A 57,671-nucleotide genomic window follows, 5' to 3' on the forward strand; every position below is an offset into this window, starting at 1 on the left:
AATCGGGAGAAACATTCTCATAAAAGAGTTTCCCCAAGAAATCAACCTTAGCGGGGAAAAACTTGATATTACGAGTATAGGAGTAAACGACATATTTGTTATCGATACATTTTATTAAATTAGAGGGGAGTTTTCCCCTCTTCTAATAAACAAATTATGAAATATATATTACTATTTTTGACAATCTCTTTTACTTGTTGTACAACAAGTAATTTTTTCAATAGTAAAAACATCATTATTGATAAATTTCCTAAAGACACCACACTCTTTGGAGAAAAAATTAATATTGAAAGTATTGGTACGAACTATTTAATAATTATAGACACTTTACTTATATGTTTTAAAGCTCAAGGGGTAGATAATTATTTCGACATATATAGTACAAACACTCTAAATAAACTTGGAGCCTGTTTAACTACGGGGAGAGGTCCAAACGAATTTCTTTCGATACAATATAATGGCCAATATTTCAATGATTCTTTAGGCATTCGCATGTGGCTCAAAGATGATGCAAATTTAAAAATAAGTTTATTCAATCTTTCCGAATCAATTAAACAAGAAAAAACTATAATAGATTCTTGTATATATCTAGACAGGGTTCAAGAAGGGTATGGTTTTCTAATTAACGATACATTAATAAATATTGACCCATATCCCGAAAACGTATTTTTCAAAACATACGAATTATCTACAGATAAACTTTTAGAACCGATCAAAATGTTCAAAAACCCATATCCCAATCATAGTTATCAAGACCAAATATTCGCTATGACAACAACTTTGCGTCCTAATAATAAACGCTTTGCATCTTCAATGATTTTTTTTAATCAAATAAATATTTATTCGTCAAACTTTAAATCTAGAAAATCTCTTTCTATATATACTCCAACCTCCTCCATTAAACAAGTTCTAAATACCCCTCGTGAAGAACGAATCGTATATTATTCTTTGGTAGGATCTACCATGAAATATATATATGCTTTATATATAAACCAACCCAATTCCTCTTGGGACACACCTAGAAAAATTGAAATACATATTTTTGATTGGGACGGCATACCCATTCAAAAATTAATAATTCCTCAAAATATTATATACTTTACAATAGACGAAAAACATAAACAACTATTAGGAATCACATCCGATGAAGAAATATACAAATATGATATTAGCATGTGTATATAATATGATGATCTACATCATATTATTCTCCTGTTCTTACCTAGAATCAAAAGAAGATGCAAGAACAATTGTAAAAAAGTGGCTTAATCAAGAAATTACACTTCTTGATTCGATCAATACAACAAGTCAAGATTCTCTTTGGCAATTTATGCTAAAAAAAGAATTCAAAATTCTAACAGTAATAGATACAAATATATGTACTGAATGTAGATTAAATTTCAGAATTTGCAACCAGTTAGTAATCAATATTTTATATTTAGTAAGTCAGAAATATGGTCGTTATCTTTAATGGAACATTCTAAAGGATGAAGATTTAACGTTTTTATTGATTCTTAACTCATTTGGAGCGTTAATTTGGGCGGTTTCTTCTTCTTTCAGTGCAATTTACTTCTGATATTCCACTTCTTTTTTGCTTATTCCCATAAGCATTGCAAATGTACTACATTTTGTTCGATATTCCTTGTCTTTGAGTTTACTATAAGAGATAATTGTCTGATGCTATCATATCTTATCAGAATACTGTTGCGTACATATCCTCCTACAAAAGATTTTAAAACAGTAAACATCAAATCTTCCTGCGACTATATACTACCTCTATTATGCTGTTGTATATCTTGGTACGAATCATCTCCAAGTCAATTTTCTTATCGGTAGTACCAAACAGCCTTGTGCCGTTACCGAGAAGAACTGGTATAATCGCCAGATGATAAATGTCTATTTAATTGTTTGCGATGAGTTGTTGCGCCACTTCTGCACCTCCGCAAATCCACACATCTTTACCCGATTTCAGTTTCAACTCTTCTACCAGTCTGCATACATTCGCATTCCTGAAACGGATATTTTCTTGTTAACTTCTTCACTGTGATGAGTCAATATGTATGTCATCACTTCCCCGTAGGGCCATTGTTCGGGAGAAAGTTCGGTCACAATTTGGTTGTAGGTTCTTTTTCCCATAATGCCCCTCCACACCACTGAAGAATGGAGTAAAGGTGTCTTCTATCTCCACGTTTTTATCTTGTCAGCTCATCCATTCAACGGAATCTTCGCTGTCGGCGATATAGCCATCCAGACTGACGGCAATATAAAGGATTACTTTTCTCATAGGCTGTATTATTGTAAAAAAAGGCAGCACCATTTCAAACTGTTTATTTATTGTAAGGATGTTCTTGCTCTTGCTTGATTTATCCATTGGTTCTAAGCAATTCTTCAATCCTTCCTTTCATAAACCCGATAAGCGCGATTGTTTCATTTTCCATTGTTTTCCATTCGTCAGACAAGTTTCCTAAATAAGCTTCCTTTGCCGTTTTCAACAGGGAAGAAAAAGTTTCTGGCAATTTCGGAATCACCCACTCTGCAGCAACATCTTTTGTTGTCACGTCTTCTGTTTCTAATGTAAACCACATGCGGGATAGCGTCAATAGCACATTCCTTTCATCCCCCTTAAAATTGGAAATCAAACCGGGTAAGGAAAATTGAATAGCCTTTTGTATTTCGCAAAACGGAATCCGGATAATAAGTTTCTTACAATCAACACCTTTCAGGGTTATACTGCTTTTTCTTGCCTGCCATAATAGAATCGCTATATCAGGGTCAAAACAAGCCTGCGGAATCATTCCGGCTTCCATTTCTTTCCGAAGCCACTCCCCATACATATACTCGCATTTGGGTGGAAACTGCCACGGAATAATGTTTTTTTGATTGATGACAGTTATCTCCAATGGTCTTTTTTCGGCGCAACCTACGAAGCCGGAAATTTCCAATAATTGCTTGGTCAACTCCTTCCTCGTTGAAAGATTCAATTCTTGCCCGGTTATTATCAATATATCTATGTCACTGTCCGGACGCAATTTATTCATTGTCGCAGAGCCATATAAATACATTCCCAATATTTGCCCCTGTAATAGGGTTTCTGCTATGGAAACGACTTGATTCACTTGTTGTGGAATTTTATTCCAATTGTTTATTATATTTACCATACAGATTTGTTTCCTTTATTCTTTGATTAATAAAACAGCGTCAAATGCCAGTTCCAAAGCGATGGATACACTTGCTTTTCCCCATTCTCTTTCTTGGTATTTATGAGGATTCGAGAGCGTGTCGGCTGTAAAAAGCAACATAGCACATATTACATCTCTAAATTCTGCACATGCAGCCAGTGCAGAACATTCCATTTCCACTACCTGACAGCCTTCCTCTTTACGATATTGCACCATTTTCGGTGTTTCTCGATAAAAACCGTCTGTTGTCCATGTCTTGACTTCCAAATATGGGATTTTCTTTTGATTTAAAGCAGATTTGATTGCACTTGTTCCAGCTTTTGAAATCTTTATTTCTCTGGATGGCGGAAGATAATGGTAAGAAGTTCCCTCATCTCTCAATGCAGAAACAGGTATTAAGAATCTGTTCTCCGGTATATCCTCCAATACACCGCAAGAACCGACAGAAATAATTTCTGTCACACCTCCTGCTATTAAATACTCTAAAATCCGGACTGCAGCAGCGCTCCCAACCGGAGCTGGACATAAACATATCTTTTCGTGATTATGAAAGCATTCATAGATAGGATATAATTTTGTTACACTCTCAAATTCATCAATCTGTATTCCACCGTGGGCAAGTGCATACTTTTCCACTTCGTCCCCTAAAAATGCAAATACAGCTTTTTTAGGAAAGTACTTTTTTCCGTTTCCCGGCTGAAAGATTGCTTTTGATGCGGTATCGTATTCTAAAATAGGATAATCATGCTTTACTAATACCATATTATTTTCTCCAATAAAAATTTTCTTTCTCACATTTTCTGCATCTATTTTTTACAAAGTTACTCTTTTATTTGGTATACGCCGATAAACTCTTCGTATTTTGAGCGTATTCCTTCGTGAAGCTATCTTTTATCTTCTCATCGAAAAACCTCTCTTCTGTTGTTGGTCGTACTGTCCTTCCATCACGTTATCAACTTCTCGTCTGGCTTTGATTTGTTCCCGGCTATCCAAATTCCCTTTTTGCTTGGCAGAGAAGTACAGGAAATCCCCTGCCGCCTGATGTGATTGTCTGTCATCTCCGAACAGGTTAAGGGCGTTCTTGATGTCAGATACCTGTTCCGTATCAAAACGAGGCTTGTAATAATCACGGGCGAAACGGATGATACTGTGTACCGCCTTACGGAAGATGTCGCTCGTTTTGAGTAGCAGGAAACTGAGACAACCGATGATATGGCTTTGCCATGCAATCCGGTTTTTAAGCCTTGTGGTTTCCTGTGCATGTTCCGTTTCCTTGCGGTTCAGTTCGGACCGGTGTTTGGCCTCCAGTTGCATCAGTTCACGGCTATGGTCGTTCTGTATGGTCTGGATTCTGTCCTGCAACTGCTCGATAGTTTCCTTGTGCGTGGAAATCTCACAGCGCAAATCCTCTATTTCATTTTTCAGGGCTTTCGATTTCCCGGTAGCCCAGCCAACAGCGGCGTTCAGAAGCTCGCTTCCTTTTTCCTTGTTCAGTCTGGAGCGTTTCTCGCTGATAGCCCTGTCAAGATCTTCACTCTGCCGTTCCTTTTCATTTGCCTTTTCGATAAGGGCGTTGGTAATGCTTTCCGTTTCCTGCATCTTTTTGTTCGCCATTTCCAGCTGATGTTCCCGGTATTGCCTCGTGGCATCAAGCCGCTTCATTTCCTCCTTCTGCTTCCCAATAATAAAGTCGTTACGTTCCTGATGTTCCTTGCCTGTAACAGCCTTTGACTGCCCACGCTCCATCAGAAGTATGTCGGATGCCAGATTCTGCATTTCTGTCATATCCTCGTCATTGAGCTTGCGGCTCTTGCCTGTGTCATGGTTCATCCAGTCAAAAACGATATGGGCATGGTAATTCGGCTTGAACCATCTTTCGCCGACTTTGAAACTCTCCCTGTCTTCCGCTTCCGGCTGACCGCTAAGCCAATGTCCCTCGTCCTTGTGCAGGAAGATCTGGAGCGGAGTGATGCCCCAGCGTCTCCGGCACTCCTCGCCAAACTTGCATACATCTGCCAGTGTCGTGTCCGGTCTGATGAGCAACACGCCCTCACGGATTGGCGAGCATCCAGCCACCTTGGTGATTTTCCCGTTCTTGCCTTTTCGTTCACGTTCCTTCTCCTGCATCGCACGTCCTGTCTTTTCCTTGACCATCCGCTTGATGTAGTCATAGTGCGCCTGCAGGTCGGGATTGCCGAAGCCCGGGTTTATCCACTGCTCGTTACCGGCAGTCAGTTCGGGTACGATGTAGATTTGAGACTTGCCGATATTGCGCATATACTCGACAGTTCTCCGGTTATGAGCCCCACTTGATGTGACTCTGCAGGGCTTGATATGTATGCTTGATTTTGTTGCCATATTCTTAAATTTTGATTCTGGTTGTCTGACTAAAGTTGTTAGCTGATGTCCGCTCATAGCCGCACAGGGTTCTTAGGGGTGTAACCCATAAGCGGAGATTGCAAAGAGAGGGTCACTCTTTGCTCTGGGTTCTCAGGGGAGAAACGCCCTGAGTGGGTTCTTAGGACAAAGTCCTAAGTGGGACGGGGCAAAGCCCAGCCCCTCGGGAGAGCCCACAACTACGAAAGCGGAGCGTGTAGTTATAGTGGGCTATATCAATGGCAAGCCATTGTCCGTACACTACAACCCCCGGTTTCCGCTCTCCTCCGTTAAGGAGGGTTTCCGTCACCGCTGCCGATTGAGGATGCACCGACTAGCACAAGCCCCAGATCATCTATCAGCTTTTGAAGGGCGGGGTTCTTTTCTATCATCCGTTGCAGGATTCTTTCCGCCTCCACCAGATGGTCGGCTGTACAATTTATCCTGCTTTCCCGTATCTGGAAGATTATCCAATCGGCTATGTCGATATGGGCTGCCTTCTGTTCCGGCGTTGCGTTCTTCTCTATGAGGTCAGACACCATCACCTTGCAGAAGGTCATGCCGTCGGCACGCTCTTTCCATTCGGCATAGGCATCGGCATCCGGAAAGAGAAGCACGGTCCGCCCGGTCAGCACACGGAGCTTTTCCTCCCGCAACTGGCTTTTGCCTCCTGCCGCCAGCCATACATAGCCGGGGAAGAGGGCGGATCCGATAACGGCACTCTTCTCGGATTCTACCAGAACCGTCACCTTGTCAGGATAGACATTCAGCAGGTGTTCCCCGAAAAGGCATTGGGAAAGCTGCCATTCCTCCGCCAATACCCGTTGCCTTTTCAGTATGCTGTGTATCCAGTTCACTGCCGATGTCTGTCCGTCCTTTACACGGTGTCCGTCCCCGGGATTGTACTGCATCACCTTGCCTGTCCGCACCTTGTTCTCCCGGTCAATCTGCCAGAAGATGACCGCACAGTCACGGGTTGCTCCCAGACGGTAATCCTCCATTAACCTTTTCAGTACTTCCTTTGCCTTGCAGCCGTAATAGGAATCAAGCAGCGCTGAAAGGAAGCGGCAGAAGTTGCTATGCACGCTCTGCGATTTCTCCACATAGTGTGGCGGTATGTAACCGATGGCTGTCTGTTGCAGCGGTTGCTTGGGCTTCTGCGCCATACATTGTCTGCCGGAAGAGAAATCACCGGCAGTCCGGCATTCGGGGTGGTCGTGAAAATACTGTCTGGGCGTATAATGATACCCGCAGCCGCTTTCGTGGTTGCATCTGCCGACTGACGGGTGAAGGGGCGTACCGCTTTCGTCCACGTAGTAGGCAAAGGAACGTCTGTCCCCGCAATTCGGACAGGTATGCCGTGTTGACATTCCTTTATATTTCTGTAATGAATAGTTGCTCATGACTTTTTTTTATGATTGGTTTTCTACTGTTTGTCCCGCTGTCCCACTGTCCCGTCCCCTAAAGGCTGGGACACTTGGGACACCCCGGGACACACTGGAAAATCAGGACCCGGTTTGTATGCTCACATGCTCTGCAAATGATATGGTCAGCTGGCATACAGCCGTGTACAGGCTGCTTTTTCATGGTTTGTCCTCCTTTTCATGTCCTGCAAACAGCTCCGCCTGCCTTGCTTCTCCAGCTGTCCCGCTTGTCCCATCTGTCCCATGCTGTCCCACCTGTCCCATTGTCCCGTTCTCCTTGGGACGGGACAGCGGGACACCCGGGACGGCTGCGTTCCTGTCCTCCTTGCTGCGCTGGATTATCCGGCTGACGGTGGACTTGCCGCAATTGACCTGCGAGGCTATCTCCCGGACTGACTTCCCGGATTGGGACAGTTGCAGGATCAGGCAATCCCTTTGTTCCGATTCGTTGTCACCCGGTTTCTTCAGGTGTTCCTTTTCGGTTGAATAGCCCCTGAACACGAATTGCAGGAAGGCGTCCGTTTTCTCAATCTCATAGACAATCACATTGTCGGCATCATACGAGAATGTCCCGTAACGGACCTTGAGCTGCTTCACATAGCGGAGTCCCCCGTCCAGTGCGCTTTTCCCGATGACAAACACGCTGTCAAAGAAATTGTAGAGCCGCTTGCTTCCGGCAAGGTCATTGGACGTGATGGGACAGTCCAGTGAACGCTTGGGTGTGTGTGCCAGGACAAGGATGGAAAGCCCGTATCTTTTTTTGAGATTGTTGAGCTGTATCATCAGCCGTCCCGCCGCATCGCCTTTCTCCATGGCACAGCACAGGTAAGTAAGGTTGTCAACGATGAAGATCCTGCAGCGGGTCTGCTGTGCCATCTGTTCAATGCTGCCGATGATTGTCCCTTCAAAGTCGGCATCCAGAAGGGCGTCACAGTCAAGCGATACCCGGTACAGCCTTTCGGGAAAAATGTAAGGCTTTCCGTACTCGTCGGTATAGCGGAGCTGGAACTGCTTTTCTGACAGTTCAAAGTCCAGATAAAGCACGTTGTCAGTCCGGGCTATACGGTCGGCTATCTGGACGGCAAGGATGGATTTCCCCACGTTGGAATCCGCAAAGAGGCAGGACAGTTCCCCCTCGTACCAGAAGCTGTCCCACAACGCACGGGGCGTGGGCAGCTGCGATGCTTCGAGTATAGTCCGGTTGGCGGTCTTTATGCTCATCACGCCGATATTTTCCGGCATACCGTTCTGCATCTGGGCTGCCCTCGTCAGGTCGCCATGTATCATGCTGATATAGTTCTTGTCCTCTTCCATGGCTCTTACCAGTTACGTTGGCCGGGCTTGCGACGGTGGGAGGAGGACATGGATTCGCTGAGTTCCTCATCGGACAGGGGTACGGGATTCTTGCGGGAGGATTCCAGCCATCTGTCCAGTTCGTCACGGTAAAGGCAATAGCGTTTGCCGGGCTTGGTGGCCGGAATGCTTCCGTCCGACAGTTTCATGTAGAGCGTTCCCTTGGGAATACCGAGATATTCCGCCGCTTCATCCACAGACATGGGGACATGGGTGTCCACCGTCTTTGCATTGTTCACACTGCGCTGCTCGGTAAGCAGGCTTCTCAAGCTCATCACTTCGTCCCGAAGCTGGGCTACGACCTCGGGAAGGTCGTTGAATGTAATCACTGTTTTTTCCATTTGCGTACTCGCCTCTTTTGTAAGGCTTGGCGCAAAGGACCGCAATGATATGACCGTGAATATCTTCACGGGAGGTCATTGCAAAATAATTCCCGAATAACGATGCCCAACCGTGAATGACGGGCAAAGTTATTCGGGAAATAATGGAATACAGGCTGTTACGTGTTGCCTGATACTTGTCGTTATTGCTGTTATATCCCCGGGAAACGGTCAACTGTTCACTTCCCGTGCATAATCTTCGGGATAATGGAAGTCCAGACTGTCGTTTTCGGGTTCGTCAATGGGAATCAGCGTCTTTGACGGATCGACCTTGAAGTTCTTTATGGTCGCTATATCCGTGTCGGCAAACTCACGTGGAAAAAGGGTCTTGATAAAATTGGCACGGTTGTCCCCGTTGTAGTATTTTTTGTACATGAAACGCTCGGAGATGTTCCACACGAAATGGCGGAGCGGAATGTTGGTAATCTCCCGGGTCAGCCGTCCTGTTATCGGCTTGGGCTTGTAGCTGTGAAGGCACATCCACTTGTTGACCTCGGCACAGATATGGTTGACGGTCTCCTTGTCGGCAATGCGGGGCATGACGAAGTGGATGTACTCCATGACAATGCGGATCCGTTCCGCCTCTTCCTGCTTCTGTCTGTCCTCATAGCTGGCACGGTTCTTTTCGTGAAGTTCCGGGGCAATGGCAATCTCTACCGGTTTTATATCCGGGGTTGCTTCCCCGCCTGTCGGCATCGGTGTCGGAGCTGCAGGTTCATTCGCATCCTGTGGCTGTTCTTCCTGAGCCTTTATGATTCCGGCAGATGCCTTTTTCTTGCCGGACTTGAGTTTCCAGATCTCGTATGAGTCGAAAATTACCGTCTGGAAAGAGAGATAGAGCAGCCACCCGAGAATGTTGCTGCATACAAAGACTATCAGCCTTACAAAATTGTCCTGATTGAAACTTGCGGAGACAATCAGTGTGATAAAAAAGGAAATCAGGCAGATGGCAACGCCGATGAATCCCAGAATGATGTATTTGTCCTTTATCGTTGGTTCCATATCGTTTTTTTCGGTTATTACTTGTAACTGTCAGGTCTTTGCAAATTTAATGGTATTCTTTCAATTATTGCTCATTAGCCTTGGTTGGCGGTTTCTTTTTCAATGTTTTTCACCAAAAGTCCGGAATCATACCAAAATATCATACGATAATGACTTTTTAAGGAATGGTGCCATCAGAAACAGAGGGAGCGGTTAAAGCCTTCACGCAATAACCGCTCCCTCTGAATATCCTGAAACAAGGCCTATGCCTCCTTGCGTTTCAGGGTTATCTTGTCCACCACGTCACACATCTGCTGTGCTGCCATCTTGGAATAGATCTGTGTGGTGGTAATGTTCTTGTGTCCCAGATAGGCTTGTATGACAGCCATGTCCGTACCCATTTCCACGTGCAGGCTTCCGAATGAATGCCGGGTGCAATGGAAGGTTATCTTCTTGGTTATGCCTGCCGCCGACAACCAACGCTTCAGGGGCCCCTGCAGCATCTTGTCCTTGAAGCCCTCGAAGATAAGCCCTTCATGCCGTTCCCCGAGCAGTCCGTAGGCTTCATCACTGATGGGGTTGTGAACAATCTGCTTCGTCTTCTGCATACGGGTGGTGACGAACATCTTGCCGTTGGTGTACGGCTGTATCTGCTGCCAGGTAAGCTGCCTGATGTCGCTCTTCCGCAATCCCGTCAGGCAGGCGAAAAGGAAAGCCCTTTTTAGAACCTCTTCCTCGCATGGCGTTTCGGCAAGCCGTATCAGTTCCTCCTGGCTCAGATGCTCTCTCATGGTGGGAATACTCTCTATGCGGTCCAGAAAGCCGTTGGGATTCTCCTTTATCTTCCTGTCACGGTAGGCCGTATGCAGGACGGCACGGAAAGCCGACCAGTAGCCCGCCGCAGAATTGATATGCAGCTTTTGGTTGGTGTGTATGGTCTGGGGAGCGTTCAGCAGGTACTCCATGAACTTGCGGCACAGGTCCACATCCACCTCTTCAAAGGTGCATTTGCCATTTACAAACCGTTCAAAGTGTTTGTAGACGTGCTGCCACTTGATATTCCTTCTGTCTGCCAGTTCCTTGAAGTAGGCGAGGAAATCCCCTTTCATCCTGGCCTTGTCAAAGAAACCGTTGTTCTCGTTGAAGATGGCTTCGTAACGCCTGTTGCGGAGTATCTCCGCCTTCTTCATCATGCGTGCGTTGAAATCACGCTCCTGCTGGTTGGCAGGTTTGGCAAAAATGTAAATACCCAGAGCTTCACGTGTTATCACTTTCATGGTGGTGTTGTCACGGTAGCCGGGATAATAGTCCAGACACAGCGAATACTGTGTACCGTTCTTGATCTTGCGCTTGCGCAAGGTTACTGTCTTGCATTTACTCATATTGGTGATGTTTTAACTGGTTGTACATTTCCGGAGGTGTCTCCGTGTTCACGGTGGCAAAGGAACAACGTGAAACAGCCGTGAATATCTCCACGTCAATCATTTTGAAATAATTTTCCGGTAATGGCGGTTGTTTGCGGTTATTTGTTCCTTTCAGCCATGACACGCTCCACATCGGAGCGCAGAAGCAGGTTCTTCACACCGACCTTTATCTTTTCGATGTGCTTAACCTTGACGATATGGCAGATGTTGGCTGAGGAAAGCCCGTAAATCTGCCGGACCTGTTCCACGGTGTAATAACGCTCGTCGTTCACAAGGTCAGTCCTGCGGAGTTCGTCCAAATGGGACTTGGAGTAATAGGTGCGGCCGTATTCTTTTTTGGTCGGTATCCTGTGCCGGTAGGCGTATGCCCGGAGTGCGGCAGGCTTCATGCCGAACTGCTCTTCCGCTTCTTCGGTCAGGAGCCAGTCGGTGATACTTTCCATATCAACTGCAACGCCAAAGAACTCGTCAACATGCTTCTTGCTGTAATAGTTCTTTCCAGCGATACGGCAGATGGGGATGCGGTTGCGTTTGGCGGTGGTATAGAGCCATGACTGCTTGACTTTATAAAGGGACATCACCTCTTCACCGGAATAGAAGTCCAAAATTTCATCGCCTTCCTTTTCCCTTTTTTCTTTTTTGGTCGGGAAAGAAGTTGAAGCGGATTTTTTCGGTGTGGAAGTGCTGCCGGGCAGGATGCGGTGGTAGGGATTGCCCTCCAGCATCCGCTCGATGTCGGCTCTGCGGATGAATGCCATGCGGTTGCTGATGCGTGAGGCTTTCAGCTTGCCCATGGCTACAAGTTTATAGATGTACTGTCGGGAACAGCCCATGAGTATGGCTGCTTTAGAAAAGGTGAGATACTCCTGATGCTGTATCTCCATGATTGGCCGGACGGCCTTGAAGAGGTTGTTCTTCTGTGTCATTCTGGCTCGCCGGGCTTCCGCCTGACAAACCTCGCTGCAATACCTTTGCATTCCGCTGCGGGTTACAAAGGATTTGCCGCAAAAACTGCATTTTCGGGTTGCTTTCATACTGCTTTATCGTTTACTGGTTCATTTCTTCAATCCTGTATTCCTGAAGTGGTGAACGGATGTAAACGGCAGTCAACGGTTGTCGCCTTTCTACACGATGTGACCGTCACTGAATGTTGGGGCGGATATTGTCGCTTGTCGTAAACGGTTGTAAACCCTTGTCAACTGTCTGCACGGTGTGACAAAAAACAAGCCCCGCAAATTCTCCACGTCAGAAATACGTCTCAAAAATATGTGGAAATTTGGGAAGCATCAAAAAGCAGCCGAAAAGTGTTAATTTTTAGAATATACTGATAATTAAAGGTTTATGCTTGGATATTTCTGATTGTTTTTGGTTGTTCTACGCTTCTAAATACAAATTATATGATTGGGGAAAATTAATTCGAGAAATAGATACTATCTCTCAAAACACGTCTTTTCTTTTCGTTGTACATGCTAAAGATTACGATATTGTCAATTCATGGATCAAAAAGAATAAATTCAGTTATCCTATATTTTATGACTATACCAATAAAATGAATATATTAAACAAATTTCCTAAAAATCCTCAATATCAAACATTTTTATTAGATAAGGATAATAAAATTCTATTAATCGGATCTCCTATTGGCAATCACCACATTTGGAATTTATACAAACAAATTATAAGAAAAGAACCTGAAACATTTCTTAAACCACCTCATTAAATTCTAACATTTAGGAAAACATTAGAAACAAACAAAATGAAATCATTAATTTACCCCATTATCATTTTAACCATCATATCCTGTTGGGTACAGGATATGATGATCGGGAGAAACATTCTCATAAAAGAGTTTCCCCAAGAAATCAACCTTAGCGGGGAAAAACTTGATATTACGAGTATAGGAGTAAACGACATATTTGTTGTCGATACATTCCTTATATGTTATAAAGCAATGGGACTTGATGAGTTTTTCGATATTTATAGTACAAACACTTACCAATCTCTAGGAAAATTTCTTTCCCCGGGCAGAGGTCCAAATGAATTCTTAAACGCAATATACATGGGGCAATATTCCAAAGATTCTTTAAATACATGCATGTGGGTAAAAGATGGTTCTCTTCTAAAACTCGTTTTATTTAACATCACTGAATCAATTCGTCAACAAAAAACAATTCTTAATAGTTGTGTTTATTTATCAGACGATTGTATTGGAGAAGGTTTTGTGCTTGGAGACACACTAATTAGCATCGTAAACTTTTCTTATAATCATATTCTAAGTACATACGATTTAAAAAATGATAGTCTTTTACAGCACCCAATTATCATGTTCAGTGATCCATTCAAAAATGTTAATCATTACCTATTTAACATGACGAATAAACTGCGATCCGATAATAAAAGATTTGTATCTGTCATGGCATATTTCAACCAAATAAATATATTCTCCCCACAATTCACGAATATCACGACTCTTTCTCTTTACGAACCAACCATTTCCATGAAGGAAATAAACCTTGTACCTGAAAGTGAAAGAATCAGATACTTCTCCGGCCTACAAATTACAGATTCTTCCATCTACACCTTATATATTAATCTCCCGACCCCAATCTATCGGGAACACGATAAAACAGTCGAAATACAACAATTTGATTGGGAAGGTACACCAATACGTAAATTTATCATTACTAATAGCATTATTAGTTTCGCCTTAGACTCCAAGAATAAATGTATATATGGTTTCAAAGACAACGAGAATATTTACAAATACGACATTAGTAACTATTTTTAAAATATACACATGAAACAGTATCTACCATTTATTATTCTCATCATTTTTTCATGTTCAACCTCCCATAAAAAAGACGTTGACACGATTATGATCGACTATGCCCAAACTACTACTTACCCTTTGTCAGATTTCATTGCCAATTACAATATTATTCGATTGGAAATTTCGGATTCTATTCTAATCGGGGAAATCTCTGATATTGAATTCTACAATGACGATATAATCTTACTGGACAAAAAAAATAATACCATCCTACTCTTTAACCAACAAGGAGAGCTAATCCACCAGCTTGCCAATTCAGGACGTGGTGCTGGAGAATACATATACCTCAACGATATAGCCATCAACTCGCAAGGCATATATCTTCTAGACTACTCGCAACAAAAAGTTCTTATTTACGATCATAATTTAAAATACAAGAAAGAATTTTATTTCCCGTTTTACGTTTCTGAACTGAAATGTATTGACGACCAGATGATCATTTATGCTGAAAGCAACGGGAAAACAGAAGATTATCAATTCTATCTTACAGATAGTTGCGGGAAAACGCTAAACCGATACCTACCAAGAAATAAAATACTAGGTAATAATACCTTCATTTCCTCCAACGTGTTCACACAAAACAATGATTTACTTGTTTTTGCTCCAAGGTATAGTAATACGTTATATACCTTACACGATACGACAGTTATTCCAATATATTTCCTTGATTTTAAAGACAAAACATTTCCGGAAGAACATACAAGCATTACAAAATACAATATAAATGACAACAAATTTCCCTATATCGTCAGAAGAAACATATTTTTATGCAATAATTACCTGTTGATCGATTATATATACCAAGACGAACGCCACTTTTGTTTACACGACATGAACACCGGCGAATCTCGAAATGGATATATCACCAATGATCTTATCCATGACTTTCGCTTTTTCCCGCAATTCGTGAAAAGTAACAAGATCATCGACTGGATTGATGCTGCATCACTTATTGAATATTTTCCCCATGTTGTCCAAACAATCCCCGTTCTAAACAATTTAAAAGAAACAGACAACCCGATTCTTTTCATTTATAATCCAAAATAGAAACATTCATCTCTATATATACCTCTATCAACTAAAGCATATTCACCATGAAAATAACCTATATCATTTTAATAGTCGCTATTATTTGCATTTCATGTCAAAGAGAAAAAGTAGAAAATATCAAGTTCAGAAAAACATTATCAATAGATTTCGACAAATATAAAAATCAATCACTTGAATTATCAAACTCTATCGATAGCATAAAAATAGTTTCACTAAAAACAGATTCGATTTTTATAATTGGGGGCATAAGTAATTTGTATTTTAATGATCCATATTTCTTTTTAAATGACCCACAATCTCAATGTATCTATATATATGATATACACGGAAATGGAATATCTAAAATAGCAAAAAAAGGACGGGGACCGGGAGAATTTCTTTCTATTACAGATTTTACAATATTGGAAGATAATACTGTAGTTATATTAGATAATCCGGGAGAAAAAATCATCTTCTACAATCTTTTTGGAGACCTTATTCAAGAAATTAAAATTGATCGAAATATTAATATCGATAACATTTCAAACATCGATAATGATCATCTCGCCCTATTCACTGGTTATTCTGATAAAAATTCATGCATTTCTATTTTAAACATCAGGAGTCATGAAATAAAAAAATTATTGTTCAATATTCCCCATTACGCCCAAAACAGCCAGTCGGAATTAGATCAAACATTTACAAAATATAAAGAATCCGTGTTGTTTAAATCCCTATTTGATTACAACGTATTTCAAATAACACCGGATAGCATCATCCCGCAATATCAATTTGATTTTAAAAAATACAATATTTCATTTAAATCTTTTGATGGAAAAATCGAGACTGTCATCGCTTATATCCGACGAGACAATTACATTTCTGAACCAGACTGTTTACTTGAAAATGATGAATACATTTACTGCAATTTTTTTAAAGGGGGGAAATTTCATGAGCTATATTATAACAAACAACAACAACGACCTTATCTATTTAACGCAGAATCTTTACCCGAAGAATTCGCATCCATATATTCCAACCCCAAATATGCAAAAAACAATTATTTCATTTTTACGATTACTGATGAAGATCATCTTCATACACTTTTAAAACTTCATCAAGCCTCTACGAATCATATCAAATTAATATATACGCCATTAGTCTCTCAAGAAAATCTTGAAAACAACAATCCACATTTATTATTCATTTATACAAAATAATCATGAATACATCTATCCATACAGATTATAATAGAAACATGTTGATGAAGCAAACAAGCAATTCCTTGGAGGTGTAGATTCTCAAAAAAATGAACTGATTGAAGTCAAAAGATATTAATACAAATAAATGTCTCATGATCAACAAATCTAATATTCAATAATCTTAATTCCTTAAAATAATATGAAAACAAAAATTCTCTTATACTCGTTGTGCTTATTGACACTCATAACTTGCAAAAGTGGTTCTACAGAGATTGAACGCCTAACATTATCTCCATCCTCCACAATCCAAGATAGTTTGTTTACACAACTACCCGGTTCATTAATTTTGTGTAACAATTATTTAGTTTGGGAAGATCCATTCAACCCTAATTATTTTTTACACGTTGTTGATATTAATGCAAAAAAAGAAATTGGAACGATGGGATTAATTGGACGAGGCCCTAAAGAATTTATTACGCCACTATCTATTAGCTCTATCGGTAATAAAATATTCACTTATGATCTTAACCAAAACAAGCAAGCCTATTATTCAATCGATAGTATGTTAGCAAATAAAGATCCATTTATTCTACTCCCGCCTTTACCCATCGAAGATTGCCTAGATATAGTTCAAATAGCAGAAGGAGAATTTATTTCAACACATCCTCAAAATGAACAACTCTTCCAATGGATTCATCAAGATTCAACTGTATCCTTTTTTGGCAAGAGTCCAATAAAAGAAAAACTCAAAGACTACTATAACTCTCGACAAGGAACTTTATTTTACAATCCATATAATCAAAAATTAATTTATAGTGCAAGATTATTCCCTTACATTGCTTTATACGAAAAAGAAGGAAATAATTTCCAATTGAAATGGGAAAAAGTATCTTCTAAAAACTTTTATGAAATCAAAAACGGAAATATTCACTTTATTGAAGAAGCTCAAGTTCCCCACGAAATAATTCTTACAAAAGATTATATTATCACATTAGAAAAAGAAGAAAACACTCCTACCCCAACCAAACGTACAGCAGGTATTCGGGATCTTTCTCAAGTTCCTAATACAATATTTGTATACGATTACGATTTTAATCTAAAGAAAATCATTGATATGGGAATGCCTATTTTACGTATCGAAACTAAAGGAAACTCTAACACAATATATGCAGTAGGCATTGATTTAGATTTCTGTATTGTAACATACGAAATATAATATGACTATGTGAATTTATAGCAAGAACCGAACCCTAACAGACTCTCTAGAATCAAACCATATGAAAGCCCTAATTTATATCATAACAATCCTAACCGCACAATCTTGTACCCAACATGACATCATGCACGGTAAGAATATTCTTATTAAAGAATTTCCACAAGAAACCAGGTTTACAGGCGAAAAAATCGACATTGCAAGTATCGGGATTATCGGTTTACATGTTATCGACACGTTCTTAATATGTCATAAAGCAAACGGAGTCGATAATTTTTTCGATGTATATGATACCCAAACATTACGCCCATTAGGAAAATTTCTCCATGTTGGCAGAGGACCGAATGAATTCTTAAACGCTATATATGAAGAACAATATTTTAAAGATTCCCTGAACACGTACATGTGGATCTGTGATGGCTCGCTGATGAAATTAGTCTTGTTCAATTTAACGGAATCAATACGTCAACAGGAAACAATTCTTGACAGTTGTATTGATCTCCCGAAAGATTGTATCGGAAACCATTTCATTCTTGGAGACACGTTAATAAGTATTGTAAATTCTCCCGTCGGTCACACGTTAAGCACATACGATCTGAAAAAGGATATTCCATTACAACAGCCGATTGTCATGTTCAGCTTTCCATTTAATAACTGCACGTACGCTTTAAACATGGGCAACCGCTTACGTCCTGACCATGAAAAATTTGCATCGATCATGATATATTTCAACCAAATTAATATCTTTTCCCCCAAATTTACCGATGTCACGACGCTCTCCATCTATGAACCGACAGTTCCTATAAAGGAAATTAGCTTTACCCCGGAAAGAGAAAGAATCTGGTATTTTTCAGACCTAAGGGTTACCAATTCACACATTTACGCCCTATATATCAATAATCCAAGTCCTTATTTGCACAAATTCGACAAAAGAGTTGAAATACAGCAATTCGACTGGGAAGGAACGCCTGTTCGTAAATTTACCATTTCCAACAGCCTTATTTCCTTCGCTCTCGACATGAATCATAAATGTATATACGGGAACACGATAAATGATGAAATCTATAAATACGACATTCAAAATTATTGTAATCAATGAAAACAATTTCCCTACTTTCAATGACCGTCCTGTTACAAGTGTTCGCTTGTTGCCAAAGTAATAACCATGTTACTTTGCTGCCGGGGATGGAAAGTATTGACATCCATCCCGACAAAGCAAAAATGGAGGACGCATTGGCCTCAAAATACATTGATTCATGCCAATATATCCCTCTCGAAAGTGCTGATAGCATCATGATAGGTTACATTCAGCAAATCTTTGAAGATAAAGACCGTTTTTATATTCATGATTCAGCCTCAGACATTGTTTTCATTTATGACAAAAACGGTCACTTCATTTCTAAAATAGACCGGAAAGGTAGGGGAAACAACGAATATATCAAGATCGCTGCAATGCACGTAGATCCGGAGAACAGTGATATAATCATCCTGTGCGACCGTAGCCAGTCATTGATACGATATGATCGTGATGGAAAATTCATCGGCAGAACCGAACATAAATTCATCACCTCGGCATTCGCAACAATAAATTCCGACACGATCATCGCTTACGGTGGACGGCTCCCCAATGAAACGATCTTCTCCTCCACGTTCCCCGAGGGGTATTTGCTCGTAACCATGCATGATGGTAAAGTCACCCACAATTTTCTGAAAAACAGATTTGATGCCGTGTACCTGAATTACACCGGTAAAACCAATTACTTCTTTAACTTTTCCGACACATTATCCTTGATCGAGGATTTCAGCAACACGATATACAGGATCACCCCCTCCGGAGTAAAACCCCGTTACGCTGTTACTTTCGGGAAATATACCCTCCCCATGACATTTCATACTCCCATTGAGCAAGCCAAGGAAATCATTACCACTTTCCAAGCATCTCCTTCCCAATGGTGCGACGTGCGACAAGTCATCGAGAACAAAAACATCATATTGATTCATTATAGCTTTGAAAATTTAATTCAACATGCCATCTATTTGAAACCTCAAAAACAAACCCGAACAATAGGCCCGATTTGGGTAAATGATATAGATGGAATTGGAATGCCCACGATCTGCAATTCATCGCCGGATAACGCATTCATCGGATTTATAGAAGCTCACACGTTCATTGATCTGGTCAAAAATACGAAAAAAAGTACCCCGCGTGTAACCAAGATCAGCCAAGGGTTAACCGAAATGGATAACCCAATCCTTGTAAAAGTATTCCTAAAACAAGAAATAAAATAAACACCCCATGATCAACAAAATACACATTATCATTCTACTAGGTTGCATCCTATCAGCCTGTAACGTCTTGCCAAAAAATCAAGACGACACGATTGCCCCGTACATATTGACCGATGACGGGATAAACTCTAAAATAAAGCTATCGGAAATAATTACCCGCCACTACCGCATCATCCCTCTCGAAACAAAAGCAAAATGCTTGGTGGGAAGTATCAACAAGATCGTAAAACGAGACAGCGTGTTCTATATATTATCAAACGAGAGAAAAATAGAAACATTCAACCATGAAGGCAAACACCTGTCCACGTTGGAAAAAATAGGAAGGGGGCCGGACGAATACACATACATCGGGGATTTTGATGTCTACTCGAAAAACGGACAGAAAGAGATATGGCTATGTGACATGAATTGCATCAAAATATACAACGCCGCGACCATGCAACACGTAAAAAGCATCTATTACCCGTTTGTTATCAACAAGTTCAAGAAAACACCGGATGATTACATACTACTTATGACGGGACAGAACAAAAGTCTCATCTCCCTATCCGACCCGTCTGGAAATATCATCGATTCATGCATAAACGCGAAAGTAACCAACACGATGCTCAAACCCGTGCAATTCATCCCTTACAAGGATAAATTCGTGTACCAGATTGACCTCACGAATAGTTGTGTCACCTACGATCCGGGACAAAAACAATTTCAGGAAAAATTCATCGTCAGCACGGAGAATAACTGGTTGAGCGAACTACAATATGATGCACTCTTCCAAGAACACGAATATGGTTTCTTCAAATACCTGAAAAACTATACTTTCATTAAAACCCTCCGGTACATGAACAAGAAACTATATATCGTGTCACACAAGGACAAAAAACGTTATTTACATATCCTGTCTGGTTCAAAACAGCAAACCATACAATTCGCCCCTAACACCAGAATTATAAACGATATTTTCTCATCCGACAATAACCTGAACTTCATCTCGTCATTAAACATGGGAGAAAGTGATGACAGCATACTTCTTATTCTGGAACCCTCCGCCCAAGATATTCGACAAATAAAAAGAGGAAGTGATTCCGAAAGAATCATCTCCAAGATTAACGAACATGATAACCCGGTAATTCTGGAATATTATTAAAACCCATTTTCTATTTCATATAAAACACCCTACCATGAAACCCATCTTATACACCATCTTAATTTGTACCTTAGTACTCGCCTGCACCCGTTACCCGGCGGGAGTGGAAGAAACCCTGTCACAAGCCGGGAGAAACCGGGACGAGCTGGAAAAAGTGCTGCGCCACTACCGTGAACACCCGGAGGATTCCTTGAAATACCAAGCCGCCTGTTTCCTGATCGATAACATGAAATGGCACCTGTCAACCGAACGGGCCGTTTTCCCCGATTCTTCCCTGTTCGAATGGCATACCCGTTTTGACAGCTTGTACACGAACATGATGGCCATAATTCCCGATACCGCCCTGTATTCCGACCGCCACCGGGAAAAATTCTGGCACTTCTCCTATGCCGCCCGGCAACTAGTAAGCGTGTTTCCTCCCGACACGCCCACGATCGTTAAAGGAACATTCCCTGACCCACAATATATACCTTCCACGTTTTTAATCTCTCACATAGAAAATGCCTTCCACGTGTGGCACGCCTCCCCTTACGCCTCCTATCTCACCTTCGAGCAATTCAAAGAGATGATTCTCCCCTACCGGGCCGTAACCGGCTATTCCTTTTACGAAAACGGGCAAAAGCTGAACGATATGTTCAGCAAACACCTGAATAAAAGTGACGAAAAAACTTACACCCGTTTCATCTCACGCTACGACCACTACAAAGACTACATCCACCAAATGTACCCCTACTACCAACAGCTCCAACACGTGGGGACCTATGATATGTTTGTTGGTCAAAAATATGATTGCATATCCTTGGCCGACAATTTTTGTCACGTGTTCAGGGCCTACGGGATCCCGACCGTCGTCGATTGTAACATCTCTTTCCGGGAAAGAACGGGAAGACATTTTCACTGTACCCTGCTGGACAGCACGGGAAAATATTCCAAATACAACCAAACTAGAAATTATTCTACCAGCAATATTTCAACCGCAGCCTCTCCCAGCTTTTTCAGAAACACATTCGGCGCGCAAGCCGACAGCCCGTTCATGCTGAAAGCGGAAGGGGAAACCCTACCGGATTACTTCGACACCCCCTGCATCCGGGAAGTGACCGACGAGAACTACCGGGTAGCCCCGGTGCAACTCCCGATAGACAAAGAGCTATCCAATAACCTAGTTTACCTGTACACGTTCAATGCCTCGGAAGGCCTTGCTCCCGCCACGTGGGGAACGGTGGACCATCAACAAAAAAAGGCACGGTTTAAAAACGTGGTCTATAACGTTCTCTACTTTCCCGTGTACCTGAAAGGCGACAGCATCATCCCGTTTGCCTCGCCTTTTTACATCACCTCGCCCGACACGCTCTACACTTCCGCCACGTTCGTACCCCTTTACCCGGAAGAACCGGGAAAAAAGGGAAAACTCCTTTTAAAACGTAAGTACCCGGAAAAAACAAGCCTCCAATACCGGGCAAGCCTCATGATCGGGGGACGTTTCGAGGCCGCCAACCGGGAAGATTTCAAGGATGCCGTTCTACTCGGCACCATCGAAACCACTCCCATCCTCAACTTGCAAGAACTGACACCCGAAATATGCCGCCCGTTCCGCTACTACCGCTATGTTGCCCCGGACTCCTTCCCGACCAGCAACATGGGACTTCTGGAATATCTCACCGACGAGTACACCCCCGAAGATTCCCTCCCCCCGGCCACGGCTCTCCCCGTGTGTTCACCGGAGGAAATAAATCCTAACCGGACGGGAAAACGTTATTGTACGTTGCAGGTTGACACCAACAACTACCGTTACCTGCGATACTATTCCGCCTACAATCCCAACATGCAATACTCCTCTTACAGGAAAATAGACCTGATGCCGCTGAAACGGCCCATGAAAGTGAAAAAAATACGCTATGCCCCGGCAAACGCGGAAAATCATATCGTCGTAGGACATGCTTACCAGCTCATGTACTGGGACAACGGCTGGAAAAACGCCGGAACCCGACTGGCGCGCTACAACTTCCTGCAATTTGACAACGTGCCGCTCGACCGTATCTACTGGTTGCGAGACCTGACCGCCGGAAAAGAGGAACATCCTTTTTTCTACAAGGACGGAAAACAGCTATTCATCTACCATGATACCATCGTTCCCCGGGCGACTGAATTCTATCACATCGAGAATCATTTCTAACCACCCGACACGAATCCCTTTTTGCATCTAGTGATCCGGTAGGCCTACCCTCTTTCAGCCCCAAAACACCGGATCACTACATGCACTACCGGAACACCTCCCACTCCATCTTCCCGTCACCGATTTTCACCCATTTTCATCAAATTTCCAGACATTACCTCAATTTTTCCATACCATCAACCCTATTGGCACGCTTTGGCACGGATTGACACACCTCGACCGTCACGCTCCCCGCCACGGTATGCCCTACCTTTGTCAACAGAAAATCACGAGATACCCGGCAACTCGAAAAGAGTTACGGGGGTGTTCAAGGAGAGATAAGGCACGACAAGGGAGTGACGGACGCATCGCCCACGTTTCATAGCCGTTTGGCAACTGACTATGATCCCCCGGCAACACGTCAGCATGAAACCCGGGGAGGCCTTTTTCCTGCCGGATTGTCCCCATGATCCCGCGGATTTTCGGATAAACGAATGATGAACTTTAAAATTTTAATACCATGGCAAAACATTGCAACTCATTATTAAGAGGCCTGCGAGGCCGAATCGGTAACACTATTTTTTACCGGAATGGCGATCAGGATTGCATCCGCTCCTACCCGCTGGAATATCACGACGCGAACACGCCCGAACAACAAAAGAACCGGGCCCACCTGACCGTGGCCCTGCGTTTCTACCAACAGCTTAAAGAAACCTTGCTCAAAGAGGTGTGGAAAAGCGAGGGACATCGCCTGAAAACAAACGGCTACGCCCTCTTTATGAAAAAGAATTTCCACGTGTTCACCCCCGAAGGGAAAATTGCCGACTTCTCCCGCTTGCAAATCGGGATCGGCAGACGGCAAGATGTCAATAACATGACGCACTCCATTGACCCGGACGACAAAGTTACCCTCCAATGGGACGACAACTCGGGTTCCCCGTCCGCCAAGGCTACCGACCGCCTGATCGTGGTCGTGTTGTACGGGAACCGCTCGTTTACCCCGGTCGTTCTCGACAAGCTCCCGTTCCTGCGGGAGGACGAGATCGCCACGTTCTCCCTGCAACGCAAAAAAGGGATCAAAGCACATATCTACTGCTTTTTCGCCTCGCAAGACTATAAACATTTTTCAAATGATAAATACTTTAAATTATGAATCAACACGAAATCTTAAAAGAGTACCTCACCGCCCTCTACCGGGCCGAAGTCGTGGTCACCGACAACCAGCTGGAACCCCTCTGTTTTAACGGGGTCGGCTCCCTGACCGATTACCGCATCCACCTGCTCGACGTGGAATTGCCCGCCATCGCCTGCCTGAGGGAGATCCGCCGGAAAGAAGAAGAGGACGACGTGCTAGCCGTCTCCGTGCGGGAAGCCCTTTTGGAACTGCAAACCATCTTCGGGGAAGAGGACGGACACGCCACCCACCGTTACCTGACGATCACGCACGAGGGGATGCCCGTCGAACGGGGCTACTTGGATTGCACGGAACGGGACCTGCTCGAAGAGTATCTCCGCCTGCAACAAGCCTCCTTTCTCCGGCAAAAGAAATGGTTTGAATCCCGGAAAATACCCCTGCCGTTTCCCGGCACGTTACCCGGGAACGACACGGACATCGCCGAGATCATGGCCCTGCACCTCCACACGTCACTAGCCATCACGCCCGACAACAAGTACCGCATCAAGGAATTCATCCTGTACTTCTGTCAAGTATGGAACTTGCCCGCGGAGAAGGACTACTACACGCTGATCAGTCACACGCTGGCACGTCCCCACCCGACGGCTTACATTGAAAAACTATTGAAAGAATTACAGGAACACGTTGAACGACTAGACCGAAAAAGGAAATGATACAAACAGAAAACAACACGGACTCCATAGAAAAAATTGTCGCCATTCTATATCAAGTATCGGAACATCTTCAGGGTTTCACGCGAGAGTTCGCGGAAATCCGGGAATTCGTGAGAAAAGCCGCCGGGAATATTCCCCCGCTATTACTTGACAAGGAAACGCTGTGCCGAAAGCTGAACATCGCCGAACGCACCTTGTACCGGGACATCAAAGACTACAACATTCCCGTCCACAAGCTCGGCAGCCGTCTCTATTTTTACTGGGAAGAAGTGGAAGAATCTTTAAGCCACGAAAAAGTATGAAAACGGTAACGAACCTGGTCAGCGCGGTAGGCGAAATCGTCGAACGCCTGACCCTCCCCGGAAGGGAGAAGAAACAACTGGAGACGGACATCCTGCAACTGCTGATTGCCGTCGAGGAAAAGACCATCACGGAACAGGCCGCCGCCATCCGGGAGGAAGCACGAGGCAACTGGCTGCAACGCTCGTGGCGACCGATCGTGATGCTGGTCTTCACCCTGATCATTCTCGCCGGGACGTTCCTGAACCTGCCGATTCTCGCCGACACGTCCCGTTTCTGGGACCTGCTGGAAATCGGGCTAGGCGGGTACATCATCGGCCGAGGCAGCGAACAACTCGTCAGTTCCCTCCTCAAACGCCCCCGGCAATAACCCTCGTATTCATTCTAAATTTTAAATTCCAAATTCACCCCGTGGACATCCTAAACCACCGTCTGGTAGACTGCGAGGCAGTTCACCTGACATGCTCTAAAAACACCCGGCCGCTTGCGGCCCCGGACACCATCGTCCTACATTACACGGCCGGTTCGAACGGTCTGGCATCCGCTTACTACCTAACCCGGCCGGACGTGGCGGCATCCGCCCATCTCGTGATCGACCGGAACGGGGACATTATCCAGCTCGTACCTTTCAACGTGGAGTCGTGGCACGCCGGGAAAAGTTTTCACCTCGGGAGGATTAACCTGAACCACTACTCCATCGGTATTGAACTCGACAATCTCGGTAAACTTCGTAAGGAGGGCAATACCTTCATCGCCGAATGTGGCAAGGAAGTACAACCGTCGGACGTGTTCGTCGACGAGGAGAACGGGCAACCCTCCTATTGGCACCGCTACACGGACGAACAGCTTAAAACGGTCGTTCTCGTGTGCCTCTTGCTAATGGACCGTTACCCGATCCGCTACCTTCTGCGTCACTCGGACATCACTCCCCGAAAAATCGATCCGGGTCCGGCATTCCCACAAGAGATTCTGGAACTGAACCGATAAATTCAATAACGACAAACCTGCATCTCAAACGCGGGGCCCACGGGCGGGATGCACGGTCTATTTCCTAATTTATTCACTTTTAAATCTTAACATTATGGCAAAATTCAATTCTTACCTTTTAGGTAAAGTCAGAAAATCAGTGGGTAATATCACCACCTGCATTTTCAACAAGGAGAACATCGCTAAAGCCAAAATTTTCTCCCGGAAGGACGTGAAGACCCCGGAAATACTGGCGCAAAGGGCTAAAATGAAAGCCATCGTCAGCATTGCCCGCAAGTTACTCCCCGTCATCCGGAAAGGCTTTGTCGGCGTGGGACGAGGCACGACCTCGAACGCTTTTACCTCACTCAACATGAGTAGGATTGAAGTCGACGAGAAATACACCGCCACGGTAGATTTTGAACGTCTGCTCTGCGCTTCCGGCCCCCTCTACACGCCGAAAGTCAGCGTCAGTTACGACGAGTCGACCAAAATGTATTCCTTCACCCAAGAGATGCAGGACGACGAAGGTGACGGTTTCTCCTGCGCCAGCGACAAGGTGTACGCTGCCCTGTACGAGACCGCCCTCAGCCGGACAAAACTCGTGACTCTCCGGGAAAGAGGAGAAAACGGTAACACGAGCGTTAGCCTCCCGGAAGACTGGGACCCGGCCAAAGTTCACGCCTATTGTTTCGCCACGTCGAAAAACGGCCGCATGGCTTCCGACAGCCGACACTTGGCAATTTCTTGATTTATGATTTCAGATTAGATGATTTCCACTCTAAACTCTAAATTTTAAACTTTAAACTATTACCATGAACATTTACTTTTTAATTGGTATGTTTTCCACCTTAAGCCTGAACACGTTCCTCACGCAAGTATCCGACAGCCTGTTGGCCGGAACTGTGAGCCTGCTGGGCGGGGTGTTAAGTTCCATCATCGTCGCCTGGTTGAAGAATCGATGGCACGTGAATCGTTAACACCCGTACCCTAGCGGCTACCCTCTAGAAGAAGGACCCCGAAAAGTTTTTAAGTGACTTTTCGGGGTTTATTTTTCCGAATCAACAAAAGCGTTTCGTGTTTTTGAGGTATTTCACTTCCTGTTTTTGAGGTTCGAATCAAATGTAAACTCTATCCTCCCACTTTTATATCAAAAAATATAAAATATTTGAATATTGTACCCATATTTTGATTATTTTTCATGCCACGTGAGAAATGGTCGTAACTAAAAAAAGAAGAAGATGTTATTCCATAAATATTGCACTATACTCCTGTTATTATCCGTTATTATCTCTTGTAAATCAAACCCTTCAAGAGAGATGGAGAATTCTATCATCTGGAAAGTTGACCCACACACCAAACTATCCTCCTACATTGATTCAGTAGAATATATCGCGTTGGAAACACATCCGGACGGCCTGTTTAACATGGTCGAAAAACTCGTCGTGCAGGATGATAAAATATTTATTCTCGATTTCCGAAACTGCAAGCAAGTATTTGTATTCGATACCACCGGAAAATTCCTATTCCCGGTAGGAGCCTTGGGACGAGCCCCCGGAGAATTTCTTGAAACCCGCAATTTCACGGTAGATTCAAACTACATTTATGTCATTGATAACTTTCAGGCACGTCTATTACTATATGACTTAAACGGAACTTACATTGAAACCAAACAATTACCGGGAGTCTCCTACGACATCGCCATTCTGGGAAACGGCGACTACATGTTTAGCTGGCAACCCCTAAAAGACCTGCCAGTAAAAAAAGAGAATAAAATCACCATTACAGATAAAAACATGAACGTGAAAAAGGAATTATTACCCGCAAATGAATCCGATTGCTGTAATTCTACCAAGTTATCTTTTTTCACACAAAATACTGAAAACATCATATACCATACACTCTTATCCGACACGATCTACCTACTTGACCGTCACGATGCTTCCACATTCTCTACCTTGACGATAGATTTTACCAATCATTCCATTCCCATGAAATGGAGACAAGACTATTCTAAAGTCACTGAAAACTATCAATACCTATACACAACACCTTTTGTTACTCCAAAATACATTCTCGGAACTAACGATTCCGAGCCATATCTTATTGATCGGAAAAATAAAAAAGTCATTTTGAACAGTAGAGACAAAGATGATTATTTCCTATTAGATCCGGACTTCGTGGCAGGAAACAAAGTTTTCTCCTACCTCTTAAACGACACATACCAAGCCATGATAAAAGACGGTATGAAAAGAGCCCCAAAAGAAATAGAAGAAAAACTGGAAAAGGACCATTATGTCCTGATCAAATACATTCTCAAATAACATTAATCCTTCAAACATCCCAATGGAATAATTTTTACTCCATCTTCCCTTGTATATGCCAGTTCACCACCCGTCAAAATAATTAAAAGATCAGGAAGCCTCAACGGCATTTGCGTTTCTTTCTTGTTTCTTTCTATGATGAGATTTTTTAATTCAAGTAAATGCTTGGCACCATCCTCAATTTCACGGCTACCAAGTTTACATTCAATTAAAGCATATCGCCCATCATCCAAATGAAGAACGGCATCAGCTTCTAAACCATATCGATCATGATAATACGAGAGAGTGCCCCCCATTGCTTGTGAATAGATTCTTAAATCACGCACACACATACATTCATAAATGAACCCGAATGTCTTCAAGTCCAGTTCGAGACTTTGCGGAGATGCCCCCATCGCCGCAACTGCAATAGAAGGGTCTACAAAGCAACGTTTTTTTCCTGTTCTAATAACTGTTGCAGAACGAATAGCCGGACACCAAGCCTCAATATCTTCAATGACAAACAATTTCTCCAATGCCTCCACGTAATCATCAAATGTTTTGATGGAAGTTCCTCCCATTTCAACAGAAACATCTGCTAACATACTCGTCTTTTTGGCTAATGTACACAAATTCCTTGAATAAGAACGCAGGATTAGTTTCGCCAGAGCAGGATTACGTTGAACTTTATCTACTTTGGAAATATCTTCGCTACAAATAACATCTATATAATCTCTAGCTATCAACAATTTAGCGGCCATACTCATATCATCCAAAGAAGCCGGCCATCCTCCTCGACAAGCTGCAAAAATAAGCTCCTCTATAGACAAGTTCGACACTATTCCATCAATATCCAACTCCTTATTGTCAAAGAGTTCCCTTAATGAAATTTTCCCATTAGATTCTTTTGATTCATAAAGGCTCATAGGATACATTGACATTTTAGATATACGCCCTGTACCCGTATGCATAATTTCATCATCATCAATCACTGTTGAACCCGTCAATATAAACTGCCCCCTCAATCGTCTTTCATCCACAGCATGGCGAACAGCATCCCATAAAACGGGTGCAACCTGCCACTCATCAATCAATCTAGGTGTTTCTCCTTTAAGTAAAAGAGAAGGCTTGGTACGTGCAGCCGCCAGATACCCCTCTCGCGTATCCGGATCCTGCATTTTTATCACACTTTTGGCCTGCATCTCCGCCGTGGTTGTTTTACCACACCACTTGGGACCTTTTATCTGAACCGCTCCAAAAGCTTCAAGGCGTAGTTTCAACAGATCGTCAGCAATTCGTTTCAAATATTCCATAAGACAGGATTTTATTTTAAGCAAAAGTAGCTCATTTTTCTATACTAACAAAACCATTTCGTGTTTTTGAGGTATTTTACTTCCGTTTTTTGAGGCGTTTCACTTCGTGTTTTTGAGGCGTTTCACTTCGTGTTTTTGAGGTAGCAACACTAAAGATAGCTGGAATTCGTTCCGACGGAAACATCCTTCCTTTGCCCACGATGTCGGTAGAACCATAACCGAGGTGTAACCCGCGTACAAAAGATGCTCAAAGAAAACGGCAACACTCCGGCAATTTTTGATGTCAACACAATCACCGCTTTCCGCATGAACGTTTCGGCAACCGATGAATCTGACTTAGTCAAAAATCAAAAAGTAACTAAGTCAATGACTAAGTCGAAAAATAAATCCATTGAAGAGAGAATGGGGCTGAATTCTAAGTCTCATCAGCAACAGAAATAGCAGAATATATTGGTTTCCAACATCGTAGTAATTTCAAAAAACGATATATAAACCCATTATTAGGTAATCGGCTACAAATGACTATACCAGATAAACCAACGAGCCGTTTTCAAAAATATAAATCCATTAGATAGGAACGAGCGTAATGCGTATATGCTATGTTTTCACAGAATACGAATAAAATGCACACCCCATTTACAAAGAAACCTCTATAATTGAATTACGATAAAATTCTCATAATTTTATCATATTTCCTTTGATTTTTCCAGAATTTTTAGTATATATTTGAGGCATTATCCACTTGAGGAAAAGCGTGAGACACCTGTATTGTAACTACATGTTATTTTTACTCTTGAATACGTGAAACATTGGATAAAACTATATTAATTTTATATGAATTTATCACTTATGAAAAAAGTCGTCTTCATTATAATCACGTTCTTTTGTATTGTTGCATGTTCATCAAACAAAGGACAAGATAATCTCATCACAATTCCCATAGACCCGACATCTAGCCAATCTGTGGACTGGGAACAATTATTCGACACGGCATCCATGCAGGTAATTCCACTTGAAACAACAGATCAATCTTTATTAGCATGGGTAGATAGAGTGATAATAACAGACACATTGTATTCCTTTTCCTCTGACAATAGCATATATACATTTAATCAAAATGGAAAGTTTTTATTCAAAATAGCCCATCAAGGAAGAGGTCCCGGGGAATATCTTGTACTAGATGATTTCTACATAGATGAAGACAATCATTATTACATACTTGACAATAACAGTTTCAAAATCATAGAATATTCCCCCAAAGGAGAGTTTGTAGATGAAATAAATACAGGACTATTCGGTCTCGCATTCACAAAAATATCCAATGATTTATGGGCCATATATATCGGCTCATCAAAATCTCCTAGCTCCCACTGCCGTTTAAATTACTTTTCTAAACAAGAGAGAAAAATCATACATGAATTTATCGAGATTTCGGACAATGAATTAAACTGGAGGCATTTTAAAGACAACAATAACTTCATACCCAGGGATTCAAAAAATTTATTTTTTACCTATTCCCTAAATGATACTATCTATCAATTAACGGAAAAAGAACTCATTCCCTGTTATCGATTTGAGTGTGGAAAACATCAAATGCCACAAAAAATGCTAAAAGACTCATACAATGATGTTACCGATTTCATCGAAACTATAAAAAATCATGATTACGTGGCCCGTATTACCCCGGTATTCCTCACGAACAAAGAAATCATGTTCGGCTTTCAATATCAAGACAATTATCTACATTCGCTTTATCAATGTCATGCGACAACAATCATAAATCACTATCGGAATTTCCTCGGGATTCCCCACTTCTCTATTTCAACCCGCGATGCAATTTTTCCCTCCGGGTATCAAAACGATTATTTCTATTATCTGATCGACCCCGCCTTTATTCCCGACAAATTTAAAAATGCTTTCTGCCAAGCGCATAATTTGTCACAATTAGATGAAAATTCAAATCCCATATTAGTAAAAGTCAAACTATTCACAAGATACCCATAATAAGTTCATGGTTCTATTATCAACATTTTTAATTTCAACGACATGAAAGTCTTTTACTTTATCATCTGTATTCTTATTTTCTATCAATGCAAAAATACAAAGAATATACAAGAATATCCCACACTTAATGTAACTATAGAAGGAGACTTTCAAGGCATACCGGCCGATTCTCTTTTCTCGTCTGTAACTTATATTCCACTGGAAACATCAAAACATTCATTGCTTGCAAGCACGAATAAAGTTCAGATTCATGACAGCACCATATATATACTGGATAAAAAGCAAGAAATCATTTTTGCCTTCGATTCAGATGGAAAATATAAAAATAAATTAGATAAACACGGTAGAGGCCGTGGGGAATATCTTTCACTAGATGACTTTTTCATCACGGATAGCATCATTTACATTCTAGTATCCGATCAACAGAAAATATCCGTTTACAATTCAAATTTCGAGTTCAATTTCGATTTTCCTATCGCTACACATGGAACATCAATTACATTTAGTAATGACAGTTTATTCATTTTTACAAATTACTGTTCTACAGAATTAAAAAATTTCTATATATACAACAGATTTACAGGAGAGTATTTAGACAAATTCGGAGATTTCTCCCAAAAACAGTTAGGAGTTGCATATAAACAGATGACATTTGCCAAATACCGGAATTCCGTGTATTGCTTTTTCCCGTATGACTACTCGATCTACAAATGCCATGGGAAATTAGAAAAAGTCTGTAACATCAATTTTGGAAAAAGTTACATGTACCCACCCGCTTTTAAAAATTATTCAGATGAAGAACGTACAAACTATATAACGCGATATGCTGATCCTCTTCAACAGCCCATCGGAAGAATAAATAATCTATTTATATGCGACAATTTTCTCTTTTTCACTTTCGTGAAAGGCATCTTTCCATACATTTATTTCAAACACGCGAAACAGGAAGTAGCTCACGTTGGAAGTATTATCCATTCTCATCAATTTCCACTAATAAACAATGATTTTGTCTATATAGATGAAAATACATATATCTGCTTTTGTCAAGCAGAATCCATACTTTCCCTTGAAGAAATACCTCGCAATTTACAGTCCATAAAAATAGACGATAACCCAATTCTTGGATTATACAAACTAAAATGTTATGAGATTGTTTACTCAAATCTACTTCCTCATTGTAAATGGAGTGGTTATCAGGACGATTATTGTCCATGGGAAAATTAAATTTTGTTGAGGATGATTTCAAATCATCCTCAATCTCAAAATGCTCAATACTAAAAATAAATTCATGAAAACTATATTATTTATATCAACAATTACATTACTTCTATCCTGTTCTAATTCACAAAATTCGAATTCAACTATTTCTATAGATTTAGATGCATCTAAATCTATATCTATCAATAATATATTTTCTAAAATGGAAATTATTCCATTGGAAACAAATGAAAAATCCATAATACAAAATATAGATAAAATTATTGAATACCAATCATTTATTTACATTCTTGATAGACGACAAAAAGCTGTATTAATATTTGACAGTCATGGAAAATTTATTTCAAAAATAAATACGATCGGTAGAGCTCCTGACGAATTTTATCTACTTGAAGATATTGTAATCAACAGATTTGCAAATACATTAGAATGCCTAGACCCCATGGGAAAAATTTTAACATATAGTTTACAAGGGCAATACCAGTCATCAATCTATTTACCCCACCCTCCTATGGCATATCATTATCTACATATCTTAAATCAAGACTCCATATTACTATATACAAACCCAACAAAATATAATGATTACACGTTTAGAATTTTCTCTCGACAACAAGATACTTTCGTATCTCAATTCATGAAACAAAAGAAAATTATAAATGGAGAATGTAGGCAGCCGATACAAGTCTATAAAGATTCAATCTATTTTACACAAGCATTTTCTAATGAAATATACAAAATCTCCAATGATACACTTTTACCAGCTTATCAATGGGATTTCGGAAAATATACATACAACTTATCAAAAATGAAATTTCCAGATTTAACAAATCCAGAAGAACAAATAAAATTTTACAAAGAAGTTATGTATTCTTCAAAAATACCATACACACTCGGATTTAATAGTCAAAACGATCGATATTTATTTTGTTCTTTATTTATGAAAAATAAAATTTTAAATATCCTTTACGATAAGACTACAAAAAGAAAAGTTGTATTTTCAAAATCAAAAGAAGATATAGGACTTTATCCTTTATACATGGATAATAATAAAATTATAGGTATAACTGATGAAACATTAGTTCCACTAGAACCTTTGGAAAATACTCAAAATATAGAAATAATAAAGAAAGAAATAATCTACACTTTAACAGATTATTCAAATCCGATTCTTATAAAATATTTTTTCAAATAAAACCCTCTATTGAAAATTCTCATAATTCTATCATATTTCCTTTGATTTTTCCAGAATTTTTAGTATATATTTGAGGCATTGCTTTTACAGCTAAAAGATATAAGCAAATTTATAAATCCGAGAGTAAAGGCGATGCCGGGAAAGTCCATCGCAAAATGATCCCGACAATCGCCTGCCCTCTCCTAAACAATGAAAGGAGGTGAGACGAAGATAGAAAATTTCGAAAACTAAAACGAATTATATCTTCAATAATAAAAGAACTACATAAAAAATTAGAGACATATGTCATCTCTCAAGTTGAAAAGATACATACTTGAAAAAGACAATATCATTACTCCAAAAAAGAATAAATATGAAGAAAAAAATTTTAAGCATAAGTGCAATTTTTGCAACAGGGATTCTTATGTCTCTTATCTTAAATTACAAAGTAGAAAAAAATCATTCTAAACATCTATTTAACTTTGACAATATTGAGGCATTAGCTCGCGGAGAAGCGCCCGATGGTGATCACGTTGTCTGTCGTTGTTCAAGAATGACATCAGGAAGTTGTGCCGCCAATAACATGAGTAACGTATGCGGTGGTGGAGAAAACTATGATTGTTCTTTGCGTAATACTAGTTGTAATTAAGTCAAAAAATAACAATCAATATTTAACAAAGGAATAAGTTCAGTAAGTGGACTTATTCCCTTTAAAAATCTATATTTCCAATGAAAATTATACCAATACTAATTATTATTTTCCTATGTTCCTGTCAACAAGAGGATACAAACATATTTCCATTACCTCAAAATCATAGAAATATTCAATATCACCATCTTGATTTAGATACTCTAATTATGGAACATATTGAATCTTCTTATTTAGGTCTATCAGGAATAACCATTAATAATGAAATATATTTCATGGATACATATTATTGCTATTTCTTTAAATTTGATACGCTCGGCCATTTCAAAAATCGTTACCTTGGTCAAGGTCGCGCCCCCAATGAAGTCCCTGTAAGAAAAATTGCAGGCTGTGCCCCACTACCTAATAAAGGCTTATTTTTACTTGGATTTCAACTAGATCATTACATTTATGATTCAACATTTAATATCCAGAATTTGTTTTTTCTTAAAAGAAATGAAAGTAGCGATATAACAAAAACTTCAGCAATATATACACATCAATATGACCGATTAGTATGTAGGTATTATAAAGATAATATTTATTTTAACATGTATTCTGAACATCCTAATTTAGATTATATCGAACAAACAGATCGTTATATGAAAAAATGTAGGCACATCTCCGAAGTAAACATAAAAAAAGGAAAAGACGGGAGAATGTTAGGAGGAGGGTATCCTGAAATTTATCAACAAAACCCTCTAAAATATTTAATATTTTCTGGTGTCAACTTTGATATAGACCAACAAGGGAACTTCTATGTTTCATATGAAGCAGATTCTTTAATTTATAAATATGACTTCAAATATAATCCTATTTTATCATTTGGCTATTCTGGAAACAATATAAATACAAATTATAAAAAGATTCACAGCTATAAAGAATGCCGAAAATTCTATTATGACGAACGTGAAACTAAAGGTTATTATGGTTGGCTACAGTATATTAACGAAACAAACATATTATTCCGTTCATACTCAAAAGGGGACAAAGAGTCCACGGATGGATTACAAATCTATAAAAATTCAACATTATTAGGAGATATTGATGTACCCAAAAACTTTAAAATCATCGGATATATTAAACCTTATTATTATACTCAAGCAATAATCGAAGAAGAAGAAGAAAGAATAATTATATATCGATTTAAATTAAATAACCTATAAAGCTATCATGAAACTCTCAATATCCTATATCATCATATTAATGCAATGCTATTTTTTATGCTCATGTGATTATATTCAAAAAAAACAAATCACAACAAATTCTCAAGAGTCAATCCCTATATCAAATTTAAAATGGAAAAACAAGATTTATGATTTTCAAAAAGTTAGACAAGATACAATTATCACTGCCCGTTATACATTTTATAATACGGGTGATAAAGATTTGATAATACAATATGTCAATCCTGATTGCAATTGTACAACCTATCAATTATCAAAAAAAATGATTCCAGTAAACGATTCAGCATATATAGAATTGAGTTTAAACACGAAAAACAAAATAGGTAAACAACACCTTTACACAACAATTAAAGCAAACACGAAAGCTCAAATGTATAAATTAATTCTTAAAGGGTATGTTGAACATCATTAATATTAAAATTGCCTTTAAAAATTCTCATAATTTTATCATATTTCCATTCTTATTTCCAGAAAGTTTTCCTCAACTTTGAAAAATAATAAAGGATCGAAAATGTTTGTTATATGTATTATAGATTTATACTACCACTGACCCTCCTACTGTTGGCGTGCAACGGGAAAGAGAAACAGAAAGAAGAGAACGAGGATGAGCAATATGCCAAAATCGAACAACAAGACGAGAAGACGATCGTGAAAGTGCAGGTGGCCCGGGAGGATCGGTTCAACTTGGAATTAGTGAGCAACGGGAAAGCCGAGGCGAATCGGAAAGCGGCTCTTAATTTCGAGGTGGCTGATGTCGTGAGAAAGGTGAACGTGAAAAACGGGGATCGGGTAAAAAAAGGAGATATTATTGCAGAAGTTGACGACGAAAAGGCCAAGTTTGCACTGGAAGACGCTCGTTTGTCCTTACAGAAAGCCTTCCTCGATTTAAAACTGGCCATCATAAATGAAGGACTCAAAACATTGGATGACACCGTGCAACTCCCCCCGCGACGCAAAGAAGCCATGTACTTGCAATGCGGCTACACGTCCAGCGTGAAAGCCTTCGAAAAAGCGCAAAAAGAGTATACCCTCGTAAAAACCAGAGCCCCTTTTGACGGGATTATCGCTGATCTTGAGGCCAAACCCTATAACCAAACCTCCGCCTATAAATCTTTATGCACGCTCATTGACGATTCGAAAATGGAAGTCGTGTTCAACGTGCTGGAAACCGAAATCGGAAATCTCCACTCCGGCATGGAGGTCGAAATAACTCCTTACGCTAATCACGAATATACCCTAACCGGAAAGATCACCGAAGTAAATCCCCGCATCGACGAAAATGGCATGGTTAAAGTGAAAGCTATCACGGATAACCACCAAGGGCTGTTGATAGACGGGATGAACGTGAGTATACTGATCAAACGACAAATCGATCACAAGATCATCATCCCCAAATCAGCCGTTCTTCCCCGACAAGGCAAAAAAGTCGTATTCGTCTGTCAAAAAGGAAAAGCAATATGGCGATACGTCACCACGGGATACGAGAACAGCATGGAAGTCAGCGTGGAAGAAGGCATCTCCCCCGGCGACACGGTAATTTACGAGAATAATCTTGGGTTGTCGCACATGAACACGGTGATAATTGAAAATTGAAAATCTAAAATCATAAATCATCAAATCTAAAATTAACATGCGTTTATCAGCTTTTTCGATTAACACGATATTTGTTGTCATGATGATTCTGGGGATCAGCTTGGTGCCGAGGTTGTCATTGCAATTGGAACCTTCGTCGAGGTCGAACAAGTTGAACGTCTCGTTTTCATGGACCAATGCTAACCCGGAATTATTAGAAACAGAAGTCACCACGAAACTGGAAGGAGCATTTGCCCGGATTCGGGGATTGAACGAGATACATTCCACCACGGGGAACGGTTACGGTGCCATCGAGTTGACCATTGACCCGAAAGAAAATATTGATGCCGTGAAATTGTACCTGTCCTCGATTATCCGTTCTGTCGCACCGGGCTTACCGGAGGATGTCCGTGTTTCGGGTGTCAGTGGCGGGGAAATACATGACGGACGGGTACAGGAAACAGAACGCCACCTGTTGATGACATACGTGTTGACTGGTCCGGGCAACTCGAAAGAAGTGGGGAGTTTCGCGGAAGACCGGATCGTCCCGGTTATTTCCACCATGCCGGGAGTAGAAAGCATGAACGTCACCGGGATCGTCCCGTTCGAGTGGGTGATGCAATACGACCGGGAACTATTTGCCGACATCGGTCTCTCGGCAAACGATATATCCAACGCCGTTTCGGAATATTATTTCCGGAAAGACGGTGGAAAAATTCTCACGGAAACCGTCCCCGAAAAGAAATACTCGTACCTCGTGTTTAAAGGGAATTCGGATGATGACAAAACAGACATCATGAACCTGCCGATCAAGGTGATTAACGGTAAAATCATTTACCTGCACAATATCGTGACTCTGGATTACCAGGAAAGTGATCCCGGATCATATTACCGCATTAACGGGCTGAACCGGATAAACCTGAATGTATATGCCGAGAAGAACGCGAACATGATCGAACTCGCCGGACGGGTCAAAACAGAGATGGCGCAACTGACGGAAAGTTTCCCGGCAAATTACTCGGTCAAACTCATCCGGGACAACAGCACCGAAATCAAAGACGAGTTGTCACAAATCCTCAACCGTACGGGAGTGACCATTCTGATCCTGCTCCTTTTCGTGTACCTCGTGAGCCGGGACTTCCGTTACCTCGGTATTATCAGCATCTGCCTGCTTGCCAACTTATCTATCGCCCTCGTGTTCTATTATTTTTTCAAAATAGAACTCCATCTTTACACGTTGGCAGGAATTACCGTGTCATTCGGTATCATCATTGACAGCGTGATCGTGATGACCGATCATTATCGCCATTTCCACAACCGCAAAGCCTTCCTCGCCGTGCTGGCCGCCACGTTGACCACCGTGGGAGCGTTAACGGTGATTTTCAACATGGATAACAACATCATGAGAAACATGTGGGACTTCTCCGCCGTGATCATCATAAACCTAGGGGTGTCTCTTGCCGTGGCCCTCTTTTTCGTCCCGGCACTCATGGAAAAAATTCCGCTAAAACCACAAAATAGTAAACGCAAGATTCATCGCCGGAAACGAATTGTCCGTTTCAACAGAAGATACCTGCGTTTCGCTCGTTTCGCGAGGAAATATAAAAAAATCGCCATCATCATCACGATTCTCGGTTTCGGCCTTCCCGTGTTCCTACTTCCGTCAAGCGTGGATCGGGACAAATGGTACAGCTCGGCCTACAACACTGTTTTCGGCAGCGAAACCTATCTCACGATCAAACCCTATATCGACAAGACCTTGGGCGGGGCACTCCGTCTGTTCATGGAAGGAGGCGGTGACGCGTGGCTACAAAGCCGGAAAGCCGCGGAAAGCCAAAAAACACGGTTGACTTTAACCATGAGTATGCCACATGGGTCCACGATCAAACAGATGAACGAGGCTTTTGAAAAGTTGGAGAATTTTCTTTCCGGATTCGAATCGATTGCCACGTTTACCTCCGACGTGTCATCAGCAAATCGAGGTGAAATGGCGATCACGTTCAAGGAAGAACACGAGAAAGACGGCTCCCCGGAACAAGTGAAAAACGAGCTGATACGCTTTGCCAACACGATCGGGAACGGGGACTCGGAAGTAAACGGCGTGGGACGGGGGTTCTCGAACCGGACAAGTGACGAGTTCCGGAGTGAAAGTATCAAAGTGATCGGTTACAATTACCGCAAGGTTCTGCAATACGCCGATATATTGAAACAACGTCTGGAAAAGAATATCCGGGTCAAGAAACTATACATCGGTAGCGACCGTTCGCCAAAAGCCAAAGCGTTCGCCGTGGAGGTCGATAAAGAAAAGCTGGCTCGCAACAATTCAAATATTAACAACCTGCTAGGTAATTTGCACTCGTTGACCTATTCCGGCACCTCATCTACCCGGGCATACATAAATGACGAATACACCACGATTGACATCCGACCGGAGAAGAAAGTGGAGGCCAGCGTGTGGGACGTGAGGAATCGCCCCTTGCGGGGAGATAAATCGGTGTTCCGCTTGGAAGACGTGGGAGACATCACGGAAGAAAAGAATTTCGAGAACATCACGAAAAGAAATCAAGAGTACGAAGTTGAGGTTCAATACGATTTTATCGGGGCCTACCGCCTGTCGGAGAAGGTGAAAGAGCGAGAAATGAAAGCCATGAACCAGATGATGCCCGTGGGTTTCCGGGTGAAAGAAAGCAACGATTGGAAAAACTACTGGCAGAGAGACATCGGGGGAATTGATGCCCGCATACTTTATATATTGCTAGTCATCGGGATCATCTATTTTATTTGTGCTATCTTGTTGGAATCCTTGCGTCAGGCCGCTATCGTGATCTGTATCACACCCATCTCGTTTATCGGTTGTTTCCTAGGAGGCTATTTCTTCGGGGTCGGGTTCGACGAAGGTTGTCTGGCAGCCTTTATCCTGTTAAGCGGGCTATCGGTGAATGCGGTGCTTTACATCCTGAATGATTACAACATCAAAGTCCGGGAAGGCGCTCCCCGGGGAATACAAACCTACATGAAAGCCTATAACGCCAAGATTATCCCGATCTTCCTGACGATAGCCTCGACCCTGCTGGGATTTATCCCCTTCCTGATCGGGGACATCAATCCCTTCTGGAAAAGTCTGGCCATCGGAACGATGAGCGGGTTAACCTTCTCACTCCCGGTTTTGATAATTTATTTACCAATGACATTCCGTTCGCCCGTGGCGAGTCACAAGTTAACAGGTTGCAAGTTACAGGTTAAAAAAAAGTGGTGGTTTGTGCGGCGAAATTTAAAATCTAAAATTTAAAATCTAAAATTAATCCATGGTCAAGTTTTTATTACAACGTCCGGTAGCAGTCATCATGAGTACGATAGCCTTTATCGTACTGGGAATCGTGGCCTCTTTTCGATTACCCGTGTCACTTATGCCGGAAATTGATATTCCGGAGATCACCGTACATTATACCTGGGACAACGCTTCGATCAACGAGGTGGAAAACACGCTCACGTCCGGACTACGGGGACAGTTACAACAAATTCCAAAACTGACGGAAATACAATCGGAATCCAAGGAAGGAAGCGGGCTGATCACGATGAAATTCGAGTACGGGACTTCACTGGATTACGCCTTTATCGAAGTCAACCAGAAAGTGGATGCCAGCGTGAACGGGTTCCCGAAAGAGGTGCAACGCCCGACGATCATCAAAGCCTCCACCTCCGACCTACCCGTGTTTTACATCAACATCAACCTGAAAGAAAACGATTCGGAGGAGAAATTCTTGGAATTTTGTGAATTCACGGATGCCGTACTGAAAAAAAGACTGGAACAGTTACCGGATGTCGCCATGGTAGATATTAGCGGGATGTACTCCCCCGAACTTTATATATTCCCGGACGAGGCCAAGTTGAGAAGTTTGAAAATCACGCAGGATCAGCTAAAATCAGCCATAGACAATAATAACCAAGTTTCCGGAAGCCTCTCCGTGAAAGACGGGTACTACCAATACAGTATCAGTTTTGCCTCACAGATCACCTCCCCGGAAGAGCTGGAAAACGTTTACCTGAATATCAACGGCAGACTTCTGCAAATCAAGGATGTCGCCCGTACTGGTATCCGTCCGAGAGAAAAAAGAGGCATATTCTTTAACGGTGACAAACAATCCCTCTGCTTGGCCGTGATCAAACAATCCAATGCCCGGATGTCGGAAATGAAAGAAAAGGTCACGGGGCTACTTGACCAATTTCGGGAAGAATACCCGGACGTGGAATTTTCCGTTTCCCGGGATCAGGCACAATTACTGAATTACTCGATCGACAATCTGGTACAGAGCCTCTGGCAAGGAATTTTACTGGCCATCGTGGCCATGCTATTCTTCCTGCAAGATGCCCGGTCACCCGTGATCATCGCAATCAGTATTCCCGTTTCGGTCGTGATCAGTATGTTATTTTTCCAGCTAATCGGAATCTCGATCAACACGATTTCACTATCCGGGTTAATACTGGGAGTCGGGATGATGGTGGATAACTCCATCATCACCATTGACAACATCAACCAACACCGGATGAGGGGGAAATCCCTGTTCCAAGCCTGTCTGGACGGGACAAACGAGATCATCACACCCCTCCTTTCCTCTGTACTGACCACCTGCGCCATATTCGTCCCGTTAATCTTCATGAGCGGTATTGCCGGAGCCTTGTTTTACGATCAGGCGATGGCCGTGGCAATCGGCCTGTTCGTTTCGCTGGCCGTTTCGATCACGATCGTCCCGGTCGTATTCCACCTGTTATTCATGCATGCCAAAGAAGGAAAAGCGACTCGCTTTATCCAACGAATCAGTTTCAAGCATCTGGATGATTACTACACGAATATATTTCATTTTATCTTTCATCACAAATTGATCGTCATGATCGGTTGTCTCGCGGTTCTTGTGCTGGGTTTCGTGTTAGCCTTTCAACTACGACTGGAACGTATGCCGACAATCGATACGAATGAGATAATCCTACGGGTAGATTGGAATTCCAGTATTCATATAGATGAAAACGAACACCGGGTGAAAGATATTATCAAACGATTTAGCGATAAATGCGAAGAAATCAGCTGTCATGCGGGAGAAAAGATGTTCTTCCTGAACCGGGAAAAGAACCAGAACATCAACGAGGCGGAATTTTATATACGTACCCTCCACGCCGAAGAACTGGAAAAGGTGATCTCTTCCATCCGGGAACACGTCAAAGCAAATTTCCCGATGGCAAAGGTCGATATTGCCAAAGTGGACAACCTGTTCGAACAACTGTTCAAGGACAACGACGTCCCACTGGTCGTGTACCTTAGCGGGGAATCCCGCCGGGGCGGTCCGGAACTGGATAGCGTGAACACGTTCATCGAATATCTTGATTCGCTCATGCCGACCTTACAATTGGATAAACCTTCAACGTCCGAACGCATCGTGGTCGAAATACTACCGGACAGGCTGGCCCTCTACAAAGTCAGTCAAGGTACCTTGATTAACGTGCTGGAAAAGAATATCAGTAAAATGAACATCGGGAAACTAAACACAGGTAGCCGGTATGTCCCGATCGTGATCACGGGAGAAGAAAAAACGATTCTGGACATCATCCGTTCCTCTTTCGTGAGTAATAACGATCAACTGGATATTCCCGTCTCTGCCCTGACCCGAATGGAAAAGAAACTAGATTACAAGAGTATCATCGGACGTAAAGAAGGGGTGGTCGTCCCGCTAAACGTCTATCACGTCGGTGATTCCACGGAACAAATTATACAGACCATAAAGACGGAAGCCGGAAACCGGAACTTAAACACCACGTTTGACGGACAATATTTTTCCGGTCAGGAAACCCTTTGGGAGATGGTCGTCGTGGTAATCGTGGCCATCCTCATGCTATATTTTATCCTTGCCGCACAATTTGAATCGTTGACCCTGCCGATAATCCTTCTCGTTGAAATCCCGCTGGACGTGGCTTTCACGATACTTATCCTGTGGCTGTCCGGGATTTCCCTCAATTTGATGTCCATGATTGGTATCGTGGTGATGAGTGGTATCGTGATCAACGATTCGATCCTTAAAATTGACACGATCATACGTTTGCAACGATCGGGGCTTGCACTGGAAGACGCAATTCACGAAGGCGGGGTACGGCGATTAAAACCCATTTTGATGACCAGCTTGACCACGATTTTCGCCCTCGTCCCCATGCTGTGGGGAAATGACATCGGGACCCAGTTACAGCGCCCCATGTCGATCACGCTTATCGCCGGAATGACAGTCGGAACCTTCGTCAGTTTATTCATCATTCCCTTGTTTTATTACTATTTAGAACGTATTTTTATCTCAAGAAAAAAATGAAGAAAGTAATTAAATCCATATTCCAGTACGTGGGAGCCATCCTGCTGGCCATCGTGATTGCTGCCCTGTTGCGCTTTTTTATCGTGGACTTTTACAGCATCCCTTCCGACTCGATGTACCCGACGATCGAACCGGGAGATTTTATCGTGGTGAACAAAATGTACATGGGAGCCCGCTTTTACAAAAACTTCGACTTCTTGGACGGCGCACACCCGGAAACCGTGCGGGTACCGGGGTTCTCTTCACTGAAACGCAATGACGTGATCGTTTTCAACTTTCCCACGCACACGAACGGTCGCTGGGATATGGATTTAGGAACATTTTACGTGAAACGCTGTATCGCCCTGCCCGGAGACACGTTATCAATCATCGCCGGAATCAATCATATCAACGGTAAAACCGGCTACGGAAACATGGAGGAACAACAACGCCTGCACCATTACCGCGGGGAGTACGCCCCGGGAATTTACAACGCTTTCCCCTTCGATTACTGGCATCGCTGGAACATCCAAGACTTCGGTCCCCTGTACCTTCCCGCCGCAGGAGCCACTATCACCATTGACACGTTAAACTTTTCGCTATACCGCCACTTGATCGCTTACGAAACCCAAGCACCCGTACACTCACAAGATCGCCAACTCTACATCCGGGATTCCTTGATCCGTGAATACACGTTCCAAAAAAACTGGTACTTCGTGGCCGGAGACCAAATCTTCAACTCTAGGGATTCCCGATATATCGGTCCCATCCCCGAAGACTTTATCGTGGGCAAAGCCTCGTTCGTCCTCACGTCAAAAGATCCACACACGAAAAAATACGTGTGGCGACGCTTTTTTAAGAAAATAAAATGAGGATGTGTCAAAAGGTATTTTATCCTCAAAAAAAAACTCCTCCGTCACTTCGTGCCACCTCTTTCTTCCCCTGCCTGAGGGGAAGTACCCCGAAGGGGGGAGGGAGTTTGAAAAATACCTTTTGTCCCCCTCTATAAACTTATTTTTTTATCCCCAACTCCTCCCGCAAGAAAGGAGCCGTTACGGATTTTTTATTCCGAGCAACTTCTTCTGGAGTTCCAGTACAAACGACAGTTCCCCCCATTTTACCACCACCGGGTCCCATATCAATAAGATAATCGGCCACTTTAATCACGTCTAGGTTATGCTCGATGACAATCACTGTATTCCCTTTATCAACCAGCTTTTGTAGCACTCCCAACAATATATTTATATCCTCGAAATGAAGTCCGGTTGTAGGTTCATCCAGTATATATAGCGTACTCCCGGTGTCTTTCTTCGAAAGTTCGGTAGCCAATTTAATGCGCTGGGATTCTCCCCCGCTTAACGTGGTACAAGGTTGTCCGATCTTGATATACCCCAACCCGACATCCTGTAACATCTTCAATTTGGATTGCAGGTGAGGCAGATTCTCAAAGAACTCTACCGCCTGATTGATCGTCAGGTTCAATACATCCCCGATGGACTTTCCTTTATAGCGAACCTCCAAGGTCTCTTTGTTGTAACGTTTACCATCACAAGCCTCACAATGTACATAGACATCCGGAAGGAAATTCATCTCGATGGTCTTCACTCCCGCACCTTTACAAACCTCACAACGTCCTCCGCTCACGTTAAAGGAAAAACGTCCGGCCGTGTATCCCCGGATTTGTGATTCCGGTAACTTTTCGAATATCTTCCGAATATCGGTAAACAATCCCGTGTAAGTTGCCGGATTGGAACGAGGGCTTTTACCTAACGGGCTTTGATCCACCACCACGACCTTATCGATTTCAGTCATCCCTTCTATCGATTTATAAGGTAACGGTGCAGCCAAAGCATTATAAAAATAAGCACTCAATATCGGATGCAAAGTTCCATTAACCAAAGAAGATTTTCCACTTCCACTCACTCCCGTCACGCAAATCAATTTCCCCAGAGGAAAATCGACACTCACATTTTTAAGATTATTTCCGGTACATCCTTTCAGGGAAATCTTCTTTCCATTCCCTGCACGACGTTCCGCCGGGATAGCGATTACCTTCTCCCCTTTCAGGTACTGTGCCGTCAGACTATCACTTTTCAGAATATCGGAATACCCCCCGATAGCCGTGATCTCCCCTCCTTTTCTTCCCGCCTTGGGTCCCAAGTCCACGATATAATCGGCATTCTCCATCATCTCCTTGTCATGCTCCACCACGATCACCGAGTTACCGTTATCCCGCAATTCCTGCAAAGAATGAATCAACTTCCGGTTATCCTTCTGGTGCAACCCAATACTCGGTTCATCCAATATATAAAGGACGTTTACCAACTGTGAACCGATCTGTGTTGCCAGACGAATACGCTGAGACTCCCCTCCCGATAATGTCATGGACTGACGATTCAAGGACAGATACTCCAAGCCGACATCAAGCATAAACTTCAGGCGAGTCCGGATTTCTTTTAAAATCTCTCCCGCAATCTGTTTCTGTTTATCCTCTAAATGTTCCTCCACGTTACCGATCCACTCGTACAAATCAGATAACTCCATATTCGCCAATTCAGAAATATTCTTCCCGTTAATATAGAAATGCAGAGCCTCTTGGTTCAACCGTTGACCGTTACACACGTCACAGGTTGTCACGGAAATAAACTGTTCCGCCCATTTATTCGCTTTCTTGGAAGTCGAATTTTCCTCCTGCATGGTGACATACTTCAATATTCCCTCGTACGTCGTGAGGAAATTGGATGATACCCCGATCTCCGCATTCTCCAAACGGAATTGTCCCGGATACCCGTACAAAATATCGGTCAAAGCCTCTTCGGGTAAATCCCGAATCGGTTGTTTTATATCGGCACCATGTTTTCTCAGAATTGTTTCGATCTGGTAGAAAATAAGAGAAGCCTTATATTTTCCAAGGGGCAGGATTCCCCCGGCATGAATGGATAATGAATTATCCGGAATAATCTTTTCCATCGCCACCTCGTTGACAAATCCCAATCCCTTACATTTCTTACAAGCCCCGTGAGGCGAGTTGAAAGAAAAGGTATGCGGGGCCGGATCTTTATAAGAAAGCCCGGTATCCGGACACATCAAATGGCGGCTATAATATTTAATCTCGTCAGATTCGTAATCTTTTACCATCATCACGCCCTTACCGTGTTTCATGGCAGTACCCACAGAATTTTTCAAGCGTTTCAAATCAGCCTGATCCATGACAATCTTGTCCACCACGATTTCGATATCGTGCATCTTGTAACGATCAACACTCATCCCGATCGTTATCTCCCGCAACTCTCCATCTACCCGTGCCGAAATAAAACCATTCTTCCGTAAATTCTCGAATAACTCCCGGTAGTGTCCTTTACGTCCTTTTACCACGGGAGCCAACAACAATACACGCCGTCCGGCAAAATCACGCTGCAACAATTCCAATATCTGTTCATCCGTATACTTTACCATCTTACTACCCGTGGCGTATGAGTAAGCAACACCCGCACGGGCATAAAGCAAACGCAAAAAGTCATAGATCTCAGTGGTCGTACCGACCGTAGAACGAGGATTTTTATTCGTGGTTTTCTGTTCAATTGAAATCACAGGACTTAACCCGGTAATCTTATCCACATCCGGACGTTCCATACCTCCCAGAAAACGACGGGCATATGCGGAAAAAGTTTCCAGATACCGACGCTGCCCCTCGGCATATATCGTATCAAAAGCCAAGGATGATTTTCCACTCCCGCTTAACCCGGTAATCACCGTCAACTTATCCCGTGGAATCGTCAGGTCTATATTTTTCAGATTATGCTCTCTGGCACCAAATATGGCTATATTGTTATCTTCTTCTTCTCTGTACTCCATGAATTCCTATTCCTTAAAAATCAACTTACAAAGATAGGGAAACTATTTCGAATGGAAGAAAAATTTATGATTTATGATTTACAATTTACGAATAAAAAGTGTAAACTTGATACCGTAAAAATCTAAAATCAGTAAATCTAAAATTCATGGAGTAATGTGCGGTAGGAATTTAAAATCGGAAATCAAAAATAAAAAAAAGGAGGGATTTCCTGTAGCGTCTTAAATGGAATACATTGGGACTGACGAAAAGATGTTGTATGTATGTGTGTGTGCGTGCGTCTGTGTGTGTGGTGTGTGTGCGTGGTGTCCCGTAGGATATATTCCAGTACTTTTAAGAACTCTATCAGAAAATCAGCTTAAACCCCAGTCAAAGCTATCCCCTCTCTTTATGCTAGATGATTCAATCTAATAACAGCTAAAAATAAATCATAAGTTCATCATCTATTCTACCTCTTTAACGTTACCGCTAAAGAAAGGTTTCGTTTTTTCTCGAAAAAAATCGAGAAATTTTATTTTTCAATTATTCAAACTAACTCTTCAGTTTTCAACCATCAAGAAGCATTCCTTGATTGTGAATACATAGAGTATAACGGGAATTGTTGGGATAGGTTACACTTTCGAGTAAAAAAATCGTGATTTTTTTTTGTTCTGGTGAAATTCGGTGTAAGTAACTCCAAGAAAGCGTGTCAAACGTCATTTTTCAAACTCCCTCCCCCCTTCGGGGTACTCCCTCTATAAACAGAGGGAGAGCTGGAATACTTCCTGTCTTCGGAAAGAGTCACCAGCTCCTCCTCTGTTTATAGAGGAGGTGGCAGCATAGCTGACGGAGGAGTTAAAAAATAACTTTTAAATCAACCTCCTTCAGAACAAACTTCCCGAAACAAAAAAAAGAGCGCCTCACGACGCTCTTTTTTATATGAAGATTTTAAAATCTTATTTTTTCACGGCTTCTTTCACCTGATCGTTAGGAACCATTTGTTCCTTAAAAGTATAGGCACCGGTTTTCGGAGATTTCACCATTTTGATGATTTTTGCAAATCCCCTACCATCTGCTGTTTTAAGTGTTGCAACAACTTTCTTTGCCATAGCTTAATTATTTTATTTCTCTGTGTAAAGTTACTCTTCTCAGAATCGGGTTGTATTTACGCAACTCCATTCTCTCGGGGGTGTTCTTTCTGTTTTTGGTAGTGATATAACGAGACGTGCCCGGCATTCCGGATTCTTTGTGTTCCGTACACTCCAAAATCACCTGTATTCTGTTTCCTTTGCTCTTCTTTGCCATCTCTTCTTACTTTATACGTTCTTAATTAAACCATTGGCAGTAGCTTCCTTCAAACAAGCACTAATACCTTTCTTGTTGATCAGGCGCAATCCGGCTGCAGATACATTCAAACGGATCCATCTATCTTCTTCTGGCCAATAAAAATTCCTCTTAAACAGGTTGATCTCGAATGTTCTCTTCACTCTTCTTTTGGAGTGAGAAACATGGTTACCAACCATCGCTTTCTTTCCAGTTATTTGACAAATTCTTGACATCTCTCAATATTTTTATAAACGCTTTCCAAACAGGATGCAAATTACGCACTTTTTATTCAAACAATCAAATGTTTCGGTAAAAAAGTTTCAAGTTTTTTTTACCTCAATATAAAATATAATATCACGAGGAATATTGCCAAGGCAATAAATTCCCGGATCACTTTTTTCCTTCTCTCCGAACCCGCCTTTGTATCGGCCTTTCTCAAAATATCCAGCAACGCCCCGGTAGGACAAAAATAGTTACACCAAGGACGGGCAAAAAATACGGATAAGAGTAAAAATATGACAGCCAAAGCGATGACCCACCCCGTTGCAGCGGTCAATAAAAATGCCGGGAAGGGTTCCAACGATGCCAATTCCAACGGGATTCCCCACAACAACAGCGCAAGAATCACCATAAAATAGATCACGCGAGTATATTTAAATACATTCTTCCACACTCCCTTGGGGGCTATTTTTTTCTTACGAACTTTCCCTACCAATTCCTGCGCTGCCCCAAAAGGACATAGATATGCGCAATAATACCCCTTGTTCAAGAATAAGGGACAAGCCAAAGCCAGCACGGCAATCACGGGCAACAAAATACGAGCGCCCCAAGGTACCCCATTCAACAACCAATTAAATAACAACTCTAATGAAACAAAGTACCCGGACCAGAAACCAAGAATCAACACGGAAGAAACCTGCAACACGTAACGCCAACGTTTCATCCGACTTCCCCAGAACATACTGGCTAACGCCAACAAAACCACGATTCCCCCCAAAGCGTGCTGTAACAATTTCATCCAATCCACGTCATAACCACCCCCGTCACGTTCCAGGTAAAACTCCAACGCTCTTTTCACACTCCCCCGGATGGCATCACTCGACATCGTGGCCCCACTCACGGCCTCCACGTTCAGTTGCTCGGCCTCCTCCAACGTCTTACCATCCCATGCCGAGAACAGATTCTTTTTCTCCAAACGCCTTAAAAACCCGGGCGACTCGCTATTATCTAACAGGGTAAGTCCTAAAATCACATCCTCCTCGGAAACAGCCAAAAACAAAGGCACATTCCCAGCATAACCGATCAGATCGTCCGCAATCGGGGTCGTAACAAGTAATTTACCAATCTCCTCCCCACCAGCTTTAACGGCATAATGTACTTCGTTCACTTTCTCAACGCTCGTACAAGTCGGAAAATATTTCTTCACCGCATCCAGCGGAACAACATTCGAAACCTCAGCTTTCACCTCTTGATACTTCGGGGTCTTGTTGGTCGTCTTGAAATTCAACGAAATCAGGTAAATGATAACACACAACAAAATTACCTTAGGTAACTTCGTGATAAAAGTTGCAACATTTTCTTGTATATTCATATCAATCTTATCCATTTTTGAAGGACACAAAAATAAGGAGAAATTCATTCATTTGTATATTCTATCTGACTTAATTATATTTGTCACATTCTAAAACCAAATAATAAAATTCAAAATGAAAAAAGTCACTTACTTAGTTTGTTGCGTAGGACTAGCGCTGCAATCCTGCCAATCAGGGCAAGTGAAGAATGAAAATCCATTTTTCAACACGTATGAAACCCCTCATGAGGTTCCCCCTTTCCACTTGATTAAAAATCAACATTATCTTCCTGCTTACGAGGAAGGGATGAAACAACACCAAGCGGAAGTCGACGCGATCATCAACAATCCGGAGGCTCCTACATTTAAAAACACGATCGACGCTCTCGAAACTTCCGGCGAATTACTGAACAAAGTAGCCTCCGTGTTCGGCAATCAACAAGGTGCGAACACGAACGATTCGATCAAGGCCATCGCCAAAGAGATTACCCCGAAACTCACCGCTCACTGGGATGCGATCAATTTAAATGACAAACTTTTCGAGAGAATTAAAACGGTATATAATAATAAGGAGAAAGAAAATCTGACTCCGGAACAATTGACTGTACTCGACAAATATTACCAAGGTTTCGTTCGGGGTGGAGCCAACCTCTCTCCCGAAGACAAGGAAACATTCAAGAAGTTGAACAGCGAACTATCTATGCTCAGCCTGCAATTCGGTGAAAACTTGCTGAATGAGACCAATAATTTCAAACTGGTCATTGATAACGAGAAAGATTTATCCGGTCTTCCCGAAAACGTGATTGCCACAGCTGCTACCGCTGCCAAGAATGCCGGATTGGAAGGGAAATGGGTGTTTACCCTCCACAACCCAAGCATGATTCCGTTCCTGCAATATGCTGACAACCGTGATTTAAGAGAAAAGATCTACAAGGCTTACATCAACCGTTGCAATAACGACAACGAATACGATAACAAAGAAATCATATCCAAGATCACGTCCTTACGAGTACAAAAAGCCCAGTTGCTCGGTTATGATACCCATGCGGCATTCATTCTCGACAACAACATGGCCAAAACCCCGGAGAACGTGTACGACCTATGTAACCAAATCTGGAATGCCGCTCTCCCGATCGCTAAAAAAGAAGCCAAAGAACTTCAAGACATGATTCGCAAGGAGGGTAAAAACTTCAAATTGCAACCTTGGGACTGGCGCTATTATGCTGAAAAAGTAAAGAAAGCCAAATACGGGTTAGACGAAAATGAACTTCGTCAATACTTCCCGCTGGAAAACGTCAGAGAAGGTGCCTTCTACACGGCCAATAAATTATACGGTATCACGTTCACGCAACGTACCGACCTACCCGTTCCCCATCCGGACGCTTTGGCATTCGAGGTGAAGGAAGCGAACGGAGATCACATCGGGATTCTATACATGGACTTCCACCCGAGAGAAAGCAAACGTTCAGGAGCATGGATGAATTCTTATCGCAAGCAATCCGCACTGGGTAAAAAAGTAACCCCGATCATCACGAACGTGTGCAACTTCACGAAACCCACGGGGGATGTTCCGGCATTATTGAGTTTTGACGAGGCACAAACCCTTTTCCATGAATTCGGTCATGCCCTTCACGGTTTATTGTCACAATGTACCTATAATAAGGTATCAGGAACTTCTGTTCCTAGGGATTTCGTGGAACTCCCCTCTCAAATTATGGAAAACTGGGCCGCCGATCCCGAAGTGCTGAAAGTTTACGCCCGTCATTACAAAACGGGAGAACCGATCCCGCAAGAGCTTATCGATAAACTGGAGAATAGCGGACATTTCAACCAAGGATTCGTCACGACCGAATTCATGTCAGCCGCTTTACTGGATATGGCTTACCACACGCGTAACACCACCGATCCCGTCAACCCGAACGAATTCGAAAAAGCCACGTTAGAAAAAATCGGACTTATCCCCGAAATCACGGTACGTTACCGCAGTACTTACTTCCAGCACATATTTGCCGGAGGTTATTCTTCCGGGTATTACGCTTACACCTGGGCAGAAGTACTGGATGCCGATGCTTTCGAAGCATTTAAAGAAACCGGAAATATCTTCAATCCCGAAAAAGCAAAAGCATTCCGGGAGAACATTCTTTCCAAAGGTGGCTCCGAAGATGCCATGACCCTTTACCAGAAATTCAGAGGTCAAGAACCTTCTATTGATCCGCTATTAAAGCGTAAAGGATTAAAATAAAAAAATTAGAGGATTGTGAATCACAATCCTCTAATTTTTTTATTTTTTCACGCAACCTTTTCAAAAATTCTGCATCTAATAAGTGAATTCACACTAAGTAATAAAAACGGGTTTATTGCAAGAAAATGGATGCTCGAAGTAGTTCCAATTTTAGGGTTAGTAGTAAATAGTGAAAAAGCTGTCTCTCGTCAAGACAGCTTTTTTTGATTATATCTGCACCACTCGGCAATCCCACACTCTTCACACTTCGGCTTTCTTGCCACGCAAACATATCTTCCGTGCAATATCAACCAATGGTGAGCCGTGGACAGCCACTCGGCAGGAATACGCGCCACGAGTTGTTTTTCCGTTTCCAACGGGGTTTTGGCACCCGTTACCAAACCAATACGATCAGCTACCCGGAAAACGTGCGTGTCGACAGGCATGGCCGGACGCTTGAAAGCCACCGCTTCCATAACATTGGCCGTCTTCCGTCCCACCCCGGGCAACGTCTGCAATAACTCGAAATCATCCGGAACAATTCCATTAAAATCTTCCATCAACTTTTTCGCCATCGCTGACAAATGCTTGGATTTATTATTCGGGTAAGAGATAGACTTAATCAACTCGAAAATCTCCTCCACGCTCGCTTTGGACATGGATGCTGCATCCGGGAATTGCTCGAACAAAGCGGGAGTCACCATATTCACCCGTTTGTCGGTACATTGAGCCGATAAAATCACCGCTACCAGCAACTGGAAGGGATCTCTATACTGTAATTCCGTGTCAGCTACCGGCATACGTTCCCGGAACCATGCCAGTACCTTATCATATCTTTCCTCTAATCGCATAATATTAATTTCTTTGCCTACAAAGATAAGAAAGCTGAAAATTAAAAGCCTCTATTTCACCTTAATTTTCTCCCTTTTTTAATTTTGAGCCGACAAGCCCGGCTACCAATTGCTCCGTCTGAAACCACAACTTCCGACAAGCCTCACCGTCAAGAACCGCTTTCGGTACCCCCACCTGACGTTTATTCCTAAAAAAGCCGCCCGATACATTCACGTACCGATCGGAAGTTGCCAAAAGTATAGCCGTCATCGCCCCTCGTTCCGGAGATTTAATAAACGGACGAAAAAAAACATCCGCCAAGGGATCGTACCATTTATGCATAGTAATCATTCCCGTGTTCACCACACCCGGATCAACCGCGTTCACGGTAATCGCACGCCCCTGTACCCGCCTTGCCAGTTCAGCCGTAAACATCAGTATCGCCAATTTTGAATTGGGATAAGCCTTAAAGCGACGGTAATGCTCCGGGTCCAATTCAAAGAAATGATCTCCGATCTCTCCCATCTTACAAGTAACCGATGATGTATTAATAATCCGGGTCTTCCCGGTTTTTCCCATATTCGGAAGTAACCAATTCGTCAACAACCAAGTCCCCACGTAATTCACCCCCACGGTCATCTCCAACCCGTCCTCGGTCGTCGTAAAATCCCGACACATGATCCCCGCGTTATTCACCAGTACGCTAACCTCCCGTCCGTTCAACCCGTCAACAAAAGAACGGATGGAAGCAACCGACGCCAAATCCAACTGATGCAACTCCACCCGACCGTTTCCCGTCTCCCGCACAATTTCATCCCTCACTCCTGCCGCCCGTTCAACATTCCGACAAGCCATAATCACGGGGACCCCCATACCGGCAATCGCTCTCGTGATCGCCTTTCCCATACCCCCATTGGCCCCGGTGATGATAAACAAACCTTTGTTCATTTTAGATCCTACGAATTATATGATTCTGCGATTTTCGATTAGATGATTATAAAATCACTTAATCATTAAATCGACAATCACTCAATTTTTTTCATTTTCAATTGCTCTTTTCACCTTCCTCATCGTCCACCTCACTATCCCGTAAGGCAGAAAGAACAGGAAACCGATAAAGAAATAATTAATTACCCCGGGAATCATTTGGGATCGGTGACGGAACATCCCGTTAATTGCACGATGTGCAAGCGTGTCAGGTTTCATCATCACGCCGATTCGCACGGCCAAACGCTGCAAATGAAGAGGTAAATTATATAAATCGGTAGCGATCGCTCCCGGGCAAACCGTGGTAACGTTCACCCCATAATCAAGCATCTCCAAACGAAAAGCCCGGGAAAAACTCTTCAAAAAACACTTCGTGGATGCGTACAACGAAATTCCCGGATAAGGGAACCAAGCCGACATCGAAGACATATTGAGGATATACCCTTTTCCCCGTTTTCTCATATCCTCCCCGAAATAACGACAAAGCAAAACCACCGTGTTCATATGCAACATCAGCATGGTTCGCACGACACCCACGGAAAGATTCACGATATGTTCGAACCGAAAAATACCGGCATTATTCACCAGCACCTCCACTTGTAACCCTAATGCCACGCAGAAACCATGCAGATGTTCCGCTGCATCAGGTAGTGATAAATCCATATAAAGAGGCCACGTCTGTACCTCGTACGTTTGTGATAACTCCCCGGCACATTGCGTAAGGCGCTCTTCCTCGTTACTGACCATCACGACATCATATCCTCGGGAACACAACTCCCGGGCATACTCCAAGCCGATTCCCGAACTGGCTCCCGTGACAATGGCCACCGGATGAACACTAGGCTGATCAATTACTTCCATAAATCATATTTCAATTTTTCTTGGAAGCCGATTCCAACTCCTTCAATAACTTCTTGGGTAAATCCGGAATATGCTTATGACAGGCCATCTCCCTAGAATACATACGGGCGATACAATAATTCGCATGTTCGCAAGCATTCCGGGCATTCTCTTCCCTCGCCATCCGGTTCACAAAATCCGGTTCATTCAACAAAGCACGAGCCATCGACACCCCGTCAAATCCGGCATCCAACACCATATCTATCTTTTCCCGGGAAACCAATCCCCCCACGTACACGAGAGGTAACTTCACCGCTTCCCGGAATTTCAATGCATCTTCGAAAAAATAAGCTTCTTTAAACGGTACCGTCGGAATCATCATATGCCCGGCAACCCGAACGCCTATCGGTAACCAGAATTGTTGCATATAATACGTCAGACTACGGATAGGCATGGCCCCCCTCATCACGTACATCGGGGCCCGACTGACAAAACCACCGCTCAAAATCAAGGCATGAACCCCTGTCTCTTCCAGAGCCTTGGCCACCTCGATACATTCCGGCACCTCCATCCCACCCCGGAATCCATCCCGGGTATTCATCTTCACCAACACGGCCATGTCATCCCCCGCCGCTTTCATCACTTCCGCCATAGCCATACGCATAAACCGCATCCGGTTCTCCAGCGATCCCCCGAACTCATCCTTCCGGTGATTCGTGTAAGGGGAAAGGAACTGACTGATCAGATACCCGTGTCCGGCATGAACCTCCACGGCATCAAACCCTGCCTCCCTAGCCATATTCACCGCTTGTCCGAATGCCTTTGCCATCTCCACGATCTCCTCTTTCTTCATTCCCCGCACCAATGTCGGCGAGTAAATATTAAAACCACTCGAAGCGGAAATGGGCGTGCAGCCACAAATCCCCTTGTGCGACATATTCCCGCAATGTCCGATCTGTATGGAGGCAGCCGCACCCGTGGCGTGTATATCATCCGTGAGTTGTCGTAATGCAGGAAGAATCTCCGGCCTTAACCACAATTGGTGGGGAAACGATAAACCGCTACGAACAATAGCAGCGTAAGCGATCGTCGTCATCCCGATTCCCCCCCGGGCCACCGAAAGATGATAATCATGTAACATTTCCGAAGGAGCATTCCCCGGACACATACCCTCGAATGCCGCGGCCCGTATGGTTCGGTTACGTAAAGTCAGCGGCCCTATCGTTAATGGCGTGAATAACTTGGATTCTCGTGTCATATCATTTTTCTTAATATATAAAAGGAATCACTCGTTTCAGACGACGTTTTTTCACCTCGTCCCCGAACATCCCCAAATATTTGTGATAAATTGTATTAGCTCTCGGTACTAAATTAGCGAACGTCCAGATGGCAAAAACTGCCCCGGAAAGCGACCATGTGAGAATGGCAAAACCGACCCATTCTACAATCTCGCCAAAATAATTTGCTGAAGTCACGTAACGAAACATCCCGCCCTTGGGTAAATAATGCCCCGTGTCACCGGGACGCCGCAAATGACGAATAATATGGTCCGACTGTATATTCGTGAACATCCCGGCAAAGAACAATACCGTTCCGATAATAAACTGCGGGGACGTCAACCACTCCGGGGTATAAAGATCCGACGGGGCGAAATAGAAAATCCACCCTCCCTGCATACACGCATTCAACACGTTAAACGTGATTCCCATCAACATGATTCCCATCGGCATTCTCCCCTTACCTTTCAGTAATAACGGGAAAATAAACGCACGCTGAAAATAATGTATCTCGAAAAAAATAAAGAAAATCAACGGCACCAACTCATACCCCCTATCCGAGAAATACCAGAAAAGTGCCATCGCGATAAAAACAGGAGCTTCCATCAGTACCCAGCCGATCCGGTTATCTATTGGTCGCCCCCACTTGGCATCGAAAAACATACCATAACCCGCTTTCACGAAGTACAAGGCTACAAAAACAATAACAGCAATTCCGGTCATCACGGCCAGAAAAATATGAAATGCATCCATCCTACAATTTTATTGATTACACGAATAATCAACAAATATCATGCCAACAAACAATAAATGTTAAGAACAATAGAAAAACTCAAATCCGATATAAAATACCTTTTCGTGGACGCTCACATATTCAGGTTCGGAAAACGAGGGTAATTCGGGAAAAGCAAA

52 protein-coding genes are annotated in these 57,671 nt (G+C 42.5%); 31 read left to right on the forward strand and 21 right to left on the reverse strand.

Annotation, left to right across the window (positions count from 1 at the left end):
• The first annotated feature begins 156 nt into the window (after positions 1–156).
• Complete coding sequence (locus tag I2I33_RS02940; RefSeq protein ID WP_087420056.1) at positions 157–1,185, forward strand: BF3164 family lipoprotein; 1,029 nt, start codon at positions 157–159, stop codon at positions 1,183–1,185.
• Positions 1,186–2,363: 1,178 nt separating this feature from the next.
• On the opposite strand, the gene ant(9) is transcribed toward I2I33_RS02940, so the two are convergent.
• The 9 genes from ant(9) to I2I33_RS02990 form a co-directional block, all read right to left on the reverse strand.
• Positions 2,364–3,158: an aminoglycoside nucleotidyltransferase ANT(9) gene (gene ant(9), locus I2I33_RS02945; protein WP_032585579.1), complete on the reverse strand. Its 795-nt coding sequence runs from the start codon at positions 3,156–3,158 to the stop codon at positions 2,364–2,366.
• Between the two features lie 15 nt (positions 3,159–3,173).
• Positions 3,174–3,974 (reverse strand): nucleoside phosphorylase, encoded by an 801-nt coding sequence (locus I2I33_RS02950; protein ID WP_227154497.1) that lies wholly within the window; start codon positions 3,972–3,974, stop codon positions 3,174–3,176.
• A gap of 96 nt (positions 3,975–4,070) precedes the next feature.
• Positions 4,071–5,537, reverse strand: coding sequence for a mobilization protein (locus I2I33_RS02955; RefSeq protein WP_195335374.1), 1,467 nt, complete (start codon positions 5,535–5,537; stop codon positions 4,071–4,073).
• Positions 5,538–5,845: 308 nt separating this feature from the next.
• Positions 5,846–6,958, reverse strand: a complete 1,113-nt coding sequence (locus I2I33_RS02960; RefSeq protein WP_032585574.1) for a DUF6371 domain-containing protein — start codon at positions 6,956–6,958, stop codon at positions 5,846–5,848.
• Positions 6,959–7,138: 180 nt separating this feature from the next.
• Positions 7,139–8,293, reverse strand: coding sequence for an AAA family ATPase (locus tag I2I33_RS02965; protein WP_032585572.1), 1,155 nt, complete (start codon positions 8,291–8,293; stop codon positions 7,139–7,141).
• A 5-nt stretch (positions 8,294–8,298) separates the two neighbouring features.
• Entirely contained in the window at positions 8,299–8,673 is a 375-nt protein-coding gene (locus tag I2I33_RS02970) for a helix-turn-helix domain-containing protein (RefSeq protein WP_008617280.1), read from the reverse strand.
• 210 nt (positions 8,674–8,883) lie between these two features.
• Positions 8,884–9,714 (reverse strand): hypothetical protein, encoded by an 831-nt coding sequence (locus I2I33_RS02975; RefSeq protein ID WP_032585570.1) that lies wholly within the window; start codon positions 9,712–9,714, stop codon positions 8,884–8,886.
• Between the two features lie 242 nt (positions 9,715–9,956).
• Positions 9,957–11,075 carry a tyrosine-type recombinase/integrase gene (locus I2I33_RS02980; protein WP_032585568.1) on the reverse strand — a complete coding sequence of 373 codons (1,119 nt, stop codon included), beginning with the start codon at positions 11,073–11,075 and terminating at the stop codon, positions 9,957–9,959.
• A 140-nt stretch (positions 11,076–11,215) separates the two neighbouring features.
• Complete coding sequence (locus I2I33_RS02990) at positions 11,216–12,151, reverse strand: helix-turn-helix domain-containing protein (protein ID WP_032585565.1); 936 nt, start codon at positions 12,149–12,151, stop codon at positions 11,216–11,218.
• Positions 12,152–12,462: 311 nt separating this feature from the next.
• Between I2I33_RS02990 and I2I33_RS02995 the strand changes: the two genes are divergently transcribed.
• The 9 genes from I2I33_RS02995 (at position 12,463) to I2I33_RS03035 (ending at position 22,997) form a co-directional block, all read left to right on the forward strand.
• On the forward strand, positions 12,463–12,837 hold the full coding sequence (locus tag I2I33_RS02995) for a hypothetical protein (RefSeq protein WP_195666729.1): 375 nt from the start codon (positions 12,463–12,465) through the stop codon (positions 12,835–12,837).
• A 36-nt stretch (positions 12,838–12,873) separates the two neighbouring features.
• The gene (locus I2I33_RS03000) at positions 12,874–13,905 is read left to right on the forward strand and encodes a BF3164 family lipoprotein (protein WP_087420054.1); all 1,032 of its coding nucleotides are present in this window, start codon (positions 12,874–12,876) and stop codon (positions 13,903–13,905) included.
• Positions 13,906–13,914: 9 nt separating this feature from the next.
• Entirely contained in the window at positions 13,915–14,994 is a 1,080-nt protein-coding gene (locus I2I33_RS03005) for a 6-bladed beta-propeller (RefSeq protein WP_087420053.1), read from the forward strand.
• A gap of 47 nt (positions 14,995–15,041) precedes the next feature.
• Positions 15,042–16,196 (forward strand): 6-bladed beta-propeller, encoded by a 1,155-nt coding sequence (locus tag I2I33_RS03010; protein WP_087420052.1) that lies wholly within the window; start codon positions 15,042–15,044, stop codon positions 16,194–16,196.
• A gap of 181 nt (positions 16,197–16,377) precedes the next feature.
• Positions 16,378–17,394, forward strand: a complete 1,017-nt coding sequence (locus I2I33_RS03015; RefSeq protein ID WP_087420051.1) for a BF3164 family lipoprotein — start codon at positions 16,378–16,380, stop codon at positions 17,392–17,394.
• 61 nt (positions 17,395–17,455) lie between these two features.
• Entirely contained in the window at positions 17,456–18,490 is a 1,035-nt protein-coding gene (locus tag I2I33_RS03020) for a hypothetical protein (protein WP_087420050.1), read from the forward strand.
• Positions 18,487–19,680 (forward strand): 6-bladed beta-propeller, encoded by a 1,194-nt coding sequence (locus tag I2I33_RS03025; RefSeq protein WP_087420049.1) that lies wholly within the window; start codon positions 18,487–18,489, stop codon positions 19,678–19,680. The genes I2I33_RS03020 and I2I33_RS03025 overlap by 4 nt, the downstream gene beginning before the upstream one ends.
• Before the next feature lie 7 nt (positions 19,681–19,687).
• Positions 19,688–20,824 carry a 6-bladed beta-propeller gene (locus I2I33_RS03030; RefSeq protein WP_087420048.1) on the forward strand — a complete coding sequence of 379 codons (1,137 nt, stop codon included), beginning with the start codon at positions 19,688–19,690 and terminating at the stop codon, positions 20,822–20,824.
• A gap of 34 nt (positions 20,825–20,858) precedes the next feature.
• Positions 20,859–22,997 (forward strand): hypothetical protein, encoded by a 2,139-nt coding sequence (locus I2I33_RS03035; protein ID WP_087420047.1) that lies wholly within the window; start codon positions 20,859–20,861, stop codon positions 22,995–22,997.
• Positions 22,998–23,252: 255 nt separating this feature from the next.
• Here I2I33_RS03035 and I2I33_RS03040 read toward each other — a convergent pair whose 3' ends face one another.
• Entirely contained in the window at positions 23,253–23,444 is a 192-nt protein-coding gene (locus I2I33_RS03040) for a hypothetical protein (protein ID WP_087420046.1), read from the reverse strand.
• Positions 23,445–23,496: 52 nt separating this feature from the next.
• On the opposite strand from I2I33_RS03040, the gene I2I33_RS03045 reads away from it, so the two are divergent.
• From I2I33_RS03045 to I2I33_RS03080, 8 genes are all read left to right on the forward strand, one after another.
• Positions 23,497–24,129, forward strand: a complete 633-nt coding sequence (locus I2I33_RS03045) for a DUF6266 family protein (protein ID WP_087420045.1) — start codon at positions 23,497–23,499, stop codon at positions 24,127–24,129.
• Entirely contained in the window at positions 24,126–24,824 is a 699-nt protein-coding gene (locus I2I33_RS03050) for a hypothetical protein (protein WP_087420044.1), read from the forward strand. Before I2I33_RS03045 ends, I2I33_RS03050 begins: the two co-directional genes overlap by 4 nt.
• Positions 24,821–25,126 carry a helix-turn-helix domain-containing protein gene (locus I2I33_RS03055; protein WP_087420043.1) on the forward strand — a complete coding sequence of 102 codons (306 nt, stop codon included), beginning with the start codon at positions 24,821–24,823 and terminating at the stop codon, positions 25,124–25,126. The genes I2I33_RS03050 and I2I33_RS03055 overlap by 4 nt, the downstream gene beginning before the upstream one ends.
• Complete coding sequence (locus I2I33_RS03060; RefSeq protein WP_087420042.1) at positions 25,123–25,494, forward strand: 3TM-type holin; 372 nt, start codon at positions 25,123–25,125, stop codon at positions 25,492–25,494. Before I2I33_RS03055 ends, I2I33_RS03060 begins: the two co-directional genes overlap by 4 nt.
• Positions 25,495–25,535: 41 nt before the next feature.
• Complete coding sequence (locus I2I33_RS03065) at positions 25,536–26,111, forward strand: N-acetylmuramoyl-L-alanine amidase (RefSeq protein ID WP_087420041.1); 576 nt, start codon at positions 25,536–25,538, stop codon at positions 26,109–26,111.
• 94 nt (positions 26,112–26,205) lie between these two features.
• A complete protein-coding gene (locus I2I33_RS03070; protein ID WP_087420040.1) occupies positions 26,206–26,841 on the forward strand; it encodes a DUF6266 family protein in 636 nt (211 codons plus the stop codon).
• A gap of 64 nt (positions 26,842–26,905) precedes the next feature.
• The gene (locus I2I33_RS03075; RefSeq protein ID WP_162613719.1) at positions 26,906–27,070 is read left to right on the forward strand and encodes a hypothetical protein; all 165 of its coding nucleotides are present in this window, start codon (positions 26,906–26,908) and stop codon (positions 27,068–27,070) included.
• 339 nt (positions 27,071–27,409) lie between these two features.
• Positions 27,410–28,414, forward strand: a complete 1,005-nt coding sequence (locus I2I33_RS03080; protein ID WP_229128172.1) for a 6-bladed beta-propeller — start codon at positions 27,410–27,412, stop codon at positions 28,412–28,414.
• Between the two features lie 2 nt (positions 28,415–28,416).
• On the opposite strand, the gene I2I33_RS03085 is transcribed toward I2I33_RS03080, so the two are convergent.
• Positions 28,417–29,706, reverse strand: a complete 1,290-nt coding sequence (locus I2I33_RS03085; RefSeq protein ID WP_087420038.1) for an ATP-binding protein — start codon at positions 29,704–29,706, stop codon at positions 28,417–28,419.
• Between the two features lie 243 nt (positions 29,707–29,949).
• On the opposite strand from I2I33_RS03085, the gene I2I33_RS03090 reads away from it, so the two are divergent.
• The 12 genes from I2I33_RS03090 (at position 29,950) to lepB (ending at position 44,747) form a co-directional block, all read left to right on the forward strand.
• Entirely contained in the window at positions 29,950–30,147 is a 198-nt protein-coding gene (locus I2I33_RS03090) for a hypothetical protein (RefSeq protein ID WP_087420037.1), read from the forward strand.
• A gap of 8 nt (positions 30,148–30,155) precedes the next feature.
• Positions 30,156–30,281 carry a Fic family protein gene (locus I2I33_RS20525; protein ID WP_410491993.1) on the forward strand — a complete coding sequence of 42 codons (126 nt, stop codon included), beginning with the start codon at positions 30,156–30,158 and terminating at the stop codon, positions 30,279–30,281.
• A gap of 274 nt (positions 30,282–30,555) precedes the next feature.
• Entirely contained in the window at positions 30,556–31,710 is a 1,155-nt protein-coding gene (locus I2I33_RS03095; RefSeq protein ID WP_158571818.1) for a 6-bladed beta-propeller, read from the forward strand.
• 42 nt (positions 31,711–31,752) lie between these two features.
• Positions 31,753–32,934: a 6-bladed beta-propeller gene (locus tag I2I33_RS03100; protein ID WP_087420035.1), complete on the forward strand. Its 1,182-nt coding sequence runs from the start codon at positions 31,753–31,755 to the stop codon at positions 32,932–32,934.
• A 64-nt stretch (positions 32,935–32,998) separates the two neighbouring features.
• The gene (locus I2I33_RS03105) at positions 32,999–34,123 is read left to right on the forward strand and encodes a 6-bladed beta-propeller (protein ID WP_162613718.1); all 1,125 of its coding nucleotides are present in this window, start codon (positions 32,999–33,001) and stop codon (positions 34,121–34,123) included.
• A 352-nt stretch (positions 34,124–34,475) separates the two neighbouring features.
• A complete protein-coding gene (locus tag I2I33_RS03110) occupies positions 34,476–34,751 on the forward strand; it encodes an NVEALA domain-containing protein (RefSeq protein ID WP_118302689.1) in 276 nt (91 codons plus the stop codon).
• Between the two features lie 209 nt (positions 34,752–34,960).
• The gene (locus I2I33_RS03115) at positions 34,961–35,956 is read left to right on the forward strand and encodes a hypothetical protein (protein ID WP_140402549.1); all 996 of its coding nucleotides are present in this window, start codon (positions 34,961–34,963) and stop codon (positions 35,954–35,956) included.
• A 7-nt stretch (positions 35,957–35,963) separates the two neighbouring features.
• Complete coding sequence (locus tag I2I33_RS03120; protein ID WP_087420032.1) at positions 35,964–36,389, forward strand: DUF1573 domain-containing protein; 426 nt, start codon at positions 35,964–35,966, stop codon at positions 36,387–36,389.
• A gap of 110 nt (positions 36,390–36,499) precedes the next feature.
• Entirely contained in the window at positions 36,500–37,570 is a 1,071-nt protein-coding gene (locus tag I2I33_RS03125) for an efflux RND transporter periplasmic adaptor subunit (RefSeq protein WP_087420031.1), read from the forward strand.
• 37 nt (positions 37,571–37,607) lie between these two features.
• Positions 37,608–40,838, forward strand: a complete 3,231-nt coding sequence (locus tag I2I33_RS03130) for an efflux RND transporter permease subunit (protein WP_087420030.1) — start codon at positions 37,608–37,610, stop codon at positions 40,836–40,838.
• A gap of 16 nt (positions 40,839–40,854) precedes the next feature.
• Positions 40,855–43,896 carry an efflux RND transporter permease subunit gene (locus I2I33_RS03135; protein ID WP_087420029.1) on the forward strand — a complete coding sequence of 1,014 codons (3,042 nt, stop codon included), beginning with the start codon at positions 40,855–40,857 and terminating at the stop codon, positions 43,894–43,896.
• Positions 43,893–44,747, forward strand: coding sequence for a signal peptidase I (gene lepB, locus I2I33_RS03140; RefSeq protein WP_087420028.1), 855 nt, complete (start codon positions 43,893–43,895; stop codon positions 44,745–44,747). Before I2I33_RS03135 ends, lepB begins: the two co-directional genes overlap by 4 nt.
• 139 nt (positions 44,748–44,886) lie before the next feature.
• Here the strand turns inward: lepB and uvrA are convergent, their stop codons facing one another.
• The 5 genes from uvrA to I2I33_RS03165 form a co-directional block, all read right to left on the reverse strand.
• Positions 44,887–47,730, reverse strand: coding sequence for an excinuclease ABC subunit UvrA (gene uvrA / locus I2I33_RS03145; protein WP_087420027.1), 2,844 nt, complete (start codon positions 47,728–47,730; stop codon positions 44,887–44,889).
• A gap of 933 nt (positions 47,731–48,663) precedes the next feature.
• Positions 48,664–48,816 (reverse strand): DUF4295 domain-containing protein, encoded by a 153-nt coding sequence (locus tag I2I33_RS03150; RefSeq protein ID WP_072025905.1) that lies wholly within the window; start codon positions 48,814–48,816, stop codon positions 48,664–48,666.
• A 7-nt stretch (positions 48,817–48,823) separates the two neighbouring features.
• Complete coding sequence (gene rpmG / locus I2I33_RS03155; protein WP_027202636.1) at positions 48,824–49,012, reverse strand: 50S ribosomal protein L33; 189 nt, start codon at positions 49,010–49,012, stop codon at positions 48,824–48,826.
• An 11-nt stretch (positions 49,013–49,023) separates the two neighbouring features.
• Complete coding sequence (gene rpmB / locus I2I33_RS03160) at positions 49,024–49,266, reverse strand: 50S ribosomal protein L28 (protein WP_027202637.1); 243 nt, start codon at positions 49,264–49,266, stop codon at positions 49,024–49,026.
• 98 nt (positions 49,267–49,364) lie between these two features.
• On the reverse strand, positions 49,365–50,624 hold the full coding sequence (locus tag I2I33_RS03165; RefSeq protein ID WP_162613717.1) for a 4Fe-4S binding protein: 1,260 nt from the start codon (positions 50,622–50,624) through the stop codon (positions 49,365–49,367).
• A 115-nt stretch (positions 50,625–50,739) separates the two neighbouring features.
• Here I2I33_RS03165 and I2I33_RS03170 point away from each other — a divergent pair, with 115 nt between their 5' ends.
• On the forward strand, positions 50,740–52,845 hold the full coding sequence (locus I2I33_RS03170) for a M3 family metallopeptidase (protein ID WP_087420025.1): 2,106 nt from the start codon (positions 50,740–50,742) through the stop codon (positions 52,843–52,845).
• Positions 52,846–53,033: 188 nt separating this feature from the next.
• Here the strand turns inward: I2I33_RS03170 and nth are convergent, their stop codons facing one another.
• From nth to I2I33_RS03195, 5 genes are all read right to left on the reverse strand, one after another.
• The gene (nth, locus tag I2I33_RS03175; RefSeq protein WP_087420024.1) at positions 53,034–53,675 is read right to left on the reverse strand and encodes an endonuclease III; all 642 of its coding nucleotides are present in this window, start codon (positions 53,673–53,675) and stop codon (positions 53,034–53,036) included.
• A 61-nt stretch (positions 53,676–53,736) separates the two neighbouring features.
• Complete coding sequence (locus I2I33_RS03180) at positions 53,737–54,603, reverse strand: SDR family oxidoreductase (RefSeq protein ID WP_229128173.1); 867 nt, start codon at positions 54,601–54,603, stop codon at positions 53,737–53,739.
• A gap of 81 nt (positions 54,604–54,684) precedes the next feature.
• On the reverse strand, positions 54,685–55,503 hold the full coding sequence (locus tag I2I33_RS03185; RefSeq protein WP_087420023.1) for an SDR family NAD(P)-dependent oxidoreductase: 819 nt from the start codon (positions 55,501–55,503) through the stop codon (positions 54,685–54,687).
• Between the two features lie 10 nt (positions 55,504–55,513).
• Positions 55,514–56,740: an NADH:flavin oxidoreductase gene (locus tag I2I33_RS03190; protein ID WP_087420022.1), complete on the reverse strand. Its 1,227-nt coding sequence runs from the start codon at positions 56,738–56,740 to the stop codon at positions 55,514–55,516.
• 10 nt (positions 56,741–56,750) lie between these two features.
• Positions 56,751–57,512 (reverse strand): DUF1295 domain-containing protein, encoded by a 762-nt coding sequence (locus I2I33_RS03195; RefSeq protein ID WP_229128174.1) that lies wholly within the window; start codon positions 57,510–57,512, stop codon positions 56,751–56,753.
• Positions 57,513–57,671 lie beyond the last annotated feature (159 nt).

This window comes from Butyricimonas sp. BSD2780061689_150309_C8 (assembly GCF_015560935.1).
GTDB lineage: Bacteria > Bacteroidota > Bacteroidia > Bacteroidales > Marinifilaceae > Butyricimonas > Butyricimonas paravirosa.

Coding starts and splice junctions, on each gene's coding strand:
- I2I33_RS02940 (WP_087420056.1), top strand. CDS start 157: ATGAAATATATATTACTATTTTTGACAATCTCTTTTACTTGTTGTACA.
- I2I33_RS02955 (WP_195335374.1), bottom strand. CDS start 5,537: ATGGCAACAAAATCAAGCATACATATCAAGCCCTGCAGAGTCACATCA.
- I2I33_RS02960 (WP_032585574.1), bottom strand. CDS start 6,958: ATGAGCAACTATTCATTACAGAAATATAAAGGAATGTCAACACGGCAT.
- I2I33_RS02965 (WP_032585572.1), bottom strand. CDS start 8,293: ATGGAAGAGGACAAGAACTATATCAGCATGATACATGGCGACCTGACG.
- I2I33_RS02970 (WP_008617280.1), bottom strand. CDS start 8,673: ATGGAAAAAACAGTGATTACATTCAACGACCTTCCCGAGGTCGTAGCC.
- I2I33_RS02975 (WP_032585570.1), bottom strand. CDS start 9,714: ATGGAACCAACGATAAAGGACAAATACATCATTCTGGGATTCATCGGC.
- I2I33_RS02980 (WP_032585568.1), bottom strand. CDS start 11,075: ATGAGTAAATGCAAGACAGTAACCTTGCGCAAGCGCAAGATCAAGAAC.
- I2I33_RS02990 (WP_032585565.1), bottom strand. CDS start 12,151: ATGAAAGCAACCCGAAAATGCAGTTTTTGCGGCAAATCCTTTGTAACC.
- I2I33_RS03000 (WP_087420054.1), top strand. CDS start 12,874: ATGAAATCATTAATTTACCCCATTATCATTTTAACCATCATATCCTGT.
- I2I33_RS03005 (WP_087420053.1), top strand. CDS start 13,915: ATGAAACAGTATCTACCATTTATTATTCTCATCATTTTTTCATGTTCA.
- I2I33_RS03010 (WP_087420052.1), top strand. CDS start 15,042: ATGAAAATAACCTATATCATTTTAATAGTCGCTATTATTTGCATTTCA.
- I2I33_RS03015 (WP_087420051.1), top strand. CDS start 16,378: ATGAAAACAAAAATTCTCTTATACTCGTTGTGCTTATTGACACTCATA.
- I2I33_RS03020 (WP_087420050.1), top strand. CDS start 17,456: ATGAAAGCCCTAATTTATATCATAACAATCCTAACCGCACAATCTTGT.
- I2I33_RS03025 (WP_087420049.1), top strand. CDS start 18,487: ATGAAAACAATTTCCCTACTTTCAATGACCGTCCTGTTACAAGTGTTC.
- I2I33_RS03030 (WP_087420048.1), top strand. CDS start 19,688: ATGATCAACAAAATACACATTATCATTCTACTAGGTTGCATCCTATCA.
- I2I33_RS03035 (WP_087420047.1), top strand. CDS start 20,859: ATGAAACCCATCTTATACACCATCTTAATTTGTACCTTAGTACTCGCC.
- I2I33_RS03040 (WP_087420046.1), bottom strand. CDS start 23,444: ATGGGGACAATCCGGCAGGAAAAAGGCCTCCCCGGGTTTCATGCTGAC.
- I2I33_RS03045 (WP_087420045.1), top strand. CDS start 23,497: ATGGCAAAACATTGCAACTCATTATTAAGAGGCCTGCGAGGCCGAATC.
- I2I33_RS03050 (WP_087420044.1), top strand. CDS start 24,126: ATGAATCAACACGAAATCTTAAAAGAGTACCTCACCGCCCTCTACCGG.
- I2I33_RS03055 (WP_087420043.1), top strand. CDS start 24,821: ATGATACAAACAGAAAACAACACGGACTCCATAGAAAAAATTGTCGCC.
- I2I33_RS03060 (WP_087420042.1), top strand. CDS start 25,123: ATGAAAACGGTAACGAACCTGGTCAGCGCGGTAGGCGAAATCGTCGAA.
- I2I33_RS03070 (WP_087420040.1), top strand. CDS start 26,206: ATGGCAAAATTCAATTCTTACCTTTTAGGTAAAGTCAGAAAATCAGTG.
- I2I33_RS03075 (WP_162613719.1), top strand. CDS start 26,906: ATGAACATTTACTTTTTAATTGGTATGTTTTCCACCTTAAGCCTGAAC.
- I2I33_RS03080 (WP_229128172.1), top strand. CDS start 27,410: ATGGAGAATTCTATCATCTGGAAAGTTGACCCACACACCAAACTATCC.
- I2I33_RS03085 (WP_087420038.1), bottom strand. CDS start 29,706: ATGGAATATTTGAAACGAATTGCTGACGATCTGTTGAAACTACGCCTT.
- I2I33_RS03090 (WP_087420037.1), top strand. CDS start 29,950: ATGCTCAAAGAAAACGGCAACACTCCGGCAATTTTTGATGTCAACACA.
- I2I33_RS03095 (WP_158571818.1), top strand. CDS start 30,556: ATGAAAAAAGTCGTCTTCATTATAATCACGTTCTTTTGTATTGTTGCA.
- I2I33_RS03100 (WP_087420035.1), top strand. CDS start 31,753: ATGAAAGTCTTTTACTTTATCATCTGTATTCTTATTTTCTATCAATGC.
- I2I33_RS03105 (WP_162613718.1), top strand. CDS start 32,999: ATGAAAACTATATTATTTATATCAACAATTACATTACTTCTATCCTGT.
- I2I33_RS03110 (WP_118302689.1), top strand. CDS start 34,476: ATGAAGAAAAAAATTTTAAGCATAAGTGCAATTTTTGCAACAGGGATT.
- I2I33_RS03115 (WP_140402549.1), top strand. CDS start 34,961: ATGGAACATATTGAATCTTCTTATTTAGGTCTATCAGGAATAACCATT.
- I2I33_RS03120 (WP_087420032.1), top strand. CDS start 35,964: ATGAAACTCTCAATATCCTATATCATCATATTAATGCAATGCTATTTT.
- I2I33_RS03125 (WP_087420031.1), top strand. CDS start 36,500: ATGTATTATAGATTTATACTACCACTGACCCTCCTACTGTTGGCGTGC.
- I2I33_RS03130 (WP_087420030.1), top strand. CDS start 37,608: ATGCGTTTATCAGCTTTTTCGATTAACACGATATTTGTTGTCATGATG.
- I2I33_RS03135 (WP_087420029.1), top strand. CDS start 40,855: ATGGTCAAGTTTTTATTACAACGTCCGGTAGCAGTCATCATGAGTACG.
- lepB (WP_087420028.1), top strand. CDS start 43,893: ATGAAGAAAGTAATTAAATCCATATTCCAGTACGTGGGAGCCATCCTG.
- uvrA (WP_087420027.1), bottom strand. CDS start 47,730: ATGGAGTACAGAGAAGAAGAAGATAACAATATAGCCATATTTGGTGCC.
- I2I33_RS03150 (WP_072025905.1), bottom strand. CDS start 48,816: ATGGCAAAGAAAGTTGTTGCAACACTTAAAACAGCAGATGGTAGGGGA.
- rpmG (WP_027202636.1), bottom strand. CDS start 49,012: ATGGCAAAGAAGAGCAAAGGAAACAGAATACAGGTGATTTTGGAGTGT.
- rpmB (WP_027202637.1), bottom strand. CDS start 49,266: ATGTCAAGAATTTGTCAAATAACTGGAAAGAAAGCGATGGTTGGTAAC.
- I2I33_RS03165 (WP_162613717.1), bottom strand. CDS start 50,624: ATGAATATACAAGAAAATGTTGCAACTTTTATCACGAAGTTACCTAAG.
- I2I33_RS03170 (WP_087420025.1), top strand. CDS start 50,740: ATGAAAAAAGTCACTTACTTAGTTTGTTGCGTAGGACTAGCGCTGCAA.
- nth (WP_087420024.1), bottom strand. CDS start 53,675: ATGCGATTAGAGGAAAGATATGATAAGGTACTGGCATGGTTCCGGGAA.
- I2I33_RS03180 (WP_229128173.1), bottom strand. CDS start 54,603: ATGAACAAAGGTTTGTTTATCATCACCGGGGCCAATGGGGGTATGGGA.
- I2I33_RS03185 (WP_087420023.1), bottom strand. CDS start 55,503: ATGGAAGTAATTGATCAGCCTAGTGTTCATCCGGTGGCCATTGTCACG.
- I2I33_RS03190 (WP_087420022.1), bottom strand. CDS start 56,740: ATGACACGAGAATCCAAGTTATTCACGCCATTAACGATAGGGCCGCTG.
- I2I33_RS03195 (WP_229128174.1), bottom strand. CDS start 57,512: ATGGATGCATTTCATATTTTTCTGGCCGTGATGACCGGAATTGCTGTT.